The following is a 57,504-nucleotide window of genomic DNA, read 5'->3' as shown; positions in this document are numbered from 1 at the left end:
TGCGCCTCCCCGACTTGCCGTGCCGGAATGCCGACCATGGTGGCACCGGCCGGGACATTCTTGAGGACGACGGCGTTCGAGCCGATGCGTGCCCCGTCGCCGACGCGGATGGGGCCGAGCAGCTTCGCCCCGGCGCCGACGATGACGTCGTTGCCGAGGGTGGGGTGGCGTTTGCCCGACTGCCAGCTGGTGCCGCCGAGGGTGACCCCGTGGTAGAGCGTGACGTCGTCGCCGACATCGGCCGTCTCGCCGACGACAACCCCCATGCCGTGATCGATAAAAAAGCGTCGGCCGATCCGCGCCCCGGGGTGGATCTCAATGCCGGTCAGCCAGCGACTAAAGAGGCCGATGAGGCGTGCCAGCCAGCGCAGCCGCCAGCGCCACAGGCGGTTGGCTAGGCGATGGAGCAGCAAGGCGTGGAAACCCGGATAGGTGGTGACGACATCGAAGGCGTTACGTGCCGCCGGGTCACGCTCCATGACGCAGCGAATATCCTCACGCAGTCGACTTAGCATGCCCTCTGTTCCTGAAAACGTAAACGCCGAATCCTGGTGCGAGCTGAACAAAAAATCAAGAACAGTTCCTTGCTGTCTCCGCTGACCCAGTACAGGGCCATTATCGCTTTTTCCAGCGGCGCGAATCGAGGATGTGACTCAGCAAGCCGCGCAGCATCCGCACCTCATCTTCACCGAGTGCGGCACGGCGAAAGATATTGCGCAGCCGCCGCATGGTCAGCTCCGGATTTTGCCGTTCAAGATAGCCGACAGTCGTTGCGGTTTGCTCAAGGTGATCGAAAAAGCGCTCTAGGGTGTCGACCGTCGCCGGCGTGCTGTGAGACGGATAGGGTCCAGTTCCGCCGGTTAGGGCGTGCGGGGCGTGGTGCGCCATGCGCAGCTCCCAGGCAACCAATTGTACGGCGCTCGCGACGTTAAGTGAGCTGTAGTACGGATTGGTCGGGATGTGCACCAGTTCGTGGCAGTGATCGAGCTCGGCGTTGCTCAAGCCGGTACGCTCGCGGCCGAAGATCCACGCCTGCTCGGCCCACTCAGCCCGTCCGGTTGCCTCTGCCTGCGCGCGTAGGGCGGCGCTGCCGAGGGCGGCGGTGCGCAGATCGTTGACTAGGTAGCGCTCGGCGCGCGGCCGGGCGGAGAGGCCGTAGACCCGCTGACAGCCGCTGAGAGCAGCGGCGAGCGTGGCGTGCTGTGTAGCCTGCTCCAGAATCGCTTCGGCGCGCGCGGCCCGTGCTACGGCGGCATCGTCGCGCGGGTCGCACTGCGGGTCGACTAAGCAGAGCTGTTGCAGACCCATGGTGTGCATCGCGCGGGCGGTTGCTCCGATGTTGCCGGGGTGCGTGGTGCCGACAAGGACAATGCGAACGTGCTCAAACTCCACAATCTGCTCCTGAATCTGCTCCTGTTGATCGCCCCCCTGAACGACGATCGGTTTTACTGCTATCCTAGGGCGCGTCTAGTCAGGAGTCGTATTCCATGCATCCGATGGTGAACATTGCAGTCCGCGCGGCTCGGGCTGCCGGTAACGTCATTGTCCGCAACATCGACCGTCTCGACCGGGTCCGCGTCGAGAGCAAAGGTCGCTACGACTTCGTCACCGATATCGACCGGCAGGCCGAGTCGGTCATTCTCGATGTGCTCCACCGTGCCTATCCGCGGCACGCCATCCTAGCGGAGGAGAGCGGTGCTGCCTACAACGGCGGTGGTGAGGCGGAGTATACCTGGATTGTCGACCCGCTCGACGGGACGGCGAACTTTCTCCACGGCTTCCCCCAGGTCGGCGTCTCAATCGCTTTGCAGCACCAGGGGCAGCTGACCGCGGCGGTGGTCTACGACCCGCTGCGCCAGGAGCTCTTTACCGCCGCGCGCGGCAGTGGGGCGCAGCTCGACGGGCGGCGGATTCGGGTCACACCGCGGCGCGGACTTGAGGGGGCGCTGATCGGTACTGGGTTTCCGTTTAAGAACCAGCAGCTGATGCCGCGCTATCTGCAGATGTTTGCAACTGTGGCTGAGCGTGCCGAGGACATGCGCCGCGCTGGGGCCGCTTCGCTCGATTTGGCTTACGTCGCCGCTGGACGTCTCGATGGCTTTTTCGAGCTCGGCCTGAAGCCGTGGGATATCGCCGCCGGGGCGCTGTTGATTCAAGAGGCCGGTGGCACGGTCAGCGGGCTACAGGGGGACGATGACTACCTGCAAAGCGGTGATATCGTAGCCGGTGGTCTCAAGGTGCACGCCGGTCTGCAGCGGGCCATCGGTGGTCTTTGACGTGTCATGGTGCGCTGCACATAACGCGTTGTCCTCGGCGCCTAAACCTGCTAAACTCGCCGCCTGACTGGCTGCCGCAGCGCGCTGTTGCTGCGGCTTTTTTGTGGTCTGCCGAGCCTCCCAAAGGCCAGAGTCGAATGGCGGCGATGCCTAACCGTCTTGGTTCCGTTCCCTTGAGGTGGGCGGCGGCGAACGCGCCGGTGTGCCGTCTCGCCCACATGCGGAGCACCCGAGCGGACCCGTCCGGTGGGAGCAACCCGCCTGGGGTGCTTTGGCCTTGACTGTGGCGAAGTCTTTTGCAACAACACACGGAACAACGGAGTCGTATATGGCCGTAGAGAGAACCTTGTCGATCATTAAGCCCGATGCCGTAGCACGGAACGTCATCGGTGAGATTTACACTCGCTTTGAGCGCTCAGGCATGCGCATCATCGCTGCGCGTATGGTGCGTCTGAGCCAGCAGGAGGCCGAGAGCTTCTATGCTGTCCACCGCGAGCGCCCCTTTTTCAATGATCTGGTCGGCTTTATGACCTCCGGTCCGGTGATGGTGCAGGTCCTTGAAGGCGAGGAGGCTGTGCGTAAGAATCGGGAGATCATGGGAGCGACGAATCCGAAGGAGGCGGCTGCCGGTACGCTGCGCCACGATTTTGCTGAAAACATCGACGCCAATGCGGTCCACGGCTCCGATAGCCTGGAGAACGCAGAGCGTGAGATCGAGTTCTTCTTTAAGCCCGATGAGATCTGCCCACGCTGAGCACGAGTCGCAGCACGCGGCCCGCATGAGCGGCCCGGTCGAGCTGCTCGGCCTCGATCGGCCGCGCCTAGCGGCGTTTTTTGACGCACTCGGTGAGCGCCGCTTCCGGGCGCGGCAGTTGATGCAGTGGCTGCATCAGCGGCAGGTCTACGACTTTGCCGCTATGACTGACCTGAGCAAGGGGCTGCGTGAGCGTCTCACGCGCCACGCTACCGTCACCCTGCCGAGTGTTGCCAGCGCACTGACTGCGGCTGATGGAACGCGCAAGTGGCTGGTGCGTTTGAGCGACGGCCACTGTGTCGAGACGGTCTATATCCCTGAGCCTAAGCGAGGCACCTTGTGCATCTCAGCACAGGCGGGCTGCCCGATGGGCTGTGCCTTCTGTGCGACCGGGGATGGTGGCTTTGGGCGCAATCTCAGCGCGGCCGAGATCGTCGGTCAGCTGCATGTGGCGAGCGCGCAGCTGCCGCCGGGGGCGGTAACCAACGTCGTCTTTATGGGGATGGGCGAGCCGCTGCTCAATTTCGATCCGGTGATCTCGGCGGCCCGCGTCTTCATGGACGATTTCGGCTTTGTGCTCTCGAAGCGTCGGGTTACGATCTCGACCTGCGGTGTGGTGCGCGCGATTGAACGCATGCGCAACGTCACCGACGTCAGTCTGGCCGTCTCGCTGCACGCCCCGAATAACGCGCTGCGCGATCAGCTGGTGCCGCTCAATCGCAAGCACCCGCTAGAGCGCTTGTTGCCGGCATGTCACGCCTACATCCAGGATAAGCCGCATCGGCGTATCACCTGGGAGTACGTCTTGCTGTCCGGGGTTAACGATGCCGACCACCACGCCCGGGAGTTGGCGCGCTTGTTGCAGGGGATTCCCTCTAAGGTTAATTTAATCCCGTTTAACCCCTATCCGGGAGCGCGCTTTGAGCGGCCGTCGGTGGGACGAGTGCGCGGTTTTGCCGATGCGCTACTGGAACGGGGGGTGACGGCGACGGTCCGAGAGACGCGTGGTGAGGAGATTCAAGGGGCGTGCGGACAACTCGTCGGTGAGCTGCAAGGCGCACGGACGAGCAAAATGACAGCGCTGCCGATGTGAACCGAAGAGCGAAGCGACGATCAAAGCGAGGATGGCTCGGACTGACCCTTTGTGGTGCCGTGTGCATCACCGCGCTGCTTGTCGGCTGCGCGAGCACCGAGCACGAGCCGTTGCCCGATGCCGCCCGAGCGGCCGATAGCCACGCCGGCGCCGGCCTCCATCTGCTGGCTGCCGGGCGGCTGATTGAGGCTCAGCAGCGCCTCGAACGGGCGCTGGCGATCGATCCGGAGCACGCCGCAGCGTGGGTCGGCATGGGGCTGGTCGCAGAAGGGTTTGGCGACCTGGAACAGGCCCTCGCCCATCAACAACGGGCCGCCGCCTTGGCTCCCGAGGCCGGCCCGGTGCGCAACAACTTAGGGCGAGTCTTGTGTCAGTTGGGACACATTGATGAGGCGCTGGAGACCCTACAGAGCGCGGCTGAACTGCCGGAGTACCGCTCGCGGCAGGTGCCGTTGACCAACGCTGCACGCTGCGCCTTCGAGGCTGATCGCCTACCTGAGGCACAGCGTTACGTCGCGGCGGCTTTGGCGCACGAGGGCACGTTTGTGCCGGCGCGCCTGTTGCGAGCTGAGCTTTATTACGCCACCGCCGAGTATGCGGCAGCGGCCGCCGAATTGGCGAGGGTACGGCGCAGCGAACGCTCCGCGCAAGTGCTCTTTTGGTCGGCGCAAGTGGCTCAGGCGCAGGGTGACGAAGAGCAGGCAAGCGCCTACGGCGAGGAGTTGCGTGCGCGTTTTCCTGAGTCCGAATATGTGCGGCGGCTCAAGGCCGCGAGAGGCAACAGCCATGAATGATTCGGCGATGGGCGAAGAGGGTGCGGCGCCGCAACGCGCACAAGGCGATACCGGGAGCAGTCGCACCGACGTTAACGGAGCGGGTCCAGGAGGGGCAGGCGTCCAGCTGCGCCACGCCCGCGAAGCTCAGGGGCTGACGGTTCGTGCCGTAGCGGTTAGCCTCAATCTGGCACCTGCTATGGTAGAGGCGCTTGAGGCGGAGGCGTATGAACAGCTGCCTCCGGCGACCTACGTCCGTGGCTACATGCGCAGCTACGCTCGCCTCGTCGGCCTCTCGCCGGAGGCCGTTATCGCCGCCTATGGGGGCCGGGATCAGATGGCCTCCACTAGCGGTGAGAGTGAGGTGCCCACTCGGCGGGGCACGCATGGCGCACAGCGGCAACGGCGCGTCGCTGGCCGCCGGCGGCGGGGCGAGGCGGCGGCGGCCGAATCCGGCGCGCAGCAACCGCTGCATCGTATCGTGCTGATCGGTATGGTTGTTGCGCTGATTGGCGCTGGTGGCGCACTCATTGTGTGGTGGCAGTCGAGCGATGGCGAGCGTGCGCAGCTGCCTCGGGGCGAGGCGGTGGAGTACAGCGCCGAGGAGGAGTCGGTGGCTGGCGATGCTACGGGAGAGGGCCTCGGTACTGCTGCGGACGCCCCCGCTGGAGTGATTCCGGATCTTCCCCGTGAGTCGTCTCCCGAGCCTGCCGCTGCGCCGACCGGCGATGATCCGGATCGAGACGCGGGCCTGGATGCGGAAGGGTCGGTGCTCGGCCTTGACGATCGGGTGCCGACGATCGAACAAGAGGCCGTGGCGGCCCTCGACGAGGCGCCTGCCGAGACCGCTGCGGCGGGGTTGACGCTGCGTGTTGGTGAGGGCGAGGCGTGGCTGGAGGTGACGGCCGACGGTGAGCGCCACTTTTACGGTCTGGCGCGTGGCCCGCGCACCATCGAGGTGCCGCCGGCCGAGCACTATCGGCTGGTGATCGGTAACGCGGAGCTGGTCACGCTCGAGCACGCTGGCGAGTCTGTCGATCTGCAGCCGTACACCCGTGGCGATGTGGCCCGGTTGACGCTGGAGGGCGAGTGAGTCCGGAGGATTCCGGTTAATGGACGAGGATGACGAGGATACGGAGTCGTCGTGGCAAAAAAAGGTGTAGCGAGTGTAAGGGGCTTTAGTGACGTGCTGCCCGCGCAGACCCCACTTTGGCAGTGGGCCGAGGCGCGTATTCAGCGGGTGCTTGAGGCCTATGACTACCGCGAGATTCGGCTCCCGGTGCTGGAACGCACCGAGCTCTTTTGTCGGTCGATCGGCGAGGTGACCGATATCGTCGAGAAGGAGATGTACACCTTTGAGGATCGCAACGGCGATAGCTTGACAATGCGCCCGGAGGGTACCGCCGGCTGCGTGCGTGCCGGGATTGAGCACGGTCTACTCCACAACAGCGAGCCACGGCTGTGGTATCGCGGGGCGATGTTCCGCCACGAGCGACCGCAACGTGGGCGGCTGCGGCAGTTTCATCAGATCGGTGCCGAGGCCTTCGGGGTGGCTGCCCCGGAGCTTGATGCCGAGATGATTGTGATGACGGCGCGGATGCTGCGCGAGCTCGGCCTTGATGAAGGGGTGCGGCTGCAGCTGAACTCACTCGGTACGCCACAGTGTCGTGCTGCCTATCGAGCAGAACTCATCGACTACCTGCAGCGGCACGAGAACGAGCTCGATGAGGAGAGTCGGCGGCGACTGAACAGCAATCCGCTGCGCATCTTCGACAGCAAAGATCCGGGGGTGCAGGCGGTGATGGCCGAGGCCCCGCGCCTGCTCGATGCCCTCGATGAGGAGTCGGCAGCGCACTTTACTACGCTCAGGAACCTGCTCGAACAGGCTGGAGTCGAATACACCGTGAACCCGGCGTTGGTTCGTGGCCTCGACTACTACACGCGCACGGTCTTTGAGTGGGTAACCGATCGGCTTGGGGCGCAAGGCACCGTCTGTGCCGGTGGCCGCTTCGATGGCCTGGTCGAGCAGCTCGGCGGTCGTGCGACGCCGGCGATCGGCTTTGCCCTTGGCTTAGAGCGGCTTGTCGAGTTGCTGGCAGAGGGGCGCGCGGAGGAGGTCGCCCGGTGCGGCGGTGCGGCGCACGCCTACTTGGTGGTAGCCGGCGAGAGCGCAGCAGCCTTCGCTTTGGCCGAGTGGCTACGCGATGCCCTGCCGCGGTTGCGCCTGCAGATGCACCCGGGAAGTGCCGGTTTCAAGGGGCAGCTTAAGCGCGCCGACCGCAGTGGGGCGCGGGTGGCGTTGATCCTGGGTGATGCGGAGGAGGCTGCCGGTGAAGTCACGGTTAAGGATTTACGGGACGATCAGCCACAGCGGCGAATGGACCGCGAGGCGCTGGTGCAATATTTGTGTGGTCTAATAGACGATGATGGCCGCGCGACATAGGTATTTGGGGTTAGAGATGGATCGGAGCGACGAAGAACAGCTGCAGCGCTTGAACGACTGGTGGCGGCGTAACGGCCCCTCTTTGATGCTTGGTGCTGCCTTGGCGCTGGTTGTCCTGGCCGGCTGGTGGGGCTTCGGGGCGTGGCAGGAGCGCTCGGCGCAGATGGCCGCCGCCGCCTACAGCGAGTTTCTGCAGGCTGAGCGGCAGCAAGCGGAGATCAGTGAGCTCGAACAACTCGGGCAGCGCCTCCTCGACGATCACGGCAGCAGTGGTTATGCGGTGCTGACGGCGATGCGGCTGGCGCGGCACCAGATGGATACCGGTGCCTATCAGAGCGCGGCCGATACCTTGGGCTGGCTGGTCGAGAACGCCCGTGAGCGGCCCACCGCCGAACTGGCACGCCTACGCCAGGCGCGGGCGCTGGCTCAGGAGGATCCGGAGCAGGCGGTGGGGCTCCTCGGCAGCGACGTCTCGCGCAGCTTCAAGGCGGCCTACGCCGAACTGCGCGGCGATCTGCTGGTCGATCTGGGGCGCTCCGCCGAGGCCGCCGAGGCTTACCGCGAAGCGCTGGCTGTCAACGGGTTGGCGCCGCAATCCCGCGAGTTGGTCGAAATCAAGCTACGTGCCGTGGAATCCGGGGCGTGAGCGGCGTGGTTTACTGGGTGCAAGCGCCACGGGTAGCGCTGCTGTTGCTGCTTGCGCTGGCGGTTGGTGTGGGGTGCTCGCTGCAGCGACCGCTGCCGCAGCCGCAGGTCGAGCCGCAGATCGCCGTCGATCTGGAGTGGAGTGGGTGGCCTGTTGGGCCGGTGCCCTCCGGGTTTGCGTTCGATCCGCAGTATCGCGATGGGCAGCTCTACTTAGCCGATGCACGGGGGTGGGTGCGAGCGCTCGACGTCGAGCGGGGGGAGACCGTTTGGCACCACCGGCTAGAGCGCCCGTTGGCCTCCGGTCCGGTCCTGGTCGAGGGGATGCTGCTGCTGGGCGACCGAAAAGGGCGGCTGCAAGCGCTCGAGCCCGAAAGTGGCGAGGTGCTGTGGCAGACTGATTTAGTCGGGGAACTCCTCGGCAGCCCGCGCTACACTCGCGGGGTTGTGGTGGCGCGCACGGGCGATGGCCGCCTCTTCGGTCTCGATGGAGAGACGGGCGAGCGGTTGTGGGTCTTCGATCGGGGGATCCCGGCGCTGACGCTGCGCCATCGCAGCGCGCCGGCGGTGACCGGTGGTACCGTCGTCGTCGGCTTGGAGAGCGGGCGCCTGGTCGCGCTCAATGCGAATGACGGCTCAGTACGCTGGGAGCATGTGGTGACCGAGCCGCGCGGGCGCACCGAATTGGAACGCATGGCCGATATCGCCGCCGACCCGGTGATCGATCAGGGGCTGGTCTTTGCCGTAGCCTATCAAGGACACTTGACCGCCGTGCGGATGGCGACCGGCAGTGCGGAGTGGAGCCGTGAAGTCTCCAGCTTCCGTGGGTTTCACCTCGACGGCGAGAAGGTCTACGTGGCCGGTGCCGATGGCCGCGTGTGGGCCTTCGATCGACGCAGTGGTGCGACAGTGTGGCGGCAGGAGCAGCTACGTGGTTTGATCTTGACGCGTCCGGTGGCCGTGAACGGTTATCTAGTCGCCGGTGATAATGCCGGCTACGTCAATTGGCTGCGGCTGCGTGACGGCGAACTGGTGGCTCGGGAACGCCTCTCCTCAGTGCCGATTGAGCGGACGCCGGTGGTTACAAGCGACGGCTGTCTCTACGTCCTCGATGCGCGTGGGCGTCTGACCGCACTGCGTGCGGCTTCTGAGTAGTCTCCCCGTGGTGCCGGCCAAGGTGCACAACAAGTGCGATTGTTGCACCACGGCCGGTCGTCGTTTTGCTACGCTTACGAGAAGCAGCTTGTAGTGGCCGAGCATTTCGCCGCTGAGCGTTGTTCGTCCATCGTTAGAGCGGCGCGAGGCAGCGCTGGCAGGTTACGACAATTGGCAGAGATTGGCAGAGATCGTCTGGATAATAGATTGTTTTGGCAGATTGGCTGAAGAGTAGCTGAAAAAGGAGATACAGCTTATGCGTTTGATCCTCCTCGGGCCGCCCGGCGCCGGCAAAGGCACACAGGCTGGTTTTGTCTGTGAGGCGTTTGCGATCCCGCAGATCTCGACCGGCGATATGCTGCGCGCGGCGGTCGCCGCCGGCACCCCGCTCGGGCAGCAGGCGAAGCAGATTATGGATGAGGGGGGGTTGGTCCCCGACGATGTGATCCTCGGGCTGATTCGTGAGCGCACTGCCGAGTCCGACTGTGCCAACGGTTTTCTCTTCGACGGTTTTCCGCGCACCATCGCGCAAGCCGACGGGCTGAAGGCGCAGGGGATCACGATTGATGCCGTTGTCGAGATCCAAGTCCCTGATGAAGCGATCGTGCAGCGTATGGCGGGCCGCCGGGTCCACCCGGGATCGGGGCGGGTCTACCACGTTCAGCACAACCCGCCGCAGCAGCCGGATGTCGACGATGTCACCGGTGAGCCCCTGGTGCAGCGTGACGATGATCGGGAAGAGACGGTCCGTCACCGTCTAAAGGTCTATCACGAGCAAACACGCCCGCTGGTGGAGTATTATTCCAGTCAGGTCGACGCGAGCGATCCGCAGGCACCACGCTACATCACGATCGATGGCCAACAGCCGGTCGAAAGGGTGCGGGAGCAAGTGCTGCAGGCGTTGCAGTCGGGTTGATCGGCGAGTTCTCGGTCCGTCGGCTCCGATAGCCGCGAAAGCCGCAATGGCTCCAATGGCTCCAATGGCCCCCCGGTGGTGGTGTAGGGCCTAGGCGCGCCCGAATCCGGCACTGCGTTCCAACTCTACATAAAATTGCGAGCGGATATAGCCATGTGGATGCGTCGCCTAGTGGGTTACCTCGTTGCGATTACTGCGGCCTTCCTGCTGTCGGCAACCACGCTCGGCGGCGAAGAGGAGGCGCGAGGCAGCAGTGCGCTCCTGCTCGACGTTAAGGGGCCGATCGGGCCGGCAACGACCGACTACATCACCCGTGGCTTGGGTGAGGCCGAGGGGCGTGGGGCAGAGCTGGTGATCCTGCGGCTCAACACCCCAGGCGGGCTTGATGAGGCGATGCGCGATATTATCAGCGCCATCCTCGCCTCGCCGGTGCCGGTGGCGACTTACGTCGCACCGAGTGGTGCGCGCGCAGCGAGCGCCGGCACCTATATCCTCTACGCCTCGCACGTTGCGGCGATGGCTCCGGCGACCACGCTCGGGGCAGCGACACCGGTGCAGCTGGGGGCGAATACCGCCACCTTCTCGCCTGCAGTGGCAGAGCGCGGTGAGGGCACCCGCTTCGAGGAGCAGATTCGCGAGTTTATTGAGGCGTTCCGAGAGCGGATCGACAATGAGGAGAGAGAGGAGGCGGAAGAGTCGACAGCCGCCGAGGAGGAACGTGCGGAGCGGGACGATGAGGCCGCGGCGAGCGACGAGACGAATGCGGCTGATGAGAAGGTCGACGACGAGAAGGCCGATGATGAGCGCCGGGAAGGAGAGCGACCCGGGGCGATGGAGCGCAAGATCATCGAAGATGCGGTCTCGTACATTCGCGGTCTGGCGGAGCTGCGGGGACGGAATGCCGACTGGGCCGAGCGGGCGGTGCGTGAGTCGGTCAGCGCCTCTTCGAGCGAGGCAGTTGAGCTGAACATCATCGATTTTGTCGCTGAGGATATCGACGATCTGCTGGCGCAGGCTGACGGTATGACGGTGAAGCTGCCGGCCGGCGAGCGTGAGCTGCGCACGAGCGATCTACAGGTCGAGTTGCACGAGCCGGACTGGCGCAATCAGCTGCTCGCGGTGCTCACCAATCCGAACGTCGCCTACATCCTGATGCTTATTGGCATCTACGGGATCATTTTTGAGTTGATGAACCCTGGCTCGTTGGTGCCGGGTGTGCTCGGTGGGATCTCGCTGCTGCTGGCGCTCTACGCCTTTCAGGCGCTGCCGATCGCCTACGCCGGTCTGGCGCTGATCTTCTTGGGGATCGCCTTTATGATCGCCGAGGCCTTTTTACCGAGCTTCGGTATCCTGGGGATCGGCGGAGCGATCGCCTTTGTCCTCGGCTCGGTGATGCTCTTTGATACCGATGTTGAGGGTTTTGAGATCTCATTGGCGGTGATCGCCGGTTTCACGGTGGCGAGTCTGGTGGTCTTTATCGGTGTGGCGATGATGGCAGCACGGGCATGGCGGCGGCCGAAACTCGGCGGTGCCGATGAGTTGATCAACGCCGAGGCCTCTGCCGACGGCGGCTTCGCTGGTGACCGTGCTGGCGGGGGAGGCCATACGGGGCATGTGCGCTACGCCGGAGAGCGTTGGCGAGCGGTCAGTGAACGGCCGGTGCGCGATGGTCAACGAGTACGAATTATTGGCAAGGAGGGATTAACGTTGCAGGTGGAGCCGGATGAGTAGCAGTGATGCAGCTTGGGATTCTGATGCCCGTTATCGCGAGGCGTTGGCTCGTGTCGAGCAAGTGTTGGAGCGGGCCAAGGCGACCGACCTGATGGAGCCGACTGCCGGTGTGTTGGCGACCGCTGGCTGCGATGGTTGGCCGACCGCGCGCACGGTGCTGCTAAAGGGCTTGGATGAGCAGGGTGCGCTCTTCTATACCAACCGGCGTAGCCGCAAGGCGCGGCAGCTGGCAGAGAATCCGCGCGCCTCTTTGTGTTTTTTGTGGCAGCCTTTAGCCGAGCAGGTCGAGCTCTGTGGGGCGGTCGTGCCGGTGAGTGCGGAGGAGGCCGACGCCTACTGGGCGACACGCCCGCGGATTAGCCAGGTCGGAGGCTGGGCCTCGGAGCAGTCGGAGCCGCTGATGGCGCGCCGTCACCTCGAGGAGCGGGCGGCCGAGATTGAGCGACGTTTTCCTGACGCAATCCCGCGTCCACCGCACTGGTCGGGCTATCGCTTGGTGCCGGTAACGATTGAGCTGTGGCGAGCTGGAGATGGCCGCCTGCACGAGCGGGAGCGCTATACATTGCGGCCCGAGGGCTGGGTGCATGAGTGGCTGAACCCGTAACTCTTTGGGAGATTCGGGGCCCATTTTGGCTGCCCCGTGGGCGCTTAAGATCAACCGCGCAACCGGGAACCGAGGCAAACCGCGGTGGGGGTGCTGACCGATGGAAGATTTCTCACGCTATTCTGTCGAGGAGTTGCAGCGTCTGCGGGCTCAGGTCGAGAAGGAGATCGCTGAGCGACGAAAAGATCATATCCATGAAGCCCGCCGTGAGATACAGGCGATCGCTCAGCGCTACGGCTTCGCGCTGAGCGATCTGCTCGACGACTTGGCGCCTTAAGGGCCTTAGTCGCCCTGGGGGGGGGTGATCATCGTTTGGTCTACTTTGCCAAACAGCACCCAACCTTTGTCCTCTGTTACACATGCTTGAGCCCTCTGTCACACGTGCTTGAGTCCTCTGTTACACATGCTGAAGCATGGCGGTGGTCGAGTGCTTTTCCTGGGAACGCCGGCGTCCTCGCCGGCTGCTTCCTCTGGCTTGGTTCTCTTTTCTTAGCTTCGCAGGCCCGTACCGCGGCGCAGCAGGTAGAGGGCGAAGCCGCCTAAGCCGATGATAAAGGCGATCATCATCACGTAAGAGAAGACGATGTTGACATCCGCTGAGCCGAGGATGCCGAAGCGGAAGGCGTTGACCATGTAGAGGATCGGGTTGGCGAGCGAGACCGCTTGCCAGAACTCGGGTAGCAGTGAGATCGAGTAGAAGACCCCGCCGAGATAGGTCAACGGCGTCAGCACAAAGGTCGGGATAATCGCGATGTCGTCGAATTTTTGCGCATAGATCGCGTTGATGACGCCGCCGATCGAGAAGAGGGTGGCGGTTAAGACCACCACGCTGAGGGTGATGGCCCAATTGTGAATGGGCAGCGAGGTGAACATCAGTGCAATCACAGTAACGATCGCCCCAACGCAGAGCCCGCGTCCCACCCCGCCGACGACGTAACCGGTCAAGATCACCAGATTCGGCATCGGCGAGACGAGCAACTCCTCGATGTGGCGCTGAAATTTGGCCCCGAAAAAGGAAGAGACGACGTTGTTGTAGGAGTTGGTGATGATCGCCAGCATGATGATACCGGGGGCGATGTACTCCATGTAGCTGTAGCCACCCATCGGGCCGATGCGCTCACCGATCAGGGCGCCGAAGATAACAAAATAGAGTGTCATGGTGATCGCCGGCGGCACCAGCGTCTGAATCCAGATCCGCAGGTAGCGGTTGGTCTCTTTGAAGGCGATCGTCTTCAGGGCGACCCAGCTGGCACGCAGGCGCACCGAGCGGGGGTAGCGCTGCCCTTCGGCGGCGAATCGATCGCTCATGAGTTCTCCTCCTTCTCCTTCTCCTTCCCTCTCTCCTTGTTGCCGAGCATGCGGACGAAGAGCTCTTCGAGGCGATTCGACTTATTGCGCATACTGGTGACTGAGATGCCGTTCTGGGCTAGAACGGCGAAGAGTTCGGTCAGCGGGCGGCCGCGTGGTACCTCGGCTTCGAGGGTCGCCCCGTCGATGCGCCGCAGCGAAAAGTCGGGCAGCTGCGGCAGGGACTCGGGCAGGTGCTCGACATCGAGCAGGTAGGCTTGGGTCGAGAGGCGCTGCAGCAGCGCCTTGACGTTGGTGTGCTCAATGATGCGTCCCTCATCAATGATGGCGATGTCGCGACAGAGGCTTTCGGCCTCTTCGAGGTAGTGGGTGGTTAGGATAATGGTAGTCCCTTGGGCGTTGATATGACGCAAGAAGTCCCACATGCTGCGGCGCAGCTCGATATCGACCCCAGCGGTCGGCTCATCGAGGATAAGCAGCCGGGGTTCGTGCATCAGGGCGCGCGCAATGAGCAAGCGCCGTTTCATGCCGCCGGAGAGGGTCCGCGAGATGCTCTTACGGCGCTCCCAGAGCCCGAGGCTCTGGAGGTAGTGCTCCGCTCGGATGTGGGCGATGCGGCGGGGGATGCCGTAAAAGCCGGCCTGATTGAGCACGATCTGTTCGACCGTATCGAAGGTGTTGAAATTGAACTCTTGTGGCACCAGCCCGAGCGATGATTTGACCGCCCACGGGTCGCGGTCGAGGTCGTGGCCGAAGACCTGCACCTGGCCGCCGCTTTTGGTGACCAAGGTCGCGACGATGCCGATCAGCGTCGATTTGCCAGCGCCGTTCGGGCCGAGAAGGCCGAAAAAGGCGCCAGCATCGACGCTTAAGTCGATGTGGTTGAGGGCGGTGCGGCCGTTGCGGTAGGTCTTGGTGAGATCGGTGACGACTAAGGCGGTCAACGCGGCTCCTTGCTGTGCATCAACGGGCTGTAAATTTACATCGCTGAATTTCAATGGGGGTGGAGTCAAAAGGGACCCCGCTTGACCCCCTTTCGGCTGACGCCAGGTAGGGGGTTGCGCGGGGTAGTGTCCACGATCCTATCCGGTTCAGAAGGCGGTCTCAAAGCCGAGGTTGGCGAAGAAGCCGCGAGGTACCGAGTCGACGCGTTCGGTAGCCACCGCCAGATCAAGGTTGAAGAGGTTGAACAAGGTCAGGCCGCCACTGATGTAGCCGAGCTCGGTTCCGGCTAAGTTTTTGCGATAGCCGAGACGTGCCGAGGGGATGTAGAAGCGAGGATGGTGATAAGAGGCGCCGATCGTCGCCCACTGATAGGCGTTTTCGGAGTTATCGGCAAAGGGGCCCTCGATCTCGTTCAGATCGAGTGCGGCTCCGACCAGCCAACGCTCATCTTCGCCGAGGGAAACAGCGCCCTCAACCGTTAACTGCGGCTCCATGGTATAGCTGGCACCAGTGTCGATCTCGCCGCGCGCGGTCGCTCGGTCGTAGGTCTCGTTGTCTCTGACCTGGGGGTACTTAAAGGAGGGTGAGTTGAGGTTGCGTGCGGTTGCGCCAGCGCGGTAGCCGTCGCCGACCCACATCACCCCGGCATCGACCCCGAAGGCGCTGCGCTCGCGACTGTTGCTGTCCCACTCGTCGCTGAGTGTATCGCCAGCGTCGTCATCGAAGCTGACGACCACCCGGGAAAGCTCGACTTGGTGGTGGTTGAGCCGCCCGCCAGCGAAGAGGATCCCCTGCGGGTGGGTGTAGACGGCGGTGCCGTATCCGATTGACAAGGTGCGGGTTTGGATACCGCGGATGTAGCCGCCGAACTGTTCAAGTTGCTTTTCGATGGCGTCGTCATCGAGTTTGAGGTCAGTATCCAACAATGTGTCTAACTTCTCCGTGTTAAGTTCACCGTTCTCAAGGTAGTCTTCGGGGTCAGTGGAGAAGTCGATGTCCCGTAGGCCGGTCGCCAGCTCGGCACCGTGTAGCACCGAGACGTGGCCGCGGAAGCCGTACTCCAGATCGACCGTAACCGAGCCGCGGAGGGCGTCGTGGGTCACCTCGAGCGGGAAGGGGGCGTGGTTGCCGGTGACTCCGATGGCGAGGTAGCCGCGCTCACCGAGAAGGTTAAGGAGGTCGTTGACCGCGATCTCTAGATCTTGTAGATCTTTGATATCTTGGTCCAAACTCTCCAGAGCGTCTCTTAGCTCGTCCTCGGAGTTGGGTCCCGGGGTATCCTTCAGCGTGGTAATTGTGTCCTCAAAATCCCGTATCCGCTCGTCGAATCCCTCCAGCTTGTCAAAATCATCACCCAACTGCTCGAAGTCGTCGGCAAAGTCGTCAACCTTACCGAGCTCAGCGCCCACCCCGATCCCTAGGATGCCCATCCGTACCCCGCGATTGCTCGCCGAGATCGGCCCGGCCGGGTTGCGCTTGCTGCTCTGGAGTTGGTCGTAGCGGGTGGCATCACCAAACCCGAGCGATGAGCCGGGGGGGTGGTAGGGGTGGTAGGCTAGGGCCGAGGTCAGCGGGGCGAGCCCGAAACCGAGCAGGGTCGCCCACGTTAAAAGGTGTCGTCGGCTGCGGTTCGACGGCAGGCAGGATGCACGCGTAGTCATGGGCTCTCTCCCCCCATCCCCTAATAAGGGTGCGTTGAAGCGCGCGGAGATGCGCTGTAGTGTGTGCTGGGCGGCGGTTTGGCAAAATGGCAGCGGCCAAACACGACGCCACCGCTGAGTATGCCACATTCTGGCTCAAGACCGCACCTTCGAGGCGGCGAATGATTGCCGCTGTCCTCCCGTATGTATCGCCATAAGCGCACGGGCTATCTCATGCGACTGGCCTTGCTTGCGCAGGCCTCACTTACGCAATCTAGTATTGCTTTATTGCTTACTCTGTTTTGCCCGTTCCGGCACTTCGTGCAGCGGTGAGAGGTAGGCGCGCTCCAGCGCGGCCCGCTCCTGCAGCGCCGCGCCGCGCTCGGTCAGGACAGCGACACGCGCTTTGAGTGCCTGATGCGCTTGCACCAGTTCGACGATACGTCGCGCCTCGCCGGCCAGTGCCAAGGTGCCGCCGGAGAAGAGCGCCTCGCGACTCGGCAGCCCCTTCCCCTCAATCAAGACCGGTTCACCGACGAGTTCGGCGAAGGCGTCGTACTCTTCGTGCAGACGTTGTATCTCGCCGACCCAAGCCGCCGTTGCCGCCTGCAGCGCTTGCGCCTCGGCGAAGAGCTCTGTCGTCTCGGCGCGAAAGCCCGGCGGGGCGAACCAGACGATCGGACGCACCCAGCCTAAGTGGGTCGCCGCCTTATCGAGCCGTTCGGTCCGCGCTGCGAGCCAGTCATCGAGGGTTTCGATCTGCGCACGCTCCTCGGCATCGCCGAGCACCATGCGCTCGATCCCGTAGCCGACATTCTCACCGAGTCGTTCGATAAAGTTCAACGCCCCGATGGTGCCGGCCCAGAGTACCAGCACGGTAGCGGTGACCGTCACCAGATAACGCATGCCGCTCTCCTCCCTTGCGCTCCTTGCGCTCACTGATCGTGCGGGCGCGATTTGGTGACACGCCCGGTGCGTTTCGCTATACTGCAGCGCAATAGCGTACACTGTCTCGCCAAGCGGCTGCAGCAGTGTTCGCTGTCTCCTGCTGGCTGTCCGGTAGATCGCAGGTGGGCCAAGGGTAAGGCAAGCCAGACAGGCTCGGTCGGCCTGGCAGGTCGATGACATTAAGGCGGGAGGGGAATCCCACTCCCGCCTTTTGTACGCCCAGTATCCGCTGAGTGCCCGCTGAGAATCCAGCAGCGCTGGCCCCGTGTGTAGACGTCCGCCGCTCCCGTGCGGAGCGGTGTGGGTGGGCGCGCGGCAGCGAGTGGAGGTACGGACTGCGTGATGCGTTTATTAAAGGAGGGAAGCGTTGACCCGTCCAGCACTGCTCGTTCTCCAGGACGGCACGGTCTTTCGCGGCGAAGCGGTCGGTAGCGACGGCGCGGTAACCGCCGAAGTCGTCTTTAACACCGCTATGACTGGCTATCAGGAGATCGCCACCGATCCCTCGTACGCCGGTCAGCTGGTGACGTTGACCTACCCGCATATCGGCAACACCGGTATTAACGCCATCGACCGTGAGGATCGGCACGCCCGCTTAGCGGGGCTGATCGTGCGGGATGTCCCGCCGCGAGCGAGCAATTGGCGCTCGCAGCAAGATCTGCGCAGTTGGCTGCAAGAGGAGGGGGTGGTCGCCATCTCCGGGATCGACACCCGCAAGCTGACCCGCATTCTGCGCGAGCAGGGGGCGCAGGGCGGCTGTTTGGTCGCCGGCGCCGAGGCGGATACGCAGGAGGCGTGGGCGCGTGCCCAGGCCGCTGACTACGCCGGCATGAGTGGCCGCGATCTGGCCGGTGAGGCTGGCGTCCGTAGCACGACCGAGTGGCGCCGCGGGACGTGGCGGCTCGAATACGGCCTGGCCGATGCCGACCCCGATGCCGCGCCCCATACCCAGCCCGGTGCCGACCCCGCTGATGACTCCGACAGCGCCTCCGCTAGCGAATCTGCCACCGGGTCTGCCGGCACGGCAGCGGCGGCGCGCTATCACGTGGTCGCCTACGACTTCGGCGTTAAGCAGCAGATTCTGCGCTTGTTGGTCGATCACGGCTGCCGCGTGACCGTAGTGCCGGCGCGCACGCCAGCGGCCGAGGTGGTAGCACTGCAGCCCGATGGCCTCTTCTTCTCCAACGGCCCGGGCGACCCGCAGCCGATGGACTACGCGGTGGCGACCATCCGCGAGCTGCTCGAGACGCACCGCATCCCGGCTTTCGGGATCTGCCTTGGGCACCAGCTGCTCGGGCTGGCCAGCGGCGCGCGTACGGTCAAGATGAAGTTCGGCCACCACGGTGCCAACCACCCGGTGCTCGATCTAGCCAGTGGCCGGGTCATGATCTCGAGCCAGAACCACGGTTTTGCCGTCGATGAGGCGAGTTTGCCGGACCATCTTGAGGCAACCCACCGTTCGCTCTTTGACGGCTCTCTGCAGGGCATACGGCGCACCGATCTCCCGGCCTTCGGCTTCCAGGGCCACCCCGAGGCGAGCCCCGGGCCGCACGATGTGCGCCCGCTCTTTGAGCAGTTTATCGCCATGATGGCAGCAGCCCGCTGAGTGCCGACACCGGTGGATTGGGCGTGAATCATAAGCCGCGGATCTGCCCCGGATCCCGGACCCGACGCGGAAATCAAGCACAACTATGCCAAAACGCACCGACATCGACTCCATCCTGATCATCGGCGCCGGCCCCATCGTCATCGGCCAGGCTTGTGAATTCGACTACTCTGGCGCCCAGGCGTGTAAGGCGCTGCGCGCCGAGGGGTATCGTGTGGTCCTGGTCAACTCGAACCCGGCGACCATCATGACCGATCCCGAGACCGCCGATGCGGTCTATATCGAGCCGATCGAGTGGCAGACCGTCGCGCGCATCATCGAGCGCGAGCGCCCCGGTGCGCTGTTGCCGACGATGGGCGGACAGACGGCGCTCAACTGCGCGCTCGATCTGTGCAAGCACGGCGTGCTGGAGCGCTTCGGCGTCGAGATGATCGGGGCGACTCGTGAAGCGATCGATAAGGCCGAAGAGCGCGAGGCCTTCCGGGCCGCGATGAGCCGGATCGGGCTTGAGTCGCCGCGCGCCGAGATCGCCCGCTCGATGGCCGAGGCGCAAGCGGCGCAGGCGCGCATCGGCTTCCCGGTCATCATCCGCCCCTCCTACACCCTCGGCGGCTCGGGCGGTGGTATTGCCTACAACCGCGAGGAGTTTAACGAGATCGTCGAGCGCGGGTTGGAGCTCTCCTACACCAACGAGGTGCAGCTTGAGGAGTCGGTGCTCGGCTGGAAAGAGTACGAGATGGAGGTCGTGCGCGATCGCAACGACAACGCCATCATCATCTGCTCAATCGAGAACTTCGACCCGATGGGGGTGCATACCGGCGACTCGATCACCGTCGCCCCGGCGCAGACGCTGACCGACAAAGAGTACCAGATCATGCGCGACGCCTCGCTGGCGGTGCTGCGCGAGATCGGCGTCGAGACCGGGGGCTCGAATGTGCAGTTCGCCATCAGCCCCGAAGATGGGCGCATGGTGATCATCGAGATGAACCCGCGCGTCTCGCGCTCCTCGGCCCTCGCCTCGAAGGCGACCGGTTTCCCGATTGCCAAGGTCGCGGCGAAGCTGGCTGTCGGCTACACCCTCGATGAGTTGAGTAACGAGATCACCGGTGGGGCGACCCCGGCCTCCTTCGAGCCGACGATCGACTACGTCGTCACCAAGATTCCGCGCTTTACCTTTGAAAAGTTTCCGCAGGCACAGCCCTCTCTGACGACCCAGATGAAGTCGGTCGGCGAGGTTATGGCGATCGGCCGTACCTTCCAGGAGTCGTTCCAAAAGGCGCTGCGCGGCCTGGAGCAAGATCTAACCGGTCTCGACCCGCGCCTCGATTCGAGCCGCAGCGATCTACGCGAAGCGGTGCGCCACTCCCTGCGGCAGCCGTCGCCGGAGCGGGTGCTGCACGTCGGTGATGCCTTCCGTGCCGGTTTTACCCTCGATGAGATCCACACGATGACCGCCATCGACCCGTGGTTCTTAGCCCAGATCGAGGAGCTGATTGCGACCGAGGGCGAGATCGCCGCCGCTCGTTTCGCCGAGTGCAGTGCTGAGTCGCTGCGCCGCTATAAACGCAGCGGCTTCTCTGATGCCCGTCTGGCCGCGCTGTGGAGCGTGAGCGAAGAGCAGGTACGGCGGCGCCGTCATGAGCTCGGCATTCGTCCGGTCTTTAAGCGGGTCGACTCGTGTGCCGCGGAATTCCCCTCGGCGACTGCCTATATGTACTCGACCTACGAGGAGGAGTGCGAGGCCGCGCCGAGTTCGCGCCAGAAGATCATGGTGCTCGGCGGTGGGCCGAATCGCATCGGCCAAGGCATTGAGTTCGACTACTGCTGCGTCCACGCCGCGCTAGCACTGCGTGATGATGGCTACGAGACGATCATGGTCAACTGCAACCCGGAGACCGTCTCGACCGACTACGACACCTCCGATCGGCTCTACTTTGAGCCGCTGACCCTGGAGGATGTGCTCGAGATCGTCGAGACCGAGCAGCCGCGCGGGATCATCGTGCAGTACGGCGGGCAGACGCCGCTTAAATTGGCGCGGGCGCTGGAGGCGGCCGGGGCGCCGATCATCGGCACCTCACCGGAGTCGATCGATTGGGCCGAGGATCGCGAGCGCTTCCAAGAGCTCGTCAATCGGCTCGGTCTGATGCAGCCGCCGAACCGCACCGCTCGAACCGAGGCCGATGCGCTGCGTCTGGCCGCCGAGATCGGCTACCCGCTGGTCGTTCGCCCCTCCTACGTGCTCGGCGGGCGGGCGATGGAGATCGTCTACGAAGAGAGCGAACTGCGCCAGTACATGAACGAGGCGGTGCGGGTCTCGAACGAGTGCCCGGTACTGCTCGATCGCTTCCTCGACGATGCCGTTGAAGTCGATGTCGATGCCATCTGCGATGGCGAGCAGGTAGTGATCGGCGGTATCATGCAGCACATTGAACAAGCCGGGGTGCATTCGGGCGACTCGGCTTGCTCGATCCCGCCCTATACGCTTGCCGCGGATGTCCTCGACCGGGTGCGCGAGCAGGTCCGTCAGCTCGCTCTCGAATTGCGGGTCGTCGGCCTGATGAACGTCCAGTTTGCCATTCAAGGGCAGCGGATCTTCCTGCTCGAGGTCAATCCGCGGGCCTCGCGCACCGTGCCGTACGTTGCGAAGGCGTGCGGTGTGCCTCTGGCTAAAGTCGCGGCACGCTGTATGGCTGGGCAGAGTCTGGCGGCGCAAGGGGTGGAACAAGAGGTGATTCCGTCCTACTATTCGGTTAAGGAAGCGGTCTTCCCGTTTTTAAAATTCCCCGGTGTCGATCCGATCTTGGGGCCGGAGATGAAATCGACCGGCGAAGTGATGGGGATCGGCGCCTGTTTCGGTGAGGCATACGCGAAAGCACAGCTGGCCGCCGGCGTGGTTCTGCCGCGCGGGGGCTGCGCTTTTGTCAGCGTGCGCGAGGCCGATAAGGAGGCTGCAGTGGAAGTGGCGCAGGACTTGGTCCGGCGTGGTTTTCATTTGATCGCCACCCATGGCACGGCGGCCGCCCTCGAGGCGGCGGGCCTAGAGGTCCGCCGTATCAACAAGGTCACCGAGGGCCGGCCGCATATCGTCGATGCCATTAAGAATGATGAGGTCGATCTAATCGTGAACACCACGGAAGGGCGGCAGGCCATCGCCGACTCCTACTCGATCCGCCGTGAGGCGTTGCAGCGAAAGGTCTGTTACACCACGACCATCGCCGGCGCCCGGGCGATTTGCCTGGCGCTCGATCACATCAAGGAGTGGGAGGCCCGCCCCCTTCATGCCCTGCACCGGGAGATGACGGGATGAGCAAGATACCCTTGACGACCAAAGGCGCTGAGAAGCTGCGCGCCGAGTTACAGCGGCTCAAGCATGAGGAGCGCCCGCGGATTATTCAAGCGATCGCCGAGGCGCGCGAGCACGGCGATCTCAAGGAGAATGCCGAGTACCACGCTGCGCGTGAACAGCAGGGTTTCGTCGAGGGCCGTATTCAGGAGCTCGAAGCGAAACTGTCGAACGCCCAGATCATCGATCCGCAGACGATCCAGGCGGCACCGAAGGTCGTCTTCGGGGCGACCGTGGTCTTACAGGAGCAAGAGGGCGATAGCGAAGTCACCTATCAGATCGTCGGCGACGATGAGGCCGATATCAAACAGGGATTGATCTCGGTCAGCTCACCGATCGCCCGCGCGCTGATCGGGCGCGAGGAGGGCGATGAGGCGGTGGTGCAGGCGCCGAGCGGGGAGCGGATCTACGACATTGTCGAGGTGCGCTACGAGTGAGCGAGCGGTGTAGGTGTAGTGGCGTAGCGGGCGCGTGGAGCCGGTCGTGTTGATGCAGGCGGTTGAACGGCTGCTGCTTACGGTCTGGGCTGGCGCCTTGTGGATCGTCGGATTTTTGGTGACGCCGCTGCTCTACCGCTATACTGACGAGACCGCGGTGGCAGCGGCGCTGGCCGGTGAGTTGACGCAGGCGGTGGCGTGGACGAGTCTTCTCTGCGCTGCGGTCTTGATTCCGGCGCAGTTGCGCTACCGGATTCGGCCGCTGGCGGCCCACTGGCGACTCTGGCTGTTGGTGATCCTGGTGGTGCTCGTTGCCGTCGGCGAGTGGTGGGTGCGACCGCCGATGGTCGAGTTGACGCAGCAAGCGGTCGATGTCGCCTATCTTTCGGCGCTGCGCGCCGCCGAGAGCCTCTATCTGATCGCCTGTGCGATCGCCCTGGTTCTGGTGCTCGGCGGCCTGCAGCCGGGTCGGGAGACGCTGGCTCAGTTCGCCTCTGCCCCTGACACCGATTCCGATTCTGAGCGCTCGCGGTAGAGCAGCACTATGCGGCCGATGCTCTGCACCGCGACTGCCCCGGTCGCTGCGGTGATCGCGGCCGTCATGGCTTCGCGCTCGGCCTTATCGGCCCCGGCGAGTTTGACCTTGATCAGTTCATGATCCCAGAGGGCGCGCTCGATCTCCGCCATAACGGGCTCGCTGAGCCCCGCGGCACCGGTGAGTACGACCGGCTTGAGGTGGTGGCCGCGGCGACGCAGCGCTTTGAGTTGCTCGGCAGTTAGATCCATACAGGGGCTCACCCATGGCAGACGGAAAAGAGCAGGGGAATCTACCACGGCGTGGGGTCGTGCGCGCAAGCGGTGGGCCGCTGCGCGATGTCAAGATTGAGTTGGGGGTGGTGATTCTGCTGGTGGTCAGTGTCTGGTTGATCACCCTCGGCATCGATGCAGCGCCGTGGTGGGAGTTGATCGCCGTGTTGGGTGCCTCGTCGCTCGGTGCCGCCTGGGTGATGTGGCGGGCGCGCCGGCGGGCCCGGCAGCTCTTGGGCGTTACGAAGTGGAACGAACGCTGATGGCTAAAGGAGCAGGGCAGCGCGGTTCGGGACGTTGCGGCTCGCTGCGTCGGCGGCAGCAGCATGAGAGCGACCCCTTCGTGCGGCGGGCGCGGGCGGAGGGTTGGCGCTCGCGGGCGGCGCTGAAGCTTGAGGCGATTGATGCGCGCGATCGGCTCTTTATGCCGGGTGCCGTAGTCGTCGACTTAGGGGCGGCCCCCGGCGGCTGGTCGCAGCTGGCGGTGCGGCGGGTCACTCCTGGCGGTGTGGTGATCGCCATCGATCGCCTCGCGATGGAGCCGCTGCCCGGGGTCGAGATGATTTGCGATGACTTTGCTGAGCCATCGGGGCTGCAGGCGGTGGAGGCGGCCCTTGAGGGGCGTTCCGTCGATGTCGTGCTCTCCGATATGGCACCGAATTTGACCGGGCATACGGCAGTCGATCAGCCGGCCGTGATGGCGTTGGCCGAGTTGGCGGCCGATTTTGCCCACGCCTGGTTGAGTCATCGCGGTACTTTTTTGGTCAAAGCCTTTCAGGGAGAGGACTTCGATGCCTTCCGCGGGCAATTGCAGCAGACGTTTCGGCGCGTGTTGATTCGCAAACCGGACGCCTCGCGGGCAGCGAGTCGCGAGGTCTATCTGCTGGCCCGGGAGCCCGTGCTGTAGTAGGCTGAGTGGTTCTATTTCTTGTTGAAAGCAGGCAAAGCGAGGATGATGCCGTGAGCGACATGGCCAAGAATTTGATCCTCTGGGTCATCATCGCGGTGGTGCTGATGTCGGTATTCAGCAACTTTCAGGAGCGCACCACCGAGGTGACCGAGGAGGTCGCTTATTCCGAATTTCTCAACGAGGTCGAGCGCGGCCATGTCCGTGAGGTGCTGATCCAGGGAGAACAGATCACGATCCAGCATGCCGACGGTCGGGAGTACCGGACTTTCAATCCGGAGACCGACAATCGTGCGCTGATCGGTGAACTTTTGGAGCACGGCGTGCGCATCGACGCTAAGAAGGCCGACAGCGACAGCATGCTGCTGCAGATCTTGATCTCGTGGACGCCGTTTTTGCTGCTGATCGCCGTTTGGATCTACTTTATGCGCCAGATGCAGGGCGGTGGCGGTGGCCGAGGGGCGATGTCCTTCGGTAAGAGCAAGGCGAAGATGATGACGGAGGAGCAGAGCAAGTACAGCTTTGACGACGTTGCCGGCTGTGACGAGGCCAAGGAAGACGTCAAGGAGTTGGTCGACTTTCTGCGCGATCCGAGCAAGTTCCAGCGGCTTGGTGGCACGATCCCCCGCGGAGTGCTGATGGTGGGGCCGCCGGGTACTGGTAAGACACTGCTGGCAAAGGCGATCGCCGGCGAGGCGCGCGTTCCCTTCTTCTCGATCTCGGGCTCTGACTTTGTCGAGATGTTCGTCGGTGTTGGCGCCTCGCGGGTGCGCGATATGTTCCAACAGGCGAAGAAGCAGGCGCCGTGCATCATCTTTATCGACGAACTCGATGCCGTCGGCCGGCAGCGTGGCGCCGGTCTCGGCGGGGGTCACGATGAGCGTGAGCAGACGCTCAATCAGATGCTGGTCGAGATGGACGGCTTCGAGGGCAGTGAAGGGATCATCGTCATCGCGGCAACCAACCGCCCCGATGTGCTTGATCCGGCGCTGCTGCGCCCTGGTCGTTTCGATCGGCAGGTGGTCGTGCCGCTGCCCGACGTGCGTGGCCGTGAACAGATTCTCAACGTCCACATGAAGAAGGTGCCGGCGGCCGAAGACGTCAAGGCCGAGATCATCGCCCGCGGTACACCGGGGTTCTCCGGGGCCGATCTGCAGAACTTGGTGAACGAAGCGGCACTCTTCGCCGCCCGTGCCGATAAAGAGCGGGTCGAGCAGATCGACTTCGAGCAGGCCAAAGATAAGATCATGATGGGCTCTGAGCGCAAGTCCATGGTGATGAAAGAGGACGAGAAGAAGCTGACCGCCTACCACGAGGCCGGTCACGCCATCGTCGGGCTGAGTTCACCGGATCACGACCCGGTGCATAAGGTCTCGATCATTCCGCGCGGCCGGGCCCTTGGCGTCACCATGTTCTTGCCCGAGGAGGATCGCTACAGCTACACCAAACAGCGGCTCGATAGCATGATTTCGAGCCTCTTTGGCGGACGGATTGCCGAGGAGCTGATCTTCGGTGCCGATCGGGTAACGACCGGGGCGCAGAACGACATCCAGCGGGCGACCGAGATCGCTCGCAGCATGGTCACCAAGTGGGGGCTGTCGGCCCGCTTAGGACCACTCGCCTACGGCGAGGAGCAAGGTGAGGTCTTCCTCGGCCATGCGGTGACGCAGCATAAAGATGTCTCCGATGAGACGCAGCACGCCATCGACGAGGAGGTGCGGGCGATCATCGATACCAACTACACCACCGCCGAGCGGATTCTGCGCGAGAAGATGGATCTGCTCCACACGATGGCCGACGCCTTGATGAAGTACGAGACGATCGACCGTGAGCAGATCGACGACATCATGCAGGGCCGCGATCCGCGTCCGCCTAAGGGTTGGGAGGATCGTAAATCTGGCGGTGGTGACGGTGGCGCGACAGCCGAGGCTGCTCCTGTCGATGATGCCGAACCGTCCGCTGATGGCGATGCCGACGGTGGCCGCGACGGCGACAATGGGCCGCTGGGGCGTCCAGTGGGCGAGCATTGATGGGAGGTGATGAGCAGGCGGCAGCGCCCGCGCTCGATTGCGCGGGGTACCGGCTGCCGCTCGATCGACCGCTGATCATGGGGGTGATTAACGTCACCCCCGATTCTTTTTCCGATGGTGGACGCTTCTTGGCACCGCGGGCCGCCTGCCGGCAGGCCCACCGCTTGGTCGCCGAGGGGGCTGATTTGCTCGATATCGGTGGGGAGTCGAGTCGGCCCGGAGCCGAGCCGGTGAGTGCCGAGGAGGAGTTAGAGCGAGTCGTGCCCGTCCTTGAGGCGCTGCGCGGTGAGCTTGAGGTGCCGATCTCGGTCGACACCTGTAAACCGGCCGTGGCACGCGCCGCGGTGGCCGCCGGTGCCGCCATGATTAACGATATCCGCGCGCTGGAGGCGCCCGGTGCGTTGGCCGAGGCCGCTGCCTGGGGTGTGCCGATCTGCCTGATGCACATGCAGGGGGAGCCGCGTACGATGCAGCGGCAGCCGCACTACGACGATCTGATCGGCGAGGTGCGCGACTATCTCGCGGCGCGAGTTGCCGCGGCACAGGCCGCCGGGGTGCCACGCGAGCGCCTGGTGGTCGATCCGGGATTCGGTTTTGGTAAGAGCGTGCAGCACAACTATGCGCTGTTGCACCAGTTCTCAGCCATTGTCGACCTTGGCCTTCCGGTGCTCGTCGGCATGTCGCGTAAGTCAATGATCGGTTGGGCACTGGGGGAGCGTCCGGCGGAGCAGCGGGTCGTCGGCAGTGCCGCGGCGGCGGCGCTTGCCGTCTGGCAAGGGGCGCGCATCGTGCGCACCCACGACGTTGCGGCTACCGTTGATGCGGTAGCGATTGCCGAGACCGCGCGACGGGTCGGTAGCCAGTGAGCGTTTGAGCGGGGGGAGAGGTCGCAGGTGAGTGAAGCACGGAACTACTTCGGGACCGACGGCATTCGGGGCCGCGTCGGTGAGCATCCCATTACCCCGGAGCTGGTGTTGCGCCTTGGCTGGGCGGCTGGCCGGGTGCTGGCGAGCGAAGGCGGGCGCAAGGTGGTGATCGGCAAGGATACTCGCCTCTCCGGTTACATGTTCGAGTCGGCGCTGGAAGCAGGCTTTGCCGCCGCTGGGGTGCACTCGCTGATGCTCGGGCCGATGCCGACCCCGGCAATCGCCTACTTAACGCGCACGCTCCATGCGGCTGCCGGAGTGGTCATCAGCGCCTCGCACAACCCTCACTACGATAACGGGATCAAATTCTTCGGTGGTGATGGCTACAAGCTCGATGATGCCACCGAACTGGCCATCGAGCAGTTGCTGCGCGAGGCGCCGCAGTTGGTCGGTTGCGATCAGCTCGGGCGGGCGACTCGAGTCGGCGATGCCGCGGGGCGCTATATCGAGTTCTGCAAAGGCTCCATTCAGCGTCGCACTGACATGCACGGACTGCGTCTGGTGGTCGACTGCGCCCACGGTGCGACCTATCAAGTAGCGCCGGCCGTGCTGCGCGAACTCGGCGCCGAAGTGACGGTTTTAGGCGCTGCGCCCGATGGTTTGAATATCAACGTTGAGTGCGGTTCGCAGGCACCGGCGGCGCTGCAGCAGCGGGTGCTTGAGGAGGGGGCCGATGCCGGTCTTGCCTTCGATGGCGACGGCGATCGCGTGGTCATGGTCACTGCCGAGGGGCGGCTGCTCGATGGCGATGCGCTCCTCTATATCATCGCTGCGGCGCGCCACGCGCGAGGTCAGTTGACTGGCTGTGTGGTCGGGACGCAGATGAGCAACCTCGGTTTGGAAGTTGCGCTCGCCGAGCTGGGGCTGGCCTTAGAGCGTACCCGCGTCGGCGATCGCTACGTCTTAGAGCGCATGCTGCAGCGGGGGGCGACCTTGGGAGGGGAGTCCTCTGGGCACATTATCTGCCTCGATCGGACGACGACCGGCGATGGACTCGTCTCGGCCCTCCAGGTGCTTGAGATCATGGTAACGAGCGGTCGCGCTCTGGCTGAGTTGGCCGCCGAGCTCGAGCTCTTCCCGCAGCGCCTGGTCAATGTACCCCTGGCTAAGGGGGTCGATGTAATGGCGGCGCCGCAGTTGCAGGCGGCGGTGGCCGATGCCGAGGCGGTATTAGGGGAGCACGGGAGGATCTTGTTGCGGCCCTCGGGGACCGAGCCGTTGCTGCGAGTGATGGTCGAAGGGCAGGATGCCGAACAAGTCGAGCAGCTTGCCGAGCAGCTTGCGGAGACCGCCCGTGTGCAGACACGCCAGGTGGCGGGGTAGTGTGTGTGGTAGAGCAGTCGATGCGGCGCGGGGACGAGTCGGGTTGCGGTGCCGTCACAGGGTGAGGTGGACGGGGCATAGTTGGCCGTCTGCTGGCTGATTTGCGGACTTATTTCGTTTGATTTTGAGCGGCATGAAAGCTAGTCTTGCCCTCTTTTCTTGACAGTTTTGACAGGGCTGGATCATACGATGCGGCGAAAAATCATTGCAGGCAACTGGAAGATGAACGGGGATGCCGATCTGGTGCGTCGGATAGCCGAGCATGCTGCCGATGCCATCAGCGGGGCTGAGTTGGTGGTGTGCCCACCCTATACGCTGTTGCCGACGGCGGCCAGTCACTTGCCGACCGGTGTCGGCCTGGGCGCTCAAGATGTCAGCGAGTACCCGGCCGGGGCGTATACGGGAGAGGTCTCCGCGGCCATGCTGCTGGAGGCCGGTTGCCGCTACGTCATCGTCGGTCATTCGGAGCGGCGAACCCTCTACGGCGAGGACAACGCCCGCGTTGCGGCGAAGTATGCGGCAGCGCGTGGGGCGGGCTTGACCCCGATTTTGTGCGTCGGTGAGACACTCGCTGAGCGCGATGCACAGCGCACCGAGTCGGTTGTCGGTGAGCAGATTGATGCCGTGCTTGAGGCAGTCGGTGCTACGGCGTTCAGCGATGCAGTGATCGCCTACGAGCCGGTCTGGGCGATCGGCACCGGGCGGACGGCGGCGCCGGAACAAGCGCAGCAGGTCCATGCTTTTATCCGCGCACGGGTCGCCGAGCGTGATCCCGAAGGGGCGGCGGTGCTGCCGATCCTCTACGGCGGCAGTGTTAAGCCGGAGAACGCAGCGGAGTTATTTGCTCAAGAGGATATCGACGGTGGCTTGATCGGCGGCGCCTCGCTCGATTCAGAGGGCTTTTTGGCCATCCACCGCGCCGCCGTAGGGGGTTAAGAGAAGACTATGTTCGCAGCAGTTCTCGCCGTGCACGTCGTGATCGCCGTAGCCCTGGTGATCCTGGTGTTGCTTAATCAGGGAAAGGGGGCCGATATGGGTGCGGCCTTTGGCAGCGGCGCCTCTAGCACGGTCTTCGGCTCACGCGGGGCGGCGACCTTTATGACCAAGCTGATCGCCACCCTGGGTACCTTCTTCTTCGTGACCAGCCTCAGTCTAGCGGTGATGGCCAGCCGCGGTTTGGGTATGGGGGCCGAGACTTCGGTGATCGGTGACGAACCGGATGTCCAGGAGTTGCCCACTGCCGATCTGCCCGATATCCCGGAGTCGCCCGACGATCCGGACGCCCCGGACGACCCGGTTCGCGAGCTCGGCGATGAGATGCCCGAGGCTCCAGCGACGCCGGGCGAAGAGGAGGCGCCTGAGGCACCGGCTGCGCCGGGTGAAGAGGGTGCACCCGAGGCACCAGCTGCGCCGGCCGATGAGCATGCGCCCGAGGCGCCTGCTGAGCCCGCTGAAGAAGAGGCACCGGAAGAGCCGGCGCCTTGATCTTGGCAAGAGAAGCGGCTACCATAGCGGCGCGTTGTGCGGTGGTAGTCGCTGTTTCGCTCTCCCGGGACCGCTGTTCGTTGGCGGTGGGCCTGGGGTGAGAGGAGAGAAGAGGCGAGTGACGCTGTGGCGGCGTTGGGTAGCAAATTTTGAGTGACTTGCCGAAGTGGTGGAATTGGTAGACACGCCGTCTTGAGGGGGCGGTGGCGAAAGCCGTGCCGGTTCGAGTCCGGCCTTCGGCACCAGTTAGTTAACCAGTTGCGCGACAAGCCCCGCCGTTCAAGACGGGGAAGGGTGGCGCGCGGCGCGGGAATCGCCTTTGCGGGATTCAGCATAGCGCCGCTGTGCTGGCCATGTTCTATGAACGATCCTCTGTTGCGCTAATCCCTTGCCCATGGACCCTCTTTGGGCCCCTGTGAGATCTCGTCCCTATTGCCTGTTTTGCCTCTGTGTAGCGCGGTGGCAACCTTCACGATCCCTTTGCCTCACCATAACCCTTTTCTAGTCAGAAAGTTATAAATTCGTCTGAGTTGACATCGGACGCTGCGCCTCCGTAAACTCCATGGTCACCTGCGCGGCGATGGATGTGGAGCGCCGCCTGCAACGAGCCAGGAGCGGAGCAGCGTAGACAGAGATGCTAGAAAATTACCTGCCGGTTCTCATGTTCATCATCGTCGGACTCGTCTTCGGCGCATTGCCGCTGATCGCTGGGTTCGTGCTCGGTCCCCGCCGTCCTCACCCTGAAAAGCAGGCGCCCTACGAGTGTGGTTTCGAGGCCTTTGAAGATTCGCGGATGAAGTTCGACGTGCGCTACTACTTGGTTGCGCTGCTCTTCATCCTCTTCGATCTGGAGATCGCGTTTCTCTTCCCGTGGGCGGTCGTGCTGGAGGATATCGGTCTCTTTGGCATCGCAGCCATGGGACTCTTCGTCGGTCTGCTGGTCATCGGTCTGCTCTACGAGTGGCAGAAAGGGGCGTTGGAATGGGAGTAGAAGGCCTGCTGGAGCGTGGCTATATCACCACCTCGGCCGATAAGCTGATTAACTGGGCGCGCACCGGATCACTGTGGCCGGTCACCTTCGGTCTGGCCTGCTGCGCAGTCGAGATGATGCACACGGCGGGGCCGCGTTACGACATGGACCGTCACGGGCTGATTTTCAGGCCGAGCCCCCGACAGTCCGATGTGATGATCGTAGCTGGCACCCTGTGCAACAAGATGGCGCCGGCGCTGCGCAAGGTCTACGATCAGATGCCGGATCCTAAGTGGGTGATCTCCATGGGCTCTTGTGCCAACGGTGGGGGCTATTACCACTACTCTTACGCAGTCACCCGTGGCTGCGACCGGATCGTCCCCGTCGATATCTACGTCCCGGGCTGCCCGCCGACTGCGGAAGCCCTCTACTACGGGATCCTCCAGTTGCAAAACAAGATCCGTCGGACGAACACCATTGCGCGCTGAGGGAGAGTCCATGGCTGAGCCCGAGAGCCTCTGTGAGCAGCTCCGTGGCCACTTCGGCCCCCGTCTGATCGCCTGTGAAACGGCGTATGGCGAGGTGACCATCGAGGTGAGCCCGGAGGCGTTAATGACGGTCATGCGCGAGCTGCGCGATGCCCCGGCCTATCGCTTCGAGCAGTTGCTCGATATTGCGGGGGTCGACTACGCCACCTACGGCCAAGACGAGTGGGTCACGGAGCAGGCTAGCAGTACCGGCTTTAGCCGCGGGGTAACCGAGCCGGGGGTCGGTCGTATCGGCGGAACCGGCGTCTACGGCCTGCAGCCGATCACCGAGAATACCGGACGGCGGTTCGCAGCGGTCTACCACCTGCTCTCTTTCGAGCACAATCGCCGTTTGCGGGTGCGCTGTTTTGCGACCGACGACGACTTTCCGCTGCTGCCCTCGGTGATCGACCTCTGGAGTGCGGCGAATTGGCCCGAGCGTGAGGCTTTTGACCTCTACGGAATCGTCTTCGATGGTCACCCCGATCTGCGCCGGATCCTGACCGACTACGGCTTTGTCGGCCACCCCTTCCGTAAAGACTTTCCCATGGTGGGGGATGTCGAGCCGCACTACGATGAGGAGAAGGGAAGGGTGGTCTACGCCCCGGTAGAGATCGAGCCGCGCGTATTGACGCCGCGCATCATTCGTCGCGATCACCGTTATATCGGTTCGCCTAGCGCGCCGCGGGAGGGCTAGAGGATGGCTGAGTTTCAAAGCTACACCATCAACTTTGGCCCGCAGCACCCAGCCGCTCACGGTGTGCTGCGCTTGGTGCTAGAACTCGACGGCGAAGTGGTCCAGCGCGCCGATCCGCACATCGGGCTGCTGCATCGGGCGACCGAAAAGCTCGCCGAGACGAAGCCGTACAATCAGTCGATCGGTTACATGGACCGGCTCGATTACGTCTCGATGCTTTGCAATGAGCACGGCTATGTGCGGGCGATCGAAAAACTCCTCGGGATCGAGCCGCCGATCCGTGCCCAGTACATCCGTTCCATGCTCGACGAGGTCACGCGCATCCTCAACCACCTGATGTGGATCGGTGGCCACGGCCTCGATGTCGGGGCGATGAGCGTCTTTCTCTACGCCTTCCGTGAGCGCGAAGAGCTCATGGATGTCTACGAGGCGGTCTCGGGGACGCGCATGCACGCGAGCTACTATCGCCCCGGTGGTGTGAATCGCGATCTGCCCGATCAGATGCCGCGCTACGAAGCCTCACCCTACCGCAGCGAGCGCGAGCTGCGTGAGATGAATCGGGCGCGCGAGGGATCGCTGCTCGACTTCCTCGATGATTTCTGTGAGCGCTTCCACGGTTGTGTCGATGAGTACGAGACACTGCTCACCGATAACCGGATCTGGAAGCAGCGCCTGGTCGATATCTGCGTCGTCTCGCCGGAGCGGGCGAAGGCGCTCGGCTTTAGCGGCCCGCTGCTGCGCGGCTCGGGCGTGGAGTGGGATCTGCGCAAGATGCAGCCCTACGCCGCCTACGAGTGGCTCGATTTCGATATCCCGGTCGGTACCAATGGGGATAGCTACGACCGCTACCTGGTGCGTGTCGAGGAGATGCGGCAGTCGGCACGGATCATTAAGCAGTGTGTCGATTGGCTGCGAGTAAATCCAGGACCGGTACGGCTCGACGACCCGAAGGTAACGCCGCCGCCGCGCGAGCGCATGAAGGACGACATGGAGTCCTTGATTCATCACTTTAAGCTCTTCAGCGAGGGCTACTGCCCCCCGGAGGGCGAGGTCTACGCCGCGGTCGAGGCGCCGAAGGGGGAGTTTGCAACGTATATCATCTCCGATGGGGCGAATAAGCCCTATCGACTCAAGGTGCGGCCGCCGTGTTTCTATCACTTGGCAGCCCTCGATGAGATGATTCGCGGCTATATGTTGGCCGATGTGGTGACCTTGATCGGCTCGCTCGATGTGGTCTTCGGGGAGGTGGATCGGTGAGGCAAGAGACGGCTCAGGAGAAGGCCCAGCACGCGGCCCAGGAGACGGCACTGACGGAGGCGCAGCAGGCCCGCATTGATCGCTGGCTGGCGCAGTATCCGCCCGACCCGGCGGGGCGCCGCTCGGCGGTGATCCCGGCCCTGCACGTCCTGCAGGACGACAACGGCGGGACGCTCGAGCGCCACCACATCGCTGCATTAGCCGACTATCTTGGGATGCCGCGGGCGGCCGTCTTCGAGGTCGCGACCTTCTACTCGATGTTTCACCTCGACACCGCGTGCGGTCGGCATAAGGTCAACATCTGCACCAACATCTCGTGTTGGCTCAACGGCGCCGATGGGCTGGTCGCCTACGCCGAGGAGAAGCTCGGCGTGCGCCTCGGCGAGACGACGACCGATGGGCGGATCACCCTAGTGCGTGAGGAAGAGTGCCTAGCCGGTTGTGTCGGAGCGCCGATGATGGTCGTCGATGGCCACTACCATACACACCTGACCCGGGAACGGATCGACGAGATCCTCGACGGGTTGGACTGAAACGGCGGGGCGCGGAGGAGCCATGGCGAATCAGGTGTGCTTTACGACCCTCGGCTACGAGCAGCCTTGGAGCCTAGAGACGTATCGTAAGGTCGGTGGCTATCAGGCACTTGAGAAGGTGCTCAAAGGCCGCCAAGGCAGCTCCCAAGGCTCCCAGGGCGCCCAACAAGGCCCGATGGAGCCGGCGCAAGTCATCGAACAGGTCAAACAGAGCGGTCTGCGCGGGCGCGGCGGTGCCGGCTTCCCACCGGGGATCAAGTGGGGGTTCATGCCGCGTGCCAGTCAGGTGCAGAAGTATCTGATCTGCAACTCCGATGAGTCCGAGCCGGGGACGTGCAAGGATCGCGATATTCTGCGCTTTAACCCCCATGCGGTCATCGAGGGGATGGTCATCGCCGGCTACGCCATGGGGGCGAGCGTCGGCTACAACTACATGCGCGGCGAGTTCCACCATGAGCCCTTCGAGCGCATGGAGACGGCAGTCGCCGAGGCGCGCGAGGCCGGCTATCTCGGCGATAACATCCTGGGGTCGGGGTTCGATTTTCAGCTCTACAACCACATCGGCGCCGGTGCCTACATCTGCGGCGAGGAGTCGGCGCTGATGGAGTCGTTGGAGGGGAAGAAGGGGCAGCCGCGCTTTAAGCCGCCCTTCCCGGCGCAGTTTGGGCTTTACGGGAAGCCGACGACGATCAACAACACCGAGACCTTAGCCTCGGTCCCGGCGATTATCCGCAACGGTGCCGAGTGGTTTTTGGGCCTCGGGCGGCCGAATAACGGCGGTGAGAAGATCTTCTGCGTCTCCGGCCACGTCGCTAAGCCGGGGAATTTCGAGATCCCGATGGGCACGCCCTTCAGAGATTTGCTCGAGATGGCCGGCGGGGTGCGCGATGGGCGGCGGCTGAAGGCGGTGATCCCGGGCGGCAGTTCGACGCCGGTCGTCCCGGGCGAGACCATGCTCGCGGTCAATATGGACTACGAGAGCCTGCAGCACGTCGGCTCGATGCTCGGTTCCGGGGCGGTCATCGTTATGGATGAGACGACCGACATGGTGCGTGCCTTGGCCCGCATTTCGCGCTTTTACTACGCCGAGTCGTGCGGTCAGTGTACGCCGTGCCGCGAGGGCACCGGCTGGCTCTATCGCACCCTGATGCGCATCGTCGAGGGGCAGGGGCGAAGCGAAGATCTGGAACTGCTCGAGAAGGTCGCAGGGCAGGTCGCCGGGCACACCATCTGCGCCTTCGGTGATGCTGCAGCGATGCCGGTGCAGAGTTTCCTGAAGCACTTTCGCGGCGAGTTCGAGCACTACATCGAGCATGGACGGCCGGCGGTGGAGGCGGCAGCATGAGCCAGGAGAAGGTCACCATCGAGATCGACGGCCGCACGATTGGTGCGCGTGCTGGCGAGCCGCTGATCGAAGCGGCCGATCGGGCCGGGATCTACATCCCGCGCTTTTGTTACCACAAACACCTCTCGGTAGTGGCCAGCTGCCGGATGTGTCTCGTCGAGGTCGAGCGTGCGCCGAAGCCGCTGCCGGCGTGTGCGACCCAGGTTGCCGACGGCATGAAGGTGGCGACGCGCTCGGCGGGCGCCCTCGATGCCCAGCGCGGGGTGATGGAGTTTCTGCTGATCAACCACCCGCTCGACTGCCCTATATGTGATCAGGGCGGGGAGTGCGAGCTGCAGGATCAGGCGCTTGGCTACGGACGCGGGGTCTCGCGCTTTGTCGAGGGGAAGCGGGCGGTCGCCGACGAAGATCTCGGCCCCTTGGTCGCGACCGAGATGACGCGCTGTATCCACTGTACCCGCTGCGTGCGCTTCCTTGAGGAGATCGCCGGCGATCAGGAGCTCGGCGGGATGCATCGCGGCGAACAGCTGCGTATCTCGACCTACACCGGCGAACCGCTGCGTTCGGAGTTATCGTCCAATATCATCGACCTATGCCCGGTTGGGGCGTTGACCAATAAGCCGTTCCGGTTTCGCGCCCGGGCGTGGGAGCTGCTGAGCTTCCCGATGGTCTCGGTGCACGATGGGGTCGGCTCGCACCTCTCGGTCCATACCTACCAGGGCCGTATCCAGCGTGTGGTGCCGCGCGAGTGCAGTACCATTAACGAGACCTGGATTGCCGATCGCGACCGCTACGCGATTGAGGGGCTGGCGGCGCCGGATCGGCTGCGCGAGCCGCTGGTCAAGCGCTACGGTGAGTGGCACACCGCCGGCTGGGAAGAGGCCCTGAGTGCGGCGGTTGCCGGTGTGCGCCGCGTCCTTGAGGGCCACGGTGCAGCCGGTATCGGCGCGCTGTTAGCGCCGCACGCGACCCTTGAGGAGCTCTACCTCGGCGGCCGAGTGGTGCGGGCGCTCGGCTCGGCGAATGTCGATCACCGTCTGCGCGAGGGCGATGTCAGCGATCAGGAGCAGGCGCCGCCCTTCCCCTATCTCGGCGGGACGATCGCCGAACTCGAGCAGGCCGATGCCGTCTTGCTGATCGGCAGTTATCCGCGTCACGAGCAGCCGCTGATTCAGCACCGGCTGCGCAAGGCGGCGCGCGCTGGGGCACAGATCATGGCGCTGGGGTTGCGGCGCTTCGCTTGGAACTTCGAACTCGCCGAAGAGCACGCGGTGGCACCGCAGCACTTAGTAAGCGAGCTCGCGGCGGTCGCGCAGGCGCTCGGTGAGCGCAAGCAGCGGAAGCTGCCGCAGGCGCTGCGCGGGCTTCCTGGTGGCTCTGTCAGTGAGCCAGCGCGGGCGATGGCCAAGCGCTTGCTGGCCGGCGAGCGGGCTGTGGTGCTGCTGGGCAACCAAGCGCTGAGCCACCCGCAAGCGGCCACGCTGCGGGCGCTCGCGGCGCTGATCGGCGAGTGGAGCGGTGGCCGGTTCGGGGTCTTGGCCGCGGCGGCGAACAGCGCTGGCGGTTGGTTGGCTGGAGCCCTGCCGCATCGCGAGGTGGCCGGGCGTCCCAGCGCCGAACAGGGGTTGGCCGCTGATGCCATGGTGCGAGCGCAGCTGCCGTGCTATCTGCTCCACGATGTCGAGCCCGAGCACGATCTGTGGGACCCGGCAGCGGCGGACGCGGCGCTGCGTCAGGCCGAGCACGTCGTGGCGGTGAGCAGTTTTGCCAGTGAGCGCTTGCGTGAGGTCGCCGATGTGCTCCTGCCGCTAGGCGCCTTCGGCGAGACGGCCGGCACATACGTCAATACCGAGGGCCGCTGGCAGAGTGTGCGCGGGGTTGCCCAGTCCTACGCCGAGGCGCGTCCAGGCTGGCGGATTTGGTGTGCACTGGCGCAGCTCTTGGAGCTTGAGGGCTTTGCGTACCCCGACATCGCTGCGGTCCACGCCGAGATCGCCGGCGCCTGTCGCGATGTGCAGCCGAGCAGCCGCTACCCGGCCGAGCTTCGTAGCAGCGGTGCTACGAGCGCTGACGGCGGATCAAGCTCGGCGCCGGGGCGAGCGAGCGGGCAGGGCAGCGGGGTGACGTTGGCGCTGGCCGGGGCGGTGCCGATCTACGCCGGCGATGCGCTGGTGCGGCGCTCTGAGCCGCTGCAGCAGAGTCCCCTAGCCGCGCGTCTTGAGGCGGTGGTGGCCCCTGAGACGGCGCAGCAGCTAGGCATTTCACATGCGGAGACGGACGAGGCGACGGTGCGGGTGCGGGTGCAGGCCGCTGCTGCGGAGGCGTTGGAGCTGCCGCTCGTCGTCAGCTCAACGATCCCTGCGGGGACGGTGTGGATCCCGGCCGGACTGGCAGAGCGGGCACAGCTGGGTCCGCCGTTCGGGACCGTGACCATCGAAGCGCTCTAGGCGGCAGCAAAGGACGATCGAAGGCATGATCGAGACACTTCTGTGGCATTCCGCCAAGATTTGGGCCGTACTCATCCCGCTCTTCGTGGCGGTGGCGTACTACACCTACGTCGAGCGGCGGGTCATCGGCCACATGCAGGATCGTCGCGGCCCGAACCGCGTAGGGTACCGGGGATTGCTGCAACCGATTGCCGATGCCCTGAAACTCCTGTTCAAGGAGATCACGATCCCAAGTCAGGCCAACCGCGTGCTCTTTCTTATCGCCCCGACGATGGCCATCATGCCGGCACTGGCCGCCTGGGCGGTGGTTCCCTTCGGTGAGGGGCTGGCGGTCGCTGACATCAACGCCGGTGTGCTCTACATCTTGGCGATGACCTCGCTAGGGATCTACGGGCTGCTGCTGGCCGGGTGGGCGTCGAACTCGAAATACGCCCTCTTCGGCACCATGCGTGCCTCGGCGCAGATCGTCTCCTACGAAATCGCGCTTGGCTTTGCCTTGGTCGGGGTCCTCATGGCGGCCGGGACGATGAACCTGGGCGGGATCGTTGAGGCACAGGCCGGTCCCTTCTGGGAGTGGTTCTGGTTGCCGCTGCTGCCGCTCTTTATCGTCTACTGGATCTCTGGGGTGGCAGAGACGAACCGGGCGCCCTTCGACATCGCCGAGGGTGAGTCGGAGATCGTCGCCGGCTTCCACGTCGAGTACTCCGGCATGGCCTTCGCGATCTTCTTCTTGGCCGAGTACGCGAACATGCTGCTGATCTCGCTCTTGGCGGCGATCTTCTTCTTCGGCGGCTGGTACTCGCCCTTCGAGGGGATCCCGGTGCTCGGCCCTGCCTTCGATTGGGTGCCGGGGACGGTCTGGGTCTTGCTGAAGGCCGCCTTCTTCGCCTTCTGCTACCTCTGGTTCCGAGCGACCTTCCCGCGCTATCGCTACGATCAGCTGATGCGCTTGGGCTGGAAGGTCTTGATTCCGGTCACCGTGGTCTGGCTGGTGGTACTCACCGGGCTGATCTACGCTGGCATCGGCCCCTGGTTCTAACGGGAGCGAGCTGATGAGGCCGCTGAGCGAATATCTGCAAAGTTTCCTACTCGTCGAGCTGCTGCGCGGGTTGCGTCTGACTGGGCGGCACTTTTTTAGCCGCAGTGTGACGCTCGAGTTTCCCGAGGAGCGGGCGCCGAAATCACCGCGCTTTCGCGGCCACCTGGCGTTGCGTCGCTATGCGAACGGCGAAGAGCGCTGCATCGCCTGTAAGCTCTGCGAAGTTGTCTGTCCGGCGCAGGCGATCACCATCGAGTCGCATCAGCGCGCCGATGGTACGCGCCGCACGACCCGTTACGAGGTCGACATGTTCAAGTGCATCTACTGCGGCTTTTGCGAGGAGTCGTGCCCGGTCGATTCGATCGTGCTGACCCGGCTCGATACCTACACCGCCGAAGTGAGCGGCGAGCGCGTGCTCAACAAGCAACAGCTATTGAGCATGGGGGATCGCTACGAGAGCCAGATCGCGGCCGACCGCGCCGTCGATGCGCCATACCGATAAGCGAGGGCGTTCGTAACGATGGAACAAGTGATCTTCTATCTCTTTGCCGGCGTGCTGCTCTTTGCCGCGACCATGGTGATCAGCGTCCGCAACCCGGTCTACGCCGCGCTCTTTCTGGTCTTGGCCTTTTTCAATGCGGCGGTGCTGTGGGTCTTGGTCGGTGCGGAGTTCCTCGGCTTGGCCCTGATCGTCGTCTACGTCGGCGCCGTTATGGTCCTCTTCCTCTTCGTGTTGATGATGCTCGATGTCAACACGGCGGCCATGCGCGAGGGGTTTACCCGCTATCTGCCGGTTGGAGTGGTCGTCGCCGGCTTGATGCTGCTGCAGCTGATAGTGGTGATCCTCTCTGAGCAGGTCGATTTGATCGGCGGGTTGATCCCGGAGCCGTCGGCCGAGGTCGATAACGTCCACGCCATCGGTCAAGTGCTCTATACCGCCTACGTCTATCCTTTCGAGATTGCCGCCGTCATCTTGCTGTTGGCGATCGTTGCGGCAATCTCGCTGACGATGCGCCGCCAACGTCCCAATACGCAGCGCCAGGATGTGCCTAAGCAGCTCTCGGTGACGAAAGAGCAGCGGTTGCGGTTGGTCCAGATCGACAAGAAGAATCGGCGGCATACCAGCGATACCTAGAACCGTGAACCGTAGCGCCGTGTAGGGCGGTGGCCCGACCGGCAGGGGCGTTACCACAAACCATAGCGATGATAAGCGGGAAGGCCCAATGATCGAGCTCTCCAATTTCCTGGTCCTGGGGGCGCTGCTCTTCTGCCTCGGTGTGGCGGGGATCTTTATCAACCGCAAGAACGTCATCTTGCTGCTGATGTGCATCGAGCTGATCCTGCTCGCCGTGAACATCAATTTCATCGGCTTCTCCGCCTATCTCGACGATATCGCCGGGCAGATCTTCGTCTTCTTTATCCTCACGGTGGCCGCGGCGGAGGTGGCCATAGGCCTGGCGATCGTTGTGGTGCTGTTCCGCTCACGCGGTGATATTAACGTCGCCGCTCTCGATACCATGAGGGGGTAAACCGATGGATCCGGTCCTTGTGGAGTGGGTGCTCTACGCCATCGTCCTGTTGCCGCTGATCGCCGCGCTGATCGCCGGTATCGGCGGCCCGTGGATTGGGCGCGTCGGCGCGCACCGCGTGACGATTGGCGGGGTCGGCCTCGCGACGGTGCTCTCCTTTTGGGTGCTCTATGCGCAGGTCTGGGGTGGGGCGGCACCGCTCGATATCACGGTCTACACCTGGGCTACGGTCGGCAATCTCAGCTTTGAGATCGGCTTTCTAGTCGATCGCCTGACGGCGGTGATGATGGCGACGGTGACCTTCGTCGCCCTGATGGTGCACATCTACACCATCGGCTACATGCACGACGACCCGGGCTATCAGCGCTTCTTTAGCTATATCGCGCTCTTTACCTTCGCCATGCTGATGCTGGTGATGGCGAATAATCTGCTGCAACTCTTCTTCGCCTGGGAGGCCGTCGGCTTGGTCTCCTACCTGCTCATCGGCTTCTGGTACACCCGCGAGAGCGCGATCTTTGCTAACTTGAAGGCCTTTCTGGTCAACCGCGTGGGTGATCTGGGGCTGCTGTTGGGGATCGCCGTCTTGGCGAGCGCCTTCGGCACGCTCCACTACGGTGAGCTCTTTGCAGCGGTTGCCGAGGCGCCCGATCAGACCCTGAACCTCTTCGGGGCCGCTGAGTGGAGCCTGATCACCGTCGCCTGCGTGCTGATCTTCATCGGCTGCATGGGGAAGTCGGCCCAGGTGCCGTTGCACGTCTGGCTGCCCGACTCGATGGAGGGTCCGACGCCGATCTCGGCGCTGATTCACGCCGCGACCATGGTGACCGCAGGGATCTTCCTCGTCGCCCGGCTCTCGCCGCTCTTTGAACTCTCGACCGTGGCCTTGACAGTGGTCCTGGTCGTCGGCGCCCTGACCGCCTTCTTCATGGGGCTGATCGGCCTGGTGCAAAACGACATCAAGCGGGTGGTGGCCTACTCGACCCTTTCACAGCTCGGCTATATGGTCGCTGCACTCGGCGTCTCGGCCTACGCCGCTGGGGTCTACCATCTCTTCACCCACGCCTTCTTCAAAGCGCTGCTCTTTTTGGCCGCCGGATCGGTGATCATCGCCCTGCACCACGAGCAGGATATGCGGAAGATGGGCGGTTTGGCGAAGTATCTGCCGATCACCTACATCACCATGCTCATCGGCACGCTGGCACTGATCGGCTTCCCGGGCTTCTCCGGCTTCTTCTCGAAAGAGGCGGTGATCGCTGCGGTCGGCTACAGCGCTGGCGGGTGGGCGACCTTCGCCTACTGGCTATTGGTGCTCGGGGTCTTTGTCACCGCGCTCTATAGCTTCCGGCTGCTCTTTATGGTCTTCCACGGCGAAGAGCGCATGGACGCCCACGCCCGCGAGCACCTGCACGAGAGTCCGCGTGTTGTGACCATTCCGCTGCTGCTGCTAGCGGTGCCCTCGGTGCTGATCGGTCTGCTGACCTTTGGACCGATGGTCATCGGTGATTTCTTTAAGGTCGACGGTTCGATTCAGGTGCTGGCCACTGAGCACGGGCTGGCCTATCTGGCTGCTGGCTACACCGGGGTTCTCGGGTTTATCGGCCACGCCTTCGCCACCCCGGTGCCGTATCTGGCCTTCGCCGGCTTCCTGACGGCGTGGCTACTCTATATCAAGCGTCCTGAGTGGCGGCCGCGTGTGGTCGCGCCATTGGCCCCGCTGCAGCGGCTGCTTGAGCATAAGTACGGTTTTGATTGGCTCTATGTCCAAGGTGCTGCCGGAGGCGGGCGTGCCTTGGCGCGGGGGCTGACACTGGTGGGTGAGCGGTGGATTATCGACGGGGCGCTGGTCAACGGTTCGGCGCGCCTGATCGGGCGAGCAGCGGCCGGGGTGCGGCAGCTGCAAACGGGTTATCTCTACCACTACGCCTTCATCATGGTCATCGGCGTCCTGCTGCTGATCACACTCTTTGTGGTGCGCACAGTGCTCGCCTAAGGCGAAGCAGAGGCAATAACGCGCCTGGAAAGCAGGGGAAGAACGGATGTTCGACGGTTGGTTGTTGAGCCTGATCATCTGGGTGCCGATCTTCGGCGGCGCCGCGGTGCTCGCAGTTGGTGCGCGTTCGCCGCAGGCGGTGCGGGCGTTGGCAACGGCGGTTGCCGGCTTGACGTTCCTGCTCACTCTGGTGCTCTGGATCGGTTTCGATCCCGGGGCCGGAATGCAATTCGTCGAGAAGCGCAGCTGGGTGCCGAGCTTCGATATTCACTACCACCTCGGTGTCGATGGCATCTCAATGCCGCTGGTGGTGCTGACCGCTTTTGCGACCTTGCTGGTGGTGGTGGCGGCTTGGCGTGGTATCGAGTATCGCCTGGCGCAGTACATGGGCGCCTTCCTGATCATGGAGGGTTTGATGGTCGGCGTCTTCGCCGCGCTCGATGCCATCCTCTTCTACGTCTTCTGGGAGGCGATGCTGGTGCCGATGTTTTTGCTCATCGGCATCTGGGGTGGGACGAACCGGATCTACGCCACCATCAAGTTCTTCCTCTACACTTTCCTCGGCTCGGTGCTGATGCTCATCGCCTTTCTCTACCTGCGCTGGCAGGCGGAGAGCTTCGGGGTGCTCGATTTTCACGGGTTGGGACTGCCCTTCGAGGCGCAGATCTTGATCTTCTTAGCCCTATTGGCGGCCTTCGCCGTGAAGGTGCCGATGTGGCCGGTCCACACCTGGCTGCCCGATGCCCACACTGAGGCGCCGACCGGGGGCTCGGTCATCCTCGCGGCCATTACCCTGAAGATGGGGGCCTACGGCTTCTTGCGCTTTGCTCTACCGATTGCCCCGGAGGCGAGTCAGGAGTTGGCGTGGTTGGTGATCGCCATGTCGCTGATCGCGATTGTCTACATCGGCTTGGTGGCGATGGTCCAGGAGGATATGAAGCGGCTGATCGCCTACTCATCGATCGCCCATATGGGTTTTGCCACCCTCGGTTTCTTCGTCGTCTTCCAGGCCGGGTTGACGAGTGCCAGCGGCGGCGACGGCGGCCTGTTGGCGATGACCGGCGGCTACGTCCAGCTGATCTCGCACGGCTTTATCTCGGCGGCGCTCTTTCTCTGTGTTGGGGTCCTCTACGATCGAATGCACACCCGAAACATCTCCGACTACGGCGGTGTGGTCAACCGCATGCCGATCTTTGCCGCCTTCTTCGTCGTCTTTGCGATGGCGAACGCCGGGTTGCCCGGGACCTCAGGCTTTGTCGGTGAGTTCATGGTGATCCTCGGCAGCTATCAGGCCAGTTTCTGGTATGCAGCGATCGCCGGTTTGACCCTGATCGTGGGAGCGGCCTATTCGCTGTGGCTGGTCAAGCGCGTCGTCTTCGGCCCGGTAGCCAACGAGCGGGTCGATCAACTGCGCGATCTCGACGGCCGTGAGCTGCTGCTGCTGGGGGTGCTGGCCGTCGCCGTCATCGGCTTAGGGGTCTACCCGGCGGTGTTGATCGAGGTCGCTGAGCCGACGCTGGTCGCCCTGCTTGAGGATGTCTCTGCCATGCTATCGCTCGCCGCTGCCCGGTAAGGAAGGAAGACCAATGAGCTTCGAGACGCCCGATTTTTCCCTCGCGCTGCCGGAGATCTGGTTGCTGGGTGCGATCTGTGTGGTGCTGATCGTCGATCTCTTCGTGCGCGGATCGCGCCGCAGCGTGACCTTTTTCCTGACCCAGGCGGTGCTACTGGTCACCGCCGCGCTGGCGATCACGACGCAGTGGGGAGTCACCGAGACGACCTTCTCCGGGCACTACGTCGTCGACCCGCTGGCCGCCATGCTCAAGGCGACCCTGGCGCTGCTGGTGGTCTTGGCGCTGGCCTATACACGCCCCTATCTGGAGGCGCGCGGGCTGCTGCAAGGCGAGGTCTACTTGTTGGCCCTCTTCGCCACCTTGGGCATGTTGATCATCGCCTCCGGCGGCAGTCTCCTGACCCTCTACTTGGGGCTGGAGATGCTCTCGCTCTCGCTCTACGCCCTAGTCGCCTACCATCGCGACTCGCGCCAGGCGGCCGAGGCGGCGATGAAGTACTTCGTCCTCGGGGCGCTGGCCTCCGGCATCCTGCTCTACGGCATGTCGATGGTCTACGGCGGGGCGGCGAGCCTAGAGCTGGCGGTGATCGCCGAGGCGGCCGCAAGCGAAGAGCCGCCGCTGCTGCTGCTCTTCGGGATGAGCTTTATGCTCGTCGGTGTGGCCTTTAAGCTGGGCGCGGCGCCGTTCCACGCCTGGGTCCCCGATGTCTATCAGGGGGCGCCGACGCCGGTCACGCTCTTTATCAGCACGGCCCCCAAAGTGGCCGCGGTCGCGCTCTTTTTGCGCCTGCTCGTCGACGGTCTCGGCCCGCTCCACGAGACGCTGCAGCCGATGTTGCTGATATTGGCGGCGGTCTCGCTGCTGCTCGGTAACTTAACGGCGATTATGCAGACGAACCTAAAACGCATGCTCGCCTACTCCGGTATCGCCCACGCCGGTTTCATCGTCTTAGCGTTGGCGGCTGGTACCGAGGCCGGGCACGCCGCGGCGCTCTTCTACGTGATCGCGTACGGCATCATGGCCGCCGGGGCCTTCGGGCTGATCATCGTGCTCTCCTCAGCCGGCACCGAGGCCGAGCAGATCGCCGACTACCGTGGGCTGAACGAGCGCCATCCGATCCTTGCCGGGGTGCTGCTGCTGTTGATGATCTCGATGACCGGGATCCCGGGGACGATCGGATTCTATGCTAAGTACTTGGTGCTCAAGGCGGCGGTCGAGGCCGATCTGATCGCCATGGCCGTACTCGCGGTAATCGCGGCGGTGATCGGCGCCTTCTACTATCTGCGCGTGCTCAAGGTCGCCTACTTCGACCGTCCCGAAGTTCCCCCCGAAGGCTCTCAAAAACCCACCGGGCCTAACGAGGGCTCCGTGGGCGAGGGAGAGGGTGCTACCCCGAGTCGCCCGGATGGCGCTGCAGGCACGGTTTTGGTCCCCGGCGCCTCGTTGCCGATTCGCGCCCTGCTCGTGGTCAACGGTGCTGCCGTGTTGGTGCTCGGGATCTTCCCTGAGCGCCTGATCGCTCTCTGCCAGAGCGTACTCGGGGCTGGATAGAGCAGCGCGGGGGGACAGTAGCAGTAAGACACATAGCAAGGCAGTAGGCAGAAGGGCAGGGCAAGTGGCGCCGTTGGGGGCTGCTGCCCTGCCGATTGCGTCCCCGCGTTCAAACGCACGCACAGAGTGGGCCAAAAAAGTCTCAAAAGGGGTTGCAAAGTGCCGCACTAGGCAGTATGATGCTCTCCATCGGTTGCGGGGTGGAGCAGTCTGGCAGCTCGTCGGGCTCATAACCCGAAGGTCGCAGGTTCAAATCCTGCCCCCGCTACCAACTTCTCTTCTCTATCCCCCGTCTCTTTTTGAGAATCCCTCTCTTCCAGAGAGCTGTTGTCGCTCGGCGGCTTGGCCTGTGGCGGCGTCGTTGCGCTTGTCCGGCGCTCCGTGTCGGGTTGGAGCGTGGTCACTCTCGGGCCAAGTAACGCCGCGATACCGAGACACACTGCACCGGCGCGATTGCGACGTGAGCAAAAAGCAAGAGCAAACCCCTTGCTTCAGCCGTGGGGAGGCACAAGACTTTGTGCTTGTGCGGCTGGCTGTGTATAATCCCGGCCTGATGGTGCGGGAGGTGCTAAGGGGCGCTGGTAACGCATATCGCTCGTCGACGGAGCCTTGTGCTGGTCGAGCGAGCCGGAGGGAGGGCCGCTGGCCCTCTTTTTGTTTGTGGCGGTTTGTGGTTGAGCAATGACGGGAATCCAGACGCTTCACGATCTATTAGAGCCGACGGTGGTCGGTCTTGGCTACGAGTTGGTCGGTGTCGAGTTGACCGGAGCGAAGAGCAACCGGACGCTGCGGGTCTACATCGATACCCCGGCGGGGATCCGTCTGGAGGATTGCGAGGCGGTGAGTCACCAGATCAGCGGGCTGCTCGATGTGGAAGACCCGATCTCGGGCGCTTACGCCTTGGAGGTCTCCTCACCCGGGCTCGATCGGCCGATCTTCAAGGCGGCCGACTACGAGCGCTTCCGTGGCGAGCGGATCAAGCTGCGGCTGCTTGAGTTGCACGCTGGGCGGCGGCGGTTGACCGGTACCCTGCAGGGGCTGGAGGCCGACTGCGTCGTGGTGCAAGAGGAGAGCGAGGGCGAGACGTATAGGATTCCCTTGGCATTGATCGATCGTGCGCGGCTCGAGTTGGAGCCGTGACAGGCCTGCCGCAGGAGAAGAGCGGAGTCGATGAGGCATGAGTAAAGAGATTTTGTTGGTCGTCGAGGCCACCTCCAATGAGAAGGGTGTTGACCGCGAGGTGATCTTCGAGGCCATCGAAGCGGCCTTGGCCTCGGCAACGCGCAAGCGTCATCCTGAAGAGATCGACGCGCGCGTCAGTGTGGATCGTCAAAGCGGCGATTATCGGACCTACCGGCGCTGGGAGATCGTCGAAGACGACGATTCGATCGAGCAGCCGCAGCGCCAGATCAGCCTGGCGCAGGCGCGCGAGAAGGATCCGCAGGCGCAGGTGGGCGACTACTACGAGGAGCCGATTGCATCGGTCGACTTCGGTCGCATTGCAGCGCAGACCGCCAAGCAGGTCATCGTCCAGAAGGTGCGGGATGCCGAGCGGGCGAAGATCGTCGATGCCTATGAGCACCGCATCGGCGAGTTGCTTAGCGGCACGGTCAAGCGGATGGATCGCGGGTCGGCGATTCTCGATCTGGGCGAGAACGCCGAGGCATTGGTCGGTCGCGAGGACTTGATCCCACGCGAGGCGGTGCGCCCGAACGACCGGCTGCGCGGCTATCTGCGCGATGTCCGTCCTGAGCCGCGCGGTCCACAGCTCTTCGTCAGCCGTACCTGCAGCGAGTTTTTGGTCGAGCTGTTCAAGATCGAGGTGCCTGAGGTCGGTCAGGGGTTGATTGAGATCCTCGGGGCGGCTCGTGATCCTGGGCAGCGGGCAAAGATCGCCGTGCGTGCCCTCGATCCGCGCATCGACCCGGTCGGGGCTTGTGTCGGGATGCGGGGGTCGCGCGTGCAGGCGGTCTCGAACGAGCTCAGCGGCGAACGCATCGACATCATCCCTTGGAACGAGAACCCAGCGCAATTTGTCATTAATGCCTTGGCTCCGGCGGAAGTCGAGTCGATTGTGGTCGACGAGGAGCGCAACGCGATGGATATCGCGGTGGCCGAGGATCAGCTCTCACAGGCGATCGGCCGCGGCGGGCAGAACGTTCGCTTGGCGAGTGAGTTGACGGGGTGGGAGCTCAACGTCATGACGGCCGAGGAGGCCGAGGCGAAGAGCGAGCGTGAGGCCGACGAGCTCTTGCAGCTCTTTATCGAGCAGCTCGATGTCGATGAGGAGATTGCCGCCCTGCTGGTGCGGGAGGGCTTTTCTAGCATTGAAGAGGTCGCCTACGTGCCGGGCAGTGAGCTGCTTGAGGTCGAGGAGTTCGACGAGGAGCTCGTTGAGGCGCTGCGCACGCGGGCGCGTGATGTCTTGCTGGCGCAGGCCATTGCCGAGCAGACCCAAGCGACGGCTCCAAGTGCCGAGTTGTTGGCCCTCGAAGGGATGGATGAGGAGACCGCCTACGCTTTGGGACAGCGAGGTATAACGAGTGTCGAGGACTTGGCGGATCAGTCGATCGACGAGCTGATGGAGATCGAGGGCATGAGTGAGCAGCGCGCTGGCGCGTTGATCATGAAGGCTCGCGAGCCATGGTTTGCGGAGGAGGGCGTCAGTGGAGAGCGCACCGCATAGACCGGCGAATTTGCGTCCGGTGACTTGGGGTCGGGTGGGTTTGTACTCGGTCACTTTGAGTCAAGCTATGGGTGAACAGGGCTAAGGCTGCCACTGAGCCGCGTCTGGAGAGTGTTTATGGCGGAAACGACGGTAGAGCAATTTGCGCAGACGGTAGGGATCTCGGTCGAGCGTCTGCAATCGCAGCTTGAGGCGGCGGGGCTCGGCTCGCGCGATGCACAGGCGACCCTTTCGGCAGAGGATAAGGCTACACTGCTTGCGCACTTGCGCCGCGGAGGTGAGCCGCAGGGAGAGGCCGAGGAGGGCTCTCCGAAGAAGATCACTCTCAAGCGGCGCAGTCACAGCCAGCTGAAGATGCCGGCGAGCCGCGATGCGGGTACACGCGGGCCGCGGCAGACGCGGACGGTCAATGTCGAAGTGCGTAAGCGCCGAACCTACGTCAAGCGCAGCGACATTGAGGCTGAGGAGAGGCGGCGTCAGGAGGCGCAAGAGGCTGAGGAGACCGCCGCCGCCGCCGCCCAGCTTGATCAGCTTGAGCAGGCCCTGGAGCAGGAGCAGCACGATGCGGCTGCTGGCCCTGCCGCGATCGCCGAGTCGCAAGCGCCGGGCGAGGACACAGGCGCTGCGGCCGTTGAGTCGCCGACCGCTGCCGCAGCGGTAGAGGCGGCAGGCGCACAGCCTGTTGCCGATACCCCGTCGTCAGCGTCTGCCGATGAGGCGGTAGCGAGTGCGACTGCGGAGCGTCCGGCCGAGCCGGTAGCGGCGGAGACAGAGGCGAGCGCTGAGCCAGCCCCCGAGGAGCAGGTTGCCGAGGAGACCGCACGGGCCCAAGCCGAGGCGCTTAAAGAGAAGCCGAAGAGTCAGCAAGACGAGGCGAAGAAGCGCGAAGAGGAGCGTGAGCGTAAGCGCGCCGAACTCGAGGCGAAACGTGAGCGTGAGGCTGAAGAGCGTGCTGCGCGCAAACAGGAAGGCAAGCCGAAGCGCAAGAAGAAAGAGATCCGTGAGGCGGATGCCGGTGCAGCCGGCGGTCGCGCCGGTAAGCGCAAGAGACGGGGCGCCGGAGGTGCCCAAACGGCTGCTAGACAGCTGCAGCAAGAGTTTGAGCGTCCGACCGCGCCGGTGGTTCGCGAGGTCGAGCTCCCGGAGAGCATTACCGTTGCCGAGCTCGCCGATCGGATGAGCATCAAGGCCGCTGCCCTGATCAAAGAGATGATGAAACAGGGCGTCATGGCTACCATTAATCAGACGATCGACCAAGAGACCGCGGCTATCCTCGTCGAAGAGATGGGACATAAGCCGAAACTGCAGCGCGGCGACGACCTAGAGAGAGAGTTGCTGCGCTACGCCGAAGAGCCAGAAGGGGAGCGCGTCTCGCGGGCCCCGGTCGTCACGGTGATGGGGCACGTCGATCACGGCAAGACCTCTCTGCTCGACTACATCCGGCGTGCCAAGGTCGCCTCCGGCGAGGCTGGCGGCATTACCCAGCACATCGGTGCTTACCGGGTCGAGTCGGCCAGTGGCGGGGCGACCTTCCTCGATACCCCAGGCCACGAGGCCTTCACCGCGATGCGCGCTCGTGGGGCGCAGATGACCGATATCGTGGTGCTGGTGGTCGCCGCTGACGACGGCGTGATGCCGCAGACCAAAGAGGCGGTGAACCACGCCCGTGCTGCGGAGGTGCCGATCGTCGTTGCCGTCAACAAGATGGATAAGCCCGAGGCGAATCCCGACCGCGTTAAGCAAGAGTTGGCGCAGATGGAGGTGATCCCCGAGGATTGGGGCGGCGATACGCAGTTTATCCACGTCTCGGCGATGACCGGCGAGGGCGTCGACGATCTGCTGGAAGCCGTCGTGTTGCAGGCCGAGCTGCTTGAGCTCAGCGCTGTTAAGGATTGTGCCGCTCAGGGGGTGGTCCTGGAGTCGAGCCTCGATCGTGGGCGCGGACCGGTCGCGACCGTCCTGGTGCAGAACGGCTGTCTCAAGCGCGGTGATACGGTGATCTCCGGAACCGAGTTTGGCCGGGTGCGGGCGCTGATCGACGAGCATGGGCAGCGGGTGAACGAGGCGGGGCCGTCGACGCCGGTCGAGGTGCTCGGTCTCTCGGGGCTGCCCGATGCCGGTGACGATCTGCACGTTGTCGAGGATGAGCGTAAGGCGCGCGAGTTGGCCGCCCAGCGTACCGAGCGTGAGCGCGAGCGACGCTTGGCGCAGCAGCAGAAAGCGCGCATGGAGAACCTCTTCAGCCAGCTCAAGGAAGACGAGATGGCCAGCGTGAATCTTCTCGTCAAGGCCGATGTGAATGGCTCTGCCGAGGCGCTGCGCCAATCGCTCGAAGAGCTGTCGCACGACGAGGTGCGGGTGCGCGTGATCGCCTCCGGCGTCGGCGCTATCACCGAGTCGGACGTCAACTTGGCGCTAGCCTCCGATGCCATCTTGATCGGCTTTAACGTGCGTGCCGATGCTGCCGCAAAGCGTCTGGTCCAGGAGAGTGGCATCGATCTGCACTACTACAGCGTGATCTACGACGCCATCGAGCAGGTCAAAAACGCCATCTCCGGGATGCTGGAGCCGACCCTTGAAGAGCGCATTTTGGGCACCGCCGAGGTGCGCGAAGTCTTCCGCTCCTCGAAGCTGGGGCAGATTGCTGGCTGTTTGGTGGTCGATGGTGTGGTACGGCGGCGCAACCCGATCCGGGTACTGCGCGATAACGTCGTCATCTACGAAGGCGAGCTCGAGTCGTTGCGCCGCTTTAAGGACGACGTCAATGAGGTCCGTTCCGGTACTGAGTGCGGGATCGGGGTGCGCAACTACAACGACGTCCGCGCTGGCGATCAGATCGAGTGCTATGAGCGGGTCGAGATCCAGCGCGAGCTTGGACCGTAGGGCGTAACCGCAGCGATGGCGAAAGAGTATCCGCGCAGTCGCCGCATGGCCGAGCAGCTCCGGCGCGAGCTTGCCGAGGTCATCCGCGAAGATGTCGACGACCCGCGCGTCGGGTCGGTGACCCTCTCTGAGGTGCAGGTCAGCCGCGATCTTGGGCAGGCGACCGTCTACGTCTCGGTGCTTGGCGCCGAGGCGCCGGCGGTCGACGCCTGCGTCGACGTGCTCAACCGCGCGCACGGCTTTTTGCGCAGCCGCGTCGCCGCCCGTATGCGCAGCCGCTATATGCCGCGGCTGCGTTTTGTTCACGATACGGCGTTTGACCGCGGCGCCCGACTGAGTGCGCTGATCGACGAAGTGGCCCCGCCGCAGCGAGAGGAGAGCCTGGAGAGGGATCAGGACGACGCTGGAGCGACGAGTGAGGCGAACAGCGAGGCGACAAGCAAGGGGAAGGAGTAAGACGCCAGATGGCGAAAAGGCGTAAAGGACGTGATGTAACAGGGGTGTTGCTGCTCGATAAGCCTGCTGGGGCGACCTCGAATCAGGCCCTGCAGCAGGTTAAGCGGCTCTTCGGTGCGCGTAAGGCGGGCCATACGGGGAGTCTCGATCCGTTGGCGACCGGGCTGCTGCCGCTCTGCTTCGGCGAGGCGACCAAGGTCTCCGGCTTTTTGCTGGATGCCGATAAGCACTACGTGGTGACCTGCAAACTCGGGGTGGCTACGGCGACTGGCGATGCCGAGGGTGAGGTCTGCGAGGAGGCAGCGGTGCCGGCGCTGGAGTCGGTCGCGGTCGAGCGGGTGTTGGCCGATTTCCGCGGCGTGATTGAGCAGTTGCCGCCGATGTACTCGGCCCTGAAGCATCGTGGTCAGCGGCTCTACCAACTCGCGCGCCAGGGCATCGAAGTCGAGCGTGAGCCGCGGCAAGTCACCATTCACAGCCTGGAGTTGCAGGCGCTGCGGAGCGATGAGCTCGACCTGATGGTCAGCTGCTCCAAGGGCACGTACATTCGCACGCTGGCTGAGGATGTGGCGCGGGCGCTCGGCACGGTCGGCCACGTCACGGCGCTGCGTCGCCACGGCATGGGGCCGTACCACGATCCGCAGATGTGGTCGATGGAGGCGCTTGAGGCGTGCGCTGAGCAGGGACGTGAAGCCCTTGATGCCACCCTGTTGCCCATGGATAGCGCCCTGGAGCAGTACCCGGCGGTTGAGTTGGCCGAGGATCTGGCCTTTTTCTTGCTGCAAGGGCAGCCGGTCTTTGTGCCGAAGGCGCCGCGCTCGGGGTGGTTGCGCCTCTATAGTCGCCACGGTCACTTCATGGGGATGGGGCAGATCCTTGAAGATGGCCGCGTTGGGCCGAAGCGACTGCTGGCCCAGCGGCGCCACCAATAGTTGCTAAGCGGGCAGTCGCCCGCGGGTAGTTGCCGGCAGGTAAGCGCCGGGGCGCCTTGTTTGCACCCCCTGGCGAGGATAAACTAGCGCCCTAATTTGTGTCATTGTGTCGTCTGGGCCGCGCGACCGGAGCTTGCGCGGCAGAGCGAGATTCGAGGGTAGAGAGCAGGAGTTTTTACATGTCGTTAGACACCGAGAAGAAAGCGGAGATCGTTAAGGATTTTCAGCGTTCTCCAGCCGATACCGGCTCCCCGGAGGTGCAAGTTGCGCTGCTCTCAGCGCGAATTCAGCATCTTACTGAGCATTTTTCCGTTCACAAGCAAGATCATCACTCCCGTCAAGGTCTGCTTAAGCTCGTCAGTCAGCGCCGTAAGCTGCTCGACTATCTCAAGCGCAAGGATCGGAGCCGCTATCAGGACGTGATCAATCGCCTCGGCCTCCGTAAGTAAGCGCAAAGGGAAAGCAGACTATGAGTGAAAGCGAGCTACAACTTCCGACGGTTAAGCGTTCGTTCCAGTTCGGGCAGCACCAAGTGACGTTGGAGGCCGGCGGTGTGGCCCGTCAGGCCGACGGTGCGGTGATCGTGAATATGGCCGATACGGTGGTCCTCGTCACCGTAGTCGGCGATAAGAACCCCGAGGCGGCCCGCGATTTCATGCCGTTGACGGTCAACTACCAGGAGCGCACCTACGCAGCCGGGCGTATCCCCGGTGGTTTCTTCAAGCGCGAGGGACGCCCCTCCGAAAAGGAGACGTTGACCTGCCGGTTGATCGATCGCCCGGTCCGCCCGCTCTTTCCCGAAGGCTTTCGCCAGGAAGTGCAGGTCATCGCAACCGTGCTTTCACTCAACGACGATGTCGACCCCGACATCCCGGCCATGCTCGGGACCTCGGCGGCATTGGCGATCTCGGGGATTCCCTTCGATGGACCGATCGGTGCTTGCCGTGTCGGCTACATCGATGGTGCCTTTTGCCTCAACCCCGGATTCAGCGATTTGGCCAACTCCGCGCTCGATCTGGTCGTTGCCGGCACGCGCGATGCCGTCTTGATGGTCGAGTCCGAGGCCGATCTGCTCCCCGAGCAGACGATGCTTGATGCGGTGCTCTTCGGGCATGAACAGCTGCAGCAGGCGATCGATACCATCGCTGATCTGGCCGCCGAGATCGGCAAACCGCGCTGGGAGTGGCAGCCGCCGGCCGATAACAGCGAACTGAAGACCGCCGTTCACGAGCAAGTCGACGAGGTGCTGACCGCCGCCTATCAAATCGCCGATAAGCAGCAGCGGCAACAGCAGGTCAGCGAACTGCGCGAGCGCGTACTTACGGCACTCGCCGATGAGGAGCGCCCCGGCTGGAGCGCTGGTGAGGTCGCCGAGGCCTTCAAGTCGCTGGAGAAGAAGATCGTGCGCGGACGCATCTTGGCCGGCCATCCGCGCATTGACGGGCGGGATAACCACACCGTTCGTCCGCTCAACATCCAGGTCGGGGTGCTGCCGCGGACCCACGGCTCGGCGCTCTTTACCCGCGGCGAGACCCAAGCGATCGTGGTCACCACGCTCGGCACCGGGCGCGATGCGCAGGTCATCGACGCCCTTGAGGGCGAACGGCGTGAGCCCTTCATGCTGCACTACAACTTCCCGCCCTACAGCGTCGGTGAGACCGGTTTTATCGGCACACCGAAGCGGCGTGAGATCGGCCACGGCAAGCTCGCTAAGCGCGGCGTTGAGGCGGTGATGCCGGGCCAGGAGGCCTTCCCCTATGTGATTCGCGTCGTCTCGGAGATCACCGAGTCGAACGGCTCCTCGTCGATGGCGACGGTCTGCGGCACGAGCCTGTCGCTGATGGACGCTGGAGTGCCGCTGAAGGCGCCGGTCGCTGGTATCGCCATGGGACTGATCAAAGAGGGCGATGAGTTTGCGGTGCTGACCGATATCCTCGGCGACGAGGATCATCTTGGGGATATGGACTTCAAGGTGGCCGGTAGCCAGGAAGGGGTAACGGCGCTGCAGATGGACATCAAGATCGACGGCATCACCCGTGAGATCATGGAGCGGGCCCTCGAACAGGCGCGAGCCGGCCGGCTGCATATCCTCGAGCAGATGAACCACGTCCTTGAGCGTCCGCGTGAACAGATGTCGGAGTACGCCCCAAGGCTGCTGACGATGCGCATCGATCCGGAGCGTATCCGCGATGTCATCGGCAAGGGTGGGGCGACGATTCGCGCCCTCACTGAGGAGACCGGAACCAACATCGATATCGGTGATGACGGCGTGGTGACGATCGCCTCGGCCGACAAAGAGGCCGCTGAAGAGGCGCGCCGGCGCATTGAACTGCTGACCGCCGATGTCGAGGTCGGCCGGATTTACGACGGTCGGGTGGCGAAGTTGATGGACTTTGGCGCCTTCGTCAACATCTTGCCGGGGCGGGACGGCTTGGTTCATATCTCACAGATCTCCAACAGCCGGGTCGAGAACGTCGCCGATGCGCTCTCGGAGGGCGACGCCGTGCGCGTGAAGGTGCTTGAGGTCGATCGCCAGGGCCGGATCCGTCTCTCGATGAAGGCGGTGGAAGAGGGCTAGACCGGGCTTAGACCGGTCCCCGGTGGCCCCCGGTGTGGCGGCGCTGGCAGGCTTGATTGGCTCTGCCTGTCCACCGCCGCCCCGATCTCCCACCCTCCGGGACCCGGCGGCGGGGCAGGCCGCGTGCCGCATGCGTTCGGGGCGGGGCAGACGACGATGGTGCAGAGCGCGTTAGTCGGCAGTGAGGAACTGGTCGGGCTGGAGCCGCAGGCGTGGCTGCGTCGTCTGCCGGCGCGCTTCGATGCCGCCGGCGAGGCGCTGATCGAGCGGGCCTGGTACTGGGCGCGCGACTGCAGCGGCGAGCACGAGCGACCGACGGGCGACTCCTACTTCGAACACGCCGTCGCTACGGCCACCGCCTTGGCCGATTTGGGGCTCGATGCCCAGACCTTGGCGGCCGCACTGATTCACGACCTCCCGCAACTCCATCCCGCGAGCGAGCCACGGCTGCGCTCTGCCTTTGGTGCCGATATCGTCGATTTGGCTCAGGGCGTTTGCCGCGTGCACGATATCGGCTACTTTCGTGAGGTGGCCGATTTTGAAGGCCCGATCGAGGGTGAGCGTGCCGAGGGGCTGCGCAAGATGTTGCTGGCGATGGCCCGCGATGTGCGCGTGGTCTTTATCACCCTGGCCGAGCGGCTGCACGATCTGCGCGTCGGCAAACACTTGAGCGCCGAAGAGCAGGCGCAGCTCGCCCGCGAGACGATGGAGATCTACGCCCCGCTGGCCAACCGACTCGGGATTTGGCAGCTGAAGTGGGAACTCGAAGATCTCTCACTGCGCTACTTAGAGCCGCAGCGCTATCAGGAGTTAGCGCGCCTGCTCGCCGAGCGGCGCACCGATCGCGAGCTCTATATCCAGCGCGTGCGCGTTAAGTTACAAGCGGCGCTTGATGAGGCCGGGGTCCGTGCCGACGTCTATGGCCGTCCCAAGCACCTCTACAGCATCTACCGCAAGATGCAGCGCAAGGGGCTGCGCTTCGATGAGCTCTATGATCTGCGAGCGCTGCGTGTCTTAGTCGACGATGAGCGCGCCTGCTACGCCGCCCTCGGCATCGTCCACGGCCTGTGGACGCCGATCCCGCGCGAGTTCGACGACTACATCGCAACCCCGAAGGATAACAACTACCGCTCTCTGCACACCGCCGTCTTTGGCCCGGAGGGTAAGGCGCTTGAGGTGCAGATTCGCACCCAGCAGATGCACCGCGAGGCGGAGCTCGGCATCGCTGCGCACTGGCGCTACAAAGAGGGTGGACGCCAGGACGCCGCCTTCGAGCGCAAGATCGCCTGGCTGCGGCAGCTGCTTGAGTGGGGGCGAGAGGAGGGCGAGGCGGCCGATTTCGTCGACCGGGTGCGCGCTGAGGTCTTCGCCGATCGGGTCTACGCCTTGACCCCAGGGGGCGATGTGCTCGATTTGCCGCGCGGGGCGACGGTGCTCGACTTCGCCTACCAGGTCCACACCGATGTCGGTCACCGCTGCCGCGGCGGCAAGATCAACGGGCGCATCGTGCCGCTGACGCGGACGCTGGAGAATGGCGATCGGGTCGAGATCATGACCAGCCGCGAGGCGCGCCCGAGTCGCGATTGGCTCAACCCGCAGCTCGGTTACCTCTACACCAATCGCGCGCGCAGCAAGGTGCGGACCTGGTTTCGCCAGCGCGATCACGATAAGAATGTGGTCGCCGGTCGGCAGGTGCTCGATAAGGAGCTACAGCGGCTCGGCGTCGACGATATCAGTTTAGAGGAGATCGCCCGGCGCAGCCGCTATCAGCGGCTCGACAGTCTGCTCTCGGCGCTCGGGCGCGGCGAGATGACCTCGGGGCAGATTGCCGGGCTGCTGCGCGACCGGCTCTTGCCGCCACCGCCTGAGCTGCCGGCGGGCTCCGAGGCGGCCAAGGTCGCCAGTCAGGCCGAGGGCGATGTCACCGTCGAAGGGGTCGGTAATCTGCTCACTCGTATGGCGCGCTGCTGCGCCCCGGCACCCGGTGATGCGATCGTCGGTTTTATCACGCGCGGTGCGGGGGTCACCATCCACCGGCAGGATTGCAGCAACTTCGAGCAGCTGCGCCGCCGCGAACCGGAACGCATCCTCGATGTTAGCTGGAGCAACGCCCCGGCCGGCCGCTACCCGGTGCGCGTCCATCTGCGCAGTGCGGTGCTCGAGGCGACGTTGACCGAGGCGAGCCGTCTGGTCGGCGCCGAAGGGGCTCGACTCAGCGGTGTGCAGACGCGCTGCGAGGCGCCGGAGCGCTACCGGATCGATCTCGATCTGCAGGTGAGCGATGTCCAGCAACTCTCGCGACTGATCGATAAGCTCACCGGAGTCGCCCAAATTGATGAGGTCTGGCGCGGTGGCTAAGGCTAAGGCAAAGGCAAAGGCAAAGGGGACGCGGGTGGGGTATTGGGTGGGTCATCG

At 64.0% G+C, this 57,504-nt stretch carries 52 protein-coding genes and 2 tRNA genes (1 of these 54 only partly in view); 47 read left to right on the top strand and 7 right to left on the bottom strand.

The features are described 5' to 3' along the window. Both cysE and CKO15_RS03095 read right to left on the bottom strand, forming a co-directional pair. Positions 1–566, bottom strand: the 5' portion of a protein-coding gene (cysE, locus tag CKO15_RS03100) for a serine O-acetyltransferase (RefSeq protein ID WP_274600104.1). The gene continues 307 nt to the left of window position 1, outside the view; 566 of the gene's 873 nt are visible here — the first part of the coding sequence; its start codon is at positions 564–566; its stop codon lies beyond the left edge, outside the window. 49 nt (positions 567–615) lie between these two features. Then, a complete protein-coding gene (locus CKO15_RS03095; RefSeq protein ID WP_200192403.1) occupies positions 616–1,392 on the bottom strand; it encodes a TrmJ/YjtD family RNA methyltransferase in 777 nt (258 codons plus the stop codon). 95 nt (positions 1,393–1,487) lie between these two features. Here CKO15_RS03095 and CKO15_RS03090 point away from each other — a divergent pair, with 95 nt between their 5' ends. From CKO15_RS03090 to CKO15_RS03035, 12 genes are all read left to right on the top strand, one after another. Next, positions 1,488–2,276, top strand: a complete 789-nt coding sequence (locus tag CKO15_RS03090; protein WP_200192401.1) for an inositol monophosphatase family protein — start codon at positions 1,488–1,490, stop codon at positions 2,274–2,276. A gap of 328 nt (positions 2,277–2,604) precedes the next feature. Continuing rightward, complete coding sequence (gene ndk / locus CKO15_RS03085) at positions 2,605–3,030, top strand: nucleoside-diphosphate kinase (protein WP_200192399.1); 426 nt, start codon at positions 2,605–2,607, stop codon at positions 3,028–3,030. Beyond that, complete coding sequence (gene rlmN, locus CKO15_RS03080; protein ID WP_200192397.1) at positions 3,011–4,123, top strand: dual-specificity RNA methyltransferase RlmN; 1,113 nt, start codon at positions 3,011–3,013, stop codon at positions 4,121–4,123. The genes ndk and rlmN overlap by 20 nt, the downstream gene beginning before the upstream one ends. A 59-nt stretch (positions 4,124–4,182) precedes the next feature. Then, positions 4,183–4,917, top strand: coding sequence for a tetratricopeptide repeat protein (locus tag CKO15_RS03075; RefSeq protein WP_200192395.1), 735 nt, complete (start codon positions 4,183–4,185; stop codon positions 4,915–4,917). Next, the gene (locus tag CKO15_RS03070) at positions 4,910–5,989 is read left to right on the top strand and encodes a RodZ domain-containing protein (protein WP_200192393.1); all 1,080 of its coding nucleotides are present in this window, start codon (positions 4,910–4,912) and stop codon (positions 5,987–5,989) included. Before CKO15_RS03075 ends, CKO15_RS03070 begins: the two co-directional genes overlap by 8 nt. A gap of 51 nt (positions 5,990–6,040) precedes the next feature. After that, positions 6,041–7,339: a histidine--tRNA ligase gene (hisS, locus tag CKO15_RS03065; RefSeq protein ID WP_200192391.1), complete on the top strand. Its 1,299-nt coding sequence runs from the start codon at positions 6,041–6,043 to the stop codon at positions 7,337–7,339. A gap of 16 nt (positions 7,340–7,355) precedes the next feature. Then, on the top strand, positions 7,356–7,985 hold the full coding sequence (locus tag CKO15_RS03060; protein WP_200192389.1) for a YfgM family protein: 630 nt from the start codon (positions 7,356–7,358) through the stop codon (positions 7,983–7,985). Next, positions 7,982–9,139: an outer membrane protein assembly factor BamB gene (gene bamB / locus CKO15_RS03055; RefSeq protein WP_200192387.1), complete on the top strand. Its 1,158-nt coding sequence runs from the start codon at positions 7,982–7,984 to the stop codon at positions 9,137–9,139. The genes CKO15_RS03060 and bamB overlap by 4 nt, the downstream gene beginning before the upstream one ends. A gap of 256 nt (positions 9,140–9,395) precedes the next feature. Continuing rightward, positions 9,396–10,055 (top strand): adenylate kinase, encoded by a 660-nt coding sequence (gene adk, locus CKO15_RS03050; RefSeq protein WP_200192385.1) that lies wholly within the window; start codon positions 9,396–9,398, stop codon positions 10,053–10,055. 153 nt (positions 10,056–10,208) lie between these two features. After that, positions 10,209–11,786: an NfeD family protein gene (locus CKO15_RS03045; RefSeq protein WP_200192383.1), complete on the top strand. Its 1,578-nt coding sequence runs from the start codon at positions 10,209–10,211 to the stop codon at positions 11,784–11,786. Beyond that, on the top strand, positions 11,779–12,390 hold the full coding sequence (pdxH, locus tag CKO15_RS03040) for a pyridoxamine 5'-phosphate oxidase (RefSeq protein ID WP_200192381.1): 612 nt from the start codon (positions 11,779–11,781) through the stop codon (positions 12,388–12,390). The genes CKO15_RS03045 and pdxH overlap by 8 nt, the downstream gene beginning before the upstream one ends. Before the next feature lie 100 nt (positions 12,391–12,490). After that, positions 12,491–12,667 (top strand): H-NS family nucleoid-associated regulatory protein, encoded by a 177-nt coding sequence (locus CKO15_RS03035; protein ID WP_200192379.1) that lies wholly within the window; start codon positions 12,491–12,493, stop codon positions 12,665–12,667. Between the two features lie 212 nt (positions 12,668–12,879). Here CKO15_RS03035 and CKO15_RS03030 read toward each other — a convergent pair whose 3' ends face one another. From CKO15_RS03030 to CKO15_RS03015, 4 genes are all read right to left on the bottom strand, one after another. Further along, positions 12,880–13,698, bottom strand: coding sequence for an ABC transporter permease (locus tag CKO15_RS03030; protein WP_200192377.1), 819 nt, complete (start codon positions 13,696–13,698; stop codon positions 12,880–12,882). Then, positions 13,695–14,642: an ABC transporter ATP-binding protein gene (locus tag CKO15_RS03025; RefSeq protein WP_200192375.1), complete on the bottom strand. Its 948-nt coding sequence runs from the start codon at positions 14,640–14,642 to the stop codon at positions 13,695–13,697. Before CKO15_RS03025 ends, CKO15_RS03030 begins: the two co-directional genes overlap by 4 nt. Positions 14,643–14,789: 147 nt before the next feature. Continuing rightward, positions 14,790–16,304, bottom strand: coding sequence for a conjugal transfer protein TraF (gene traF / locus CKO15_RS03020; RefSeq protein ID WP_200192373.1), 1,515 nt, complete (start codon positions 16,302–16,304; stop codon positions 14,790–14,792). 264 nt (positions 16,305–16,568) lie between these two features. Continuing rightward, entirely contained in the window at positions 16,569–17,189 is a 621-nt protein-coding gene (locus tag CKO15_RS03015) for a hypothetical protein (RefSeq protein WP_200192371.1), read from the bottom strand. A gap of 409 nt (positions 17,190–17,598) precedes the next feature. Between CKO15_RS03015 and carA the strand changes: the two genes are divergently transcribed. The 4 genes from carA (at position 17,599) to CKO15_RS02995 (ending at position 23,152) form a co-directional block, all read left to right on the top strand. Further along, positions 17,599–18,837 (top strand): glutamine-hydrolyzing carbamoyl-phosphate synthase small subunit, encoded by a 1,239-nt coding sequence (gene carA, locus CKO15_RS03010; RefSeq protein WP_200192369.1) that lies wholly within the window; start codon positions 17,599–17,601, stop codon positions 18,835–18,837. An 85-nt stretch (positions 18,838–18,922) separates the two neighbouring features. After that, positions 18,923–22,144 carry a carbamoyl-phosphate synthase large subunit gene (carB, locus tag CKO15_RS03005; protein ID WP_200192367.1) on the top strand — a complete coding sequence of 1,074 codons (3,222 nt, stop codon included), beginning with the start codon at positions 18,923–18,925 and terminating at the stop codon, positions 22,142–22,144. Then, positions 22,141–22,617, top strand: coding sequence for a transcription elongation factor GreA (gene greA, locus CKO15_RS03000; protein WP_200192365.1), 477 nt, complete (start codon positions 22,141–22,143; stop codon positions 22,615–22,617). Before carB ends, greA begins: the two co-directional genes overlap by 4 nt. A 34-nt stretch (positions 22,618–22,651) precedes the next feature. Next, on the top strand, positions 22,652–23,152 hold the full coding sequence (locus tag CKO15_RS02995) for a DUF4149 domain-containing protein (protein WP_200192363.1): 501 nt from the start codon (positions 22,652–22,654) through the stop codon (positions 23,150–23,152). Here CKO15_RS02995 and yhbY read toward each other — a convergent pair. Further along, positions 23,101–23,403: a ribosome assembly RNA-binding protein YhbY gene (gene yhbY / locus CKO15_RS02990; RefSeq protein WP_200192362.1), complete on the bottom strand. Its 303-nt coding sequence runs from the start codon at positions 23,401–23,403 to the stop codon at positions 23,101–23,103. The two genes, CKO15_RS02995 and yhbY, sit on opposite strands and share 52 nt — an antisense overlap. Before the next feature lie 14 nt (positions 23,404–23,417). Between yhbY and CKO15_RS02985 the strand changes: the two genes are divergently transcribed. The 31 genes from CKO15_RS02985 (at position 23,418) to CKO15_RS02835 (ending at position 57,447) form a co-directional block, all read left to right on the top strand. Beyond that, the gene (locus tag CKO15_RS02985; protein ID WP_200192360.1) at positions 23,418–23,687 is read left to right on the top strand and encodes a hypothetical protein; all 270 of its coding nucleotides are present in this window, start codon (positions 23,418–23,420) and stop codon (positions 23,685–23,687) included. Further along, positions 23,687–24,331: an RlmE family RNA methyltransferase gene (locus CKO15_RS02980; RefSeq protein WP_200192358.1), complete on the top strand. Its 645-nt coding sequence runs from the start codon at positions 23,687–23,689 to the stop codon at positions 24,329–24,331. Before CKO15_RS02985 ends, CKO15_RS02980 begins: the two co-directional genes overlap by 1 nt. Before the next feature lie 62 nt (positions 24,332–24,393). Continuing rightward, positions 24,394–26,361: an ATP-dependent zinc metalloprotease FtsH gene (gene ftsH / locus CKO15_RS02975; RefSeq protein ID WP_200192433.1), complete on the top strand. Its 1,968-nt coding sequence runs from the start codon at positions 24,394–24,396 to the stop codon at positions 26,359–26,361. Then, positions 26,361–27,227, top strand: coding sequence for a dihydropteroate synthase (gene folP, locus CKO15_RS02970; protein ID WP_200192356.1), 867 nt, complete (start codon positions 26,361–26,363; stop codon positions 27,225–27,227). The genes ftsH and folP overlap by 1 nt, the downstream gene beginning before the upstream one ends. Positions 27,228–27,254: 27 nt before the next feature. Further along, on the top strand, positions 27,255–28,610 hold the full coding sequence (glmM, locus tag CKO15_RS02965) for a phosphoglucosamine mutase (RefSeq protein ID WP_200192354.1): 1,356 nt from the start codon (positions 27,255–27,257) through the stop codon (positions 28,608–28,610). Between the two features lie 189 nt (positions 28,611–28,799). Beyond that, complete coding sequence (gene tpiA, locus CKO15_RS02960; RefSeq protein WP_200192352.1) at positions 28,800–29,546, top strand: triose-phosphate isomerase; 747 nt, start codon at positions 28,800–28,802, stop codon at positions 29,544–29,546. Between the two features lie 9 nt (positions 29,547–29,555). After that, positions 29,556–30,095, top strand: coding sequence for a preprotein translocase subunit SecG (gene secG / locus CKO15_RS02955; RefSeq protein WP_200192350.1), 540 nt, complete (start codon positions 29,556–29,558; stop codon positions 30,093–30,095). A gap of 160 nt (positions 30,096–30,255) precedes the next feature. Continuing rightward, positions 30,256–30,340 (top strand) — tRNA-Leu (locus CKO15_RS02950). Positions 30,341–30,729: 389 nt separating this feature from the next. Next, complete coding sequence (locus CKO15_RS02945) at positions 30,730–31,086, top strand: NADH-quinone oxidoreductase subunit A (RefSeq protein ID WP_200192348.1); 357 nt, start codon at positions 30,730–30,732, stop codon at positions 31,084–31,086. Next, positions 31,077–31,553 (top strand): NuoB/complex I 20 kDa subunit family protein, encoded by a 477-nt coding sequence (locus CKO15_RS02940; protein ID WP_200192346.1) that lies wholly within the window; start codon positions 31,077–31,079, stop codon positions 31,551–31,553. Before CKO15_RS02945 ends, CKO15_RS02940 begins: the two co-directional genes overlap by 10 nt. Positions 31,554–31,563: 10 nt before the next feature. After that, the gene (locus CKO15_RS02935) at positions 31,564–32,289 is read left to right on the top strand and encodes an NADH-quinone oxidoreductase subunit C (protein WP_200192344.1); all 726 of its coding nucleotides are present in this window, start codon (positions 31,564–31,566) and stop codon (positions 32,287–32,289) included. Between the two features lie 3 nt (positions 32,290–32,292). After that, a complete protein-coding gene (locus CKO15_RS02930) occupies positions 32,293–33,546 on the top strand; it encodes an NADH-quinone oxidoreductase subunit D (RefSeq protein WP_200192342.1) in 1,254 nt (417 codons plus the stop codon). After that, positions 33,543–34,079, top strand: coding sequence for an NADH-quinone oxidoreductase subunit NuoE (locus CKO15_RS02925; RefSeq protein WP_200192340.1), 537 nt, complete (start codon positions 33,543–33,545; stop codon positions 34,077–34,079). Before CKO15_RS02930 ends, CKO15_RS02925 begins: the two co-directional genes overlap by 4 nt. 22 nt (positions 34,080–34,101) lie before the next feature. Further along, on the top strand, positions 34,102–35,424 hold the full coding sequence (gene nuoF, locus CKO15_RS02920; protein ID WP_200192338.1) for an NADH-quinone oxidoreductase subunit NuoF: 1,323 nt from the start codon (positions 34,102–34,104) through the stop codon (positions 35,422–35,424). Next, a complete protein-coding gene (gene nuoG / locus CKO15_RS02915; protein WP_200192336.1) occupies positions 35,421–37,871 on the top strand; it encodes an NADH-quinone oxidoreductase subunit NuoG in 2,451 nt (816 codons plus the stop codon). Before nuoF ends, nuoG begins: the two co-directional genes overlap by 4 nt. A 25-nt stretch (positions 37,872–37,896) precedes the next feature. Next, on the top strand, positions 37,897–38,910 hold the full coding sequence (gene nuoH, locus CKO15_RS02910) for an NADH-quinone oxidoreductase subunit NuoH (protein ID WP_200192334.1): 1,014 nt from the start codon (positions 37,897–37,899) through the stop codon (positions 38,908–38,910). Positions 38,911–38,923: 13 nt separating this feature from the next. Next, complete coding sequence (gene nuoI / locus CKO15_RS02905) at positions 38,924–39,412, top strand: NADH-quinone oxidoreductase subunit NuoI (RefSeq protein WP_200192332.1); 489 nt, start codon at positions 38,924–38,926, stop codon at positions 39,410–39,412. 18 nt (positions 39,413–39,430) lie between these two features. Continuing rightward, positions 39,431–40,045 carry an NADH-quinone oxidoreductase subunit J gene (locus tag CKO15_RS02900; protein ID WP_200192331.1) on the top strand — a complete coding sequence of 205 codons (615 nt, stop codon included), beginning with the start codon at positions 39,431–39,433 and terminating at the stop codon, positions 40,043–40,045. Between the two features lie 88 nt (positions 40,046–40,133). Beyond that, entirely contained in the window at positions 40,134–40,439 is a 306-nt protein-coding gene (nuoK, locus tag CKO15_RS02895; protein ID WP_200192329.1) for an NADH-quinone oxidoreductase subunit NuoK, read from the top strand. 19 nt (positions 40,440–40,458) lie between these two features. Then, entirely contained in the window at positions 40,459–42,429 is a 1,971-nt protein-coding gene (gene nuoL, locus CKO15_RS02890; protein WP_420842110.1) for an NADH-quinone oxidoreductase subunit L, read from the top strand. A 46-nt stretch (positions 42,430–42,475) separates the two neighbouring features. Beyond that, positions 42,476–44,002 (top strand): NADH-quinone oxidoreductase subunit M, encoded by a 1,527-nt coding sequence (locus CKO15_RS02885; protein WP_200192325.1) that lies wholly within the window; start codon positions 42,476–42,478, stop codon positions 44,000–44,002. Between the two features lie 13 nt (positions 44,003–44,015). Continuing rightward, positions 44,016–45,554, top strand: coding sequence for an NADH-quinone oxidoreductase subunit NuoN (gene nuoN, locus CKO15_RS02880; protein WP_200192323.1), 1,539 nt, complete (start codon positions 44,016–44,018; stop codon positions 45,552–45,554). Positions 45,555–45,748: 194 nt separating this feature from the next. Further along, positions 45,749–45,825 (top strand) — tRNA-Met (locus CKO15_RS02875). A gap of 410 nt (positions 45,826–46,235) precedes the next feature. Continuing rightward, complete coding sequence (gene rimP, locus CKO15_RS02870) at positions 46,236–46,694, top strand: ribosome maturation factor RimP (RefSeq protein ID WP_200192321.1); 459 nt, start codon at positions 46,236–46,238, stop codon at positions 46,692–46,694. Positions 46,695–46,731: 37 nt separating this feature from the next. Further along, on the top strand, positions 46,732–48,240 hold the full coding sequence (nusA, locus tag CKO15_RS02865; RefSeq protein WP_200192319.1) for a transcription termination factor NusA: 1,509 nt from the start codon (positions 46,732–46,734) through the stop codon (positions 48,238–48,240). A gap of 117 nt (positions 48,241–48,357) precedes the next feature. Then, a complete protein-coding gene (infB, locus tag CKO15_RS02860; RefSeq protein ID WP_200192317.1) occupies positions 48,358–51,123 on the top strand; it encodes a translation initiation factor IF-2 in 2,766 nt (921 codons plus the stop codon). A gap of 15 nt (positions 51,124–51,138) precedes the next feature. Next, positions 51,139–51,579 carry a 30S ribosome-binding factor RbfA gene (gene rbfA / locus CKO15_RS02855; RefSeq protein ID WP_200192315.1) on the top strand — a complete coding sequence of 147 codons (441 nt, stop codon included), beginning with the start codon at positions 51,139–51,141 and terminating at the stop codon, positions 51,577–51,579. Positions 51,580–51,587: 8 nt separating this feature from the next. Beyond that, positions 51,588–52,511, top strand: a complete 924-nt coding sequence (truB, locus tag CKO15_RS02850) for a tRNA pseudouridine(55) synthase TruB (protein ID WP_200192313.1) — start codon at positions 51,588–51,590, stop codon at positions 52,509–52,511. Between the two features lie 179 nt (positions 52,512–52,690). Continuing rightward, on the top strand, positions 52,691–52,960 hold the full coding sequence (rpsO, locus tag CKO15_RS02845; protein ID WP_200192310.1) for a 30S ribosomal protein S15: 270 nt from the start codon (positions 52,691–52,693) through the stop codon (positions 52,958–52,960). Positions 52,961–52,980: 20 nt separating this feature from the next. Continuing rightward, positions 52,981–55,089 (top strand): polyribonucleotide nucleotidyltransferase, encoded by a 2,109-nt coding sequence (gene pnp / locus CKO15_RS02840; protein WP_200192308.1) that lies wholly within the window; start codon positions 52,981–52,983, stop codon positions 55,087–55,089. A 156-nt stretch (positions 55,090–55,245) separates the two neighbouring features. Continuing rightward, positions 55,246–57,447 carry a RelA/SpoT family protein gene (locus CKO15_RS02835; RefSeq protein ID WP_200192306.1) on the top strand — a complete coding sequence of 734 codons (2,202 nt, stop codon included), beginning with the start codon at positions 55,246–55,248 and terminating at the stop codon, positions 57,445–57,447. The last annotated feature ends 57 nt before the right edge of the window (positions 57,448–57,504 follow it).

The organism is Halorhodospira abdelmalekii (assembly GCF_016583625.1).
Taxonomy (GTDB): domain Bacteria; phylum Pseudomonadota; class Gammaproteobacteria; order Nitrococcales; family Halorhodospiraceae; genus Halorhodospira; species Halorhodospira abdelmalekii.
Note: the sequence above shows the minus strand (reverse complement) of the source record. Positions and strands in the feature narration are given on the sequence as shown.

Coding starts and splice junctions, on each gene's coding strand:
- CKO15_RS03090 (WP_200192401.1), top strand. CDS start 1,488: ATGCATCCGATGGTGAACATTGCAGTCCGCGCGGCTCGGGCTGCCGGT.
- nusA (WP_200192319.1), top strand. CDS start 46,732: ATGAGTAAAGAGATTTTGTTGGTCGTCGAGGCCACCTCCAATGAGAAG.
- truB (WP_200192313.1), top strand. CDS start 51,588: ATGGCGAAAAGGCGTAAAGGACGTGATGTAACAGGGGTGTTGCTGCTC.
- nuoG (WP_200192336.1), top strand. CDS start 35,421: ATGAGCCAGGAGAAGGTCACCATCGAGATCGACGGCCGCACGATTGGT.
- greA (WP_200192365.1), top strand. CDS start 22,141: ATGAGCAAGATACCCTTGACGACCAAAGGCGCTGAGAAGCTGCGCGCC.
- CKO15_RS03015 (WP_200192371.1), bottom strand. CDS start 17,189: ATGCGTTATCTGGTGACGGTCACCGCTACCGTGCTGGTACTCTGGGCC.
- CKO15_RS02935 (WP_200192344.1), top strand. CDS start 31,564: ATGGCTGAGCCCGAGAGCCTCTGTGAGCAGCTCCGTGGCCACTTCGGC.
- ndk (WP_200192399.1), top strand. CDS start 2,605: ATGGCCGTAGAGAGAACCTTGTCGATCATTAAGCCCGATGCCGTAGCA.
- tpiA (WP_200192352.1), top strand. CDS start 28,800: ATGCGGCGAAAAATCATTGCAGGCAACTGGAAGATGAACGGGGATGCC.
- CKO15_RS02835 (WP_200192306.1), top strand. CDS start 55,246: ATGGTGCAGAGCGCGTTAGTCGGCAGTGAGGAACTGGTCGGGCTGGAG.
- adk (WP_200192385.1), top strand. CDS start 9,396: ATGCGTTTGATCCTCCTCGGGCCGCCCGGCGCCGGCAAAGGCACACAG.
- CKO15_RS03035 (WP_200192379.1), top strand. CDS start 12,491: ATGGAAGATTTCTCACGCTATTCTGTCGAGGAGTTGCAGCGTCTGCGG.
- traF (WP_200192373.1), bottom strand. CDS start 16,304: ATGACTACGCGTGCATCCTGCCTGCCGTCGAACCGCAGCCGACGACAC.
- CKO15_RS03060 (WP_200192389.1), top strand. CDS start 7,356: ATGGATCGGAGCGACGAAGAACAGCTGCAGCGCTTGAACGACTGGTGG.
- rlmN (WP_200192397.1), top strand. CDS start 3,011: ATGAGATCTGCCCACGCTGAGCACGAGTCGCAGCACGCGGCCCGCATG.
- ftsH (WP_200192433.1), top strand. CDS start 24,394: ATGGCCAAGAATTTGATCCTCTGGGTCATCATCGCGGTGGTGCTGATG.
- CKO15_RS02900 (WP_200192331.1), top strand. CDS start 39,431: ATGGAACAAGTGATCTTCTATCTCTTTGCCGGCGTGCTGCTCTTTGCC.
- yhbY (WP_200192362.1), bottom strand. CDS start 23,403: ATGGATCTAACTGCCGAGCAACTCAAAGCGCTGCGTCGCCGCGGCCAC.
- CKO15_RS03045 (WP_200192383.1), top strand. CDS start 10,209: ATGTGGATGCGTCGCCTAGTGGGTTACCTCGTTGCGATTACTGCGGCC.
- infB (WP_200192317.1), top strand. CDS start 48,358: ATGGCGGAAACGACGGTAGAGCAATTTGCGCAGACGGTAGGGATCTCG.
- CKO15_RS03030 (WP_200192377.1), bottom strand. CDS start 13,698: ATGAGCGATCGATTCGCCGCCGAAGGGCAGCGCTACCCCCGCTCGGTG.
- CKO15_RS02980 (WP_200192358.1), top strand. CDS start 23,687: ATGGCTAAAGGAGCAGGGCAGCGCGGTTCGGGACGTTGCGGCTCGCTG.
- CKO15_RS02985 (WP_200192360.1), top strand. CDS start 23,418: ATGGCAGACGGAAAAGAGCAGGGGAATCTACCACGGCGTGGGGTCGTG.
- folP (WP_200192356.1), top strand. CDS start 26,361: ATGGGAGGTGATGAGCAGGCGGCAGCGCCCGCGCTCGATTGCGCGGGG.
- secG (WP_200192350.1), top strand. CDS start 29,556: ATGTTCGCAGCAGTTCTCGCCGTGCACGTCGTGATCGCCGTAGCCCTG.
- nuoI (WP_200192332.1), top strand. CDS start 38,924: ATGAGGCCGCTGAGCGAATATCTGCAAAGTTTCCTACTCGTCGAGCTG.
- CKO15_RS02885 (WP_200192325.1), top strand. CDS start 42,476: ATGTTCGACGGTTGGTTGTTGAGCCTGATCATCTGGGTGCCGATCTTC.
- CKO15_RS03070 (WP_200192393.1), top strand. CDS start 4,910: ATGAATGATTCGGCGATGGGCGAAGAGGGTGCGGCGCCGCAACGCGCA.
- carB (WP_200192367.1), top strand. CDS start 18,923: ATGCCAAAACGCACCGACATCGACTCCATCCTGATCATCGGCGCCGGC.
- pnp (WP_200192308.1), top strand. CDS start 52,981: ATGAGTGAAAGCGAGCTACAACTTCCGACGGTTAAGCGTTCGTTCCAG.
- nuoN (WP_200192323.1), top strand. CDS start 44,016: ATGAGCTTCGAGACGCCCGATTTTTCCCTCGCGCTGCCGGAGATCTGG.
- CKO15_RS02930 (WP_200192342.1), top strand. CDS start 32,293: ATGGCTGAGTTTCAAAGCTACACCATCAACTTTGGCCCGCAGCACCCA.
- CKO15_RS02945 (WP_200192348.1), top strand. CDS start 30,730: ATGCTAGAAAATTACCTGCCGGTTCTCATGTTCATCATCGTCGGACTC.
- rimP (WP_200192321.1), top strand. CDS start 46,236: ATGACGGGAATCCAGACGCTTCACGATCTATTAGAGCCGACGGTGGTC.
- nuoF (WP_200192338.1), top strand. CDS start 34,102: ATGGCGAATCAGGTGTGCTTTACGACCCTCGGCTACGAGCAGCCTTGG.
- rpsO (WP_200192310.1), top strand. CDS start 52,691: ATGTCGTTAGACACCGAGAAGAAAGCGGAGATCGTTAAGGATTTTCAG.
- CKO15_RS02940 (WP_200192346.1), top strand. CDS start 31,077: ATGGGAGTAGAAGGCCTGCTGGAGCGTGGCTATATCACCACCTCGGCC.
- nuoH (WP_200192334.1), top strand. CDS start 37,897: ATGATCGAGACACTTCTGTGGCATTCCGCCAAGATTTGGGCCGTACTC.
- pdxH (WP_200192381.1), top strand. CDS start 11,779: ATGAGTAGCAGTGATGCAGCTTGGGATTCTGATGCCCGTTATCGCGAG.
- nuoK (WP_200192329.1), top strand. CDS start 40,134: ATGATCGAGCTCTCCAATTTCCTGGTCCTGGGGGCGCTGCTCTTCTGC.
- rbfA (WP_200192315.1), top strand. CDS start 51,139: ATGGCGAAAGAGTATCCGCGCAGTCGCCGCATGGCCGAGCAGCTCCGG.